The organism is Corynebacterium propinquum DSM 44285 (assembly GCF_000375525.1).
Classification (GTDB): domain Bacteria; phylum Actinomycetota; class Actinomycetes; order Mycobacteriales; family Mycobacteriaceae; genus Corynebacterium; species Corynebacterium propinquum.
Window position 1 is genome coordinate 115,343 of sequence record NZ_AQXC01000005.1, and the last position, 57,671, is coordinate 173,013.

General features: G+C 57.3%; 46 protein-coding genes (2 of these 46 running past the window's edge). 26 read left to right on the plus strand and 20 right to left on the minus strand.

Annotated features, from left to right (window positions below; all coding sequences use genetic code 11):
* The 7 genes from B142_RS0105960 to B142_RS0105990 all read right to left on the minus strand — a co-directional run.
* Positions 1-451 carry the start of an anchored repeat ABC transporter, substrate-binding protein gene (locus B142_RS0105960; protein WP_018120636.1) on the minus strand. 1,124 nt of this gene lie to the left of the window's left edge, so 451 of the gene's 1,575 nt are visible here — the first part of the coding sequence; its start codon is at positions 449-451; its stop codon lies off the left edge, out of view.
* 31 nt (positions 452-482) lie between these two features.
* A complete protein-coding gene (locus B142_RS0105965) occupies positions 483-2,342 on the minus strand; it encodes a TIGR03773 family transporter-associated surface protein (RefSeq protein WP_018120637.1) in 1,860 nt (619 codons plus the stop codon).
* 45 nt (positions 2,343-2,387) lie between these two features.
* Positions 2,388-5,039, minus strand: coding sequence for a choice-of-anchor M domain-containing protein (locus tag B142_RS0105970; protein ID WP_026167886.1), 2,652 nt, complete (start codon positions 5,037-5,039; stop codon positions 2,388-2,390).
* Positions 5,040-5,202: 163 nt separating this feature from the next.
* Positions 5,203-8,142 (minus strand): choice-of-anchor M domain-containing protein, encoded by a 2,940-nt coding sequence (locus tag B142_RS12910; RefSeq protein ID WP_026167887.1) that lies wholly within the window; start codon positions 8,140-8,142, stop codon positions 5,203-5,205.
* A gap of 143 nt (positions 8,143-8,285) precedes the next feature.
* Positions 8,286-9,920: a hypothetical protein gene (locus B142_RS0105980; RefSeq protein WP_018120638.1), complete on the minus strand. Its 1,635-nt coding sequence runs from the start codon at positions 9,918-9,920 to the stop codon at positions 8,286-8,288.
* The gene (locus tag B142_RS0105985; protein WP_018120639.1) at positions 9,917-10,843 is read right to left on the minus strand and encodes an ABC transporter ATP-binding protein; all 927 of its coding nucleotides are present in this window, start codon (positions 10,841-10,843) and stop codon (positions 9,917-9,919) included. Before B142_RS0105985 ends, B142_RS0105980 begins: the two co-directional genes overlap by 4 nt.
* Before the next feature lie 76 nt (positions 10,844-10,919).
* Positions 10,920-12,275: a Na+/H+ antiporter family protein gene (locus B142_RS0105990; RefSeq protein ID WP_018120640.1), complete on the minus strand. Its 1,356-nt coding sequence runs from the start codon at positions 12,273-12,275 to the stop codon at positions 10,920-10,922.
* 775 nt (positions 12,276-13,050) lie between these two features.
* Here B142_RS0105990 and B142_RS13560 point away from each other — a divergent pair.
* Positions 13,051-13,482, plus strand: a complete 432-nt coding sequence (locus B142_RS13560; RefSeq protein ID WP_049168057.1) for a hypothetical protein — start codon at positions 13,051-13,053, stop codon at positions 13,480-13,482.
* 283 nt (positions 13,483-13,765) lie between these two features.
* Here the strand turns inward: B142_RS13560 and hutG are convergent, their stop codons facing one another.
* The gene (gene hutG, locus B142_RS0106000; RefSeq protein ID WP_026167888.1) at positions 13,766-14,737 is read right to left on the minus strand and encodes a formimidoylglutamase; all 972 of its coding nucleotides are present in this window, start codon (positions 14,735-14,737) and stop codon (positions 13,766-13,768) included.
* A gap of 385 nt (positions 14,738-15,122) precedes the next feature.
* Here hutG and hutH point away from each other — a divergent pair, with 385 nt between their 5' ends.
* From hutH to trpA, 8 genes are all read left to right on the plus strand, one after another.
* Positions 15,123-16,730 (plus strand): histidine ammonia-lyase, encoded by a 1,608-nt coding sequence (gene hutH, locus B142_RS0106005; protein ID WP_018120643.1) that lies wholly within the window; start codon positions 15,123-15,125, stop codon positions 16,728-16,730.
* 79 nt (positions 16,731-16,809) lie between these two features.
* Entirely contained in the window at positions 16,810-18,015 is a 1,206-nt protein-coding gene (gene hutI / locus B142_RS0106010) for an imidazolonepropionase (RefSeq protein ID WP_018120644.1), read from the plus strand.
* A 109-nt stretch (positions 18,016-18,124) separates the two neighbouring features.
* Positions 18,125-19,780 carry an anthranilate synthase component 1 gene (locus B142_RS0106015; RefSeq protein ID WP_018120645.1) on the plus strand — a complete coding sequence of 552 codons (1,656 nt, stop codon included), beginning with the start codon at positions 18,125-18,127 and terminating at the stop codon, positions 19,778-19,780.
* Complete coding sequence (locus B142_RS0106020) at positions 19,780-20,421, plus strand: anthranilate synthase component II (protein WP_018120646.1); 642 nt, start codon at positions 19,780-19,782, stop codon at positions 20,419-20,421. Before B142_RS0106015 ends, B142_RS0106020 begins: the two co-directional genes overlap by 1 nt.
* The gene (gene trpD / locus B142_RS0106025) at positions 20,421-21,491 is read left to right on the plus strand and encodes an anthranilate phosphoribosyltransferase (RefSeq protein ID WP_018120647.1); all 1,071 of its coding nucleotides are present in this window, start codon (positions 20,421-20,423) and stop codon (positions 21,489-21,491) included. Before B142_RS0106020 ends, trpD begins: the two co-directional genes overlap by 1 nt.
* Complete coding sequence (gene trpCF, locus B142_RS12070) at positions 21,481-22,980, plus strand: bifunctional indole-3-glycerol-phosphate synthase TrpC/phosphoribosylanthranilate isomerase TrpF (protein ID WP_018120648.1); 1,500 nt, start codon at positions 21,481-21,483, stop codon at positions 22,978-22,980. Before trpD ends, trpCF begins: the two co-directional genes overlap by 11 nt.
* Positions 22,981-23,085: 105 nt before the next feature.
* Positions 23,086-24,354, plus strand: coding sequence for a tryptophan synthase subunit beta (trpB, locus tag B142_RS0106035; RefSeq protein ID WP_018120649.1), 1,269 nt, complete (start codon positions 23,086-23,088; stop codon positions 24,352-24,354).
* Positions 24,355-24,356: 2 nt separating this feature from the next.
* Entirely contained in the window at positions 24,357-25,187 is an 831-nt protein-coding gene (gene trpA / locus B142_RS0106040) for a tryptophan synthase subunit alpha (protein ID WP_018120650.1), read from the plus strand.
* A 169-nt stretch (positions 25,188-25,356) separates the two neighbouring features.
* Here the strand turns inward: trpA and B142_RS0106045 are convergent, their stop codons facing one another.
* Positions 25,357-26,640: a dicarboxylate/amino acid:cation symporter gene (locus tag B142_RS0106045; protein WP_018120651.1), complete on the minus strand. Its 1,284-nt coding sequence runs from the start codon at positions 26,638-26,640 to the stop codon at positions 25,357-25,359.
* A 93-nt stretch (positions 26,641-26,733) separates the two neighbouring features.
* Here B142_RS0106045 and B142_RS0106050 point away from each other — a divergent pair, with 93 nt between their 5' ends.
* The 3 genes from B142_RS0106050 to B142_RS0106060 all read left to right on the plus strand — a co-directional run bounded on the left by B142_RS0106050 (position 26,734) and on the right by B142_RS0106060 (position 28,071).
* Positions 26,734-27,207: an SdpI family protein gene (locus B142_RS0106050; protein WP_018120652.1), complete on the plus strand. Its 474-nt coding sequence runs from the start codon at positions 26,734-26,736 to the stop codon at positions 27,205-27,207.
* A gap of 129 nt (positions 27,208-27,336) precedes the next feature.
* The gene (locus B142_RS0106055) at positions 27,337-27,708 is read left to right on the plus strand and encodes a Rieske (2Fe-2S) protein (RefSeq protein WP_018120653.1); all 372 of its coding nucleotides are present in this window, start codon (positions 27,337-27,339) and stop codon (positions 27,706-27,708) included.
* A gap of 27 nt (positions 27,709-27,735) precedes the next feature.
* A complete protein-coding gene (locus B142_RS0106060; RefSeq protein WP_236658145.1) occupies positions 27,736-28,071 on the plus strand; it encodes a hypothetical protein in 336 nt (111 codons plus the stop codon).
* A gap of 20 nt (positions 28,072-28,091) precedes the next feature.
* Here the strand turns inward: B142_RS0106060 and B142_RS0106065 are convergent, their stop codons facing one another.
* Genes B142_RS0106065 through B142_RS0106075 form a run of 3 tightly spaced genes read right to left on the minus strand, consistent with a single transcriptional unit; the run spans position 28,092 to position 30,676 of the window.
* Positions 28,092-28,439, minus strand: a complete 348-nt coding sequence (locus B142_RS0106065; RefSeq protein ID WP_018120655.1) for a branched-chain amino acid transporter permease — start codon at positions 28,437-28,439, stop codon at positions 28,092-28,094.
* A complete protein-coding gene (locus B142_RS0106070) occupies positions 28,439-29,185 on the minus strand; it encodes an AzlC family ABC transporter permease (protein ID WP_039733878.1) in 747 nt (248 codons plus the stop codon). Before B142_RS0106070 ends, B142_RS0106065 begins: the two co-directional genes overlap by 1 nt.
* Positions 29,186-30,676: a CCA tRNA nucleotidyltransferase gene (locus tag B142_RS0106075; RefSeq protein WP_375544308.1), complete on the minus strand. Its 1,491-nt coding sequence runs from the start codon at positions 30,674-30,676 to the stop codon at positions 29,186-29,188.
* Here B142_RS0106075 and B142_RS0106080 point away from each other — a divergent pair.
* The 7 genes from B142_RS0106080 (at position 30,675) to B142_RS0106110 (ending at position 41,127) form a co-directional block, all read left to right on the plus strand.
* The gene (locus B142_RS0106080; protein WP_018120658.1) at positions 30,675-31,511 is read left to right on the plus strand and encodes an NUDIX hydrolase; all 837 of its coding nucleotides are present in this window, start codon (positions 30,675-30,677) and stop codon (positions 31,509-31,511) included. The two genes, B142_RS0106075 and B142_RS0106080, sit on opposite strands and share 2 nt — an antisense overlap.
* The gene (locus tag B142_RS12075) at positions 31,508-33,904 is read left to right on the plus strand and encodes a hypothetical protein (RefSeq protein ID WP_018120659.1); all 2,397 of its coding nucleotides are present in this window, start codon (positions 31,508-31,510) and stop codon (positions 33,902-33,904) included. The genes B142_RS0106080 and B142_RS12075 overlap by 4 nt, the downstream gene beginning before the upstream one ends.
* Before the next feature lie 15 nt (positions 33,905-33,919).
* The gene (locus B142_RS0106090) at positions 33,920-37,483 is read left to right on the plus strand and encodes a murein biosynthesis integral membrane protein MurJ (RefSeq protein WP_018120660.1); all 3,564 of its coding nucleotides are present in this window, start codon (positions 33,920-33,922) and stop codon (positions 37,481-37,483) included.
* Positions 37,484-37,633: 150 nt separating this feature from the next.
* The gene (locus tag B142_RS0106095; RefSeq protein ID WP_236658146.1) at positions 37,634-38,329 is read left to right on the plus strand and encodes an RNA polymerase sigma factor; all 696 of its coding nucleotides are present in this window, start codon (positions 37,634-37,636) and stop codon (positions 38,327-38,329) included.
* Between the two features lie 140 nt (positions 38,330-38,469).
* The gene (gene trxB, locus B142_RS0106100) at positions 38,470-39,393 is read left to right on the plus strand and encodes a thioredoxin-disulfide reductase (RefSeq protein WP_018120662.1); all 924 of its coding nucleotides are present in this window, start codon (positions 38,470-38,472) and stop codon (positions 39,391-39,393) included.
* 124 nt (positions 39,394-39,517) lie between these two features.
* Positions 39,518-39,841 carry a thioredoxin gene (gene trxA / locus B142_RS0106105; protein WP_018120663.1) on the plus strand — a complete coding sequence of 108 codons (324 nt, stop codon included), beginning with the start codon at positions 39,518-39,520 and terminating at the stop codon, positions 39,839-39,841.
* A gap of 101 nt (positions 39,842-39,942) precedes the next feature.
* The gene (locus B142_RS0106110) at positions 39,943-41,127 is read left to right on the plus strand and encodes an N-acetylmuramoyl-L-alanine amidase (protein WP_026167893.1); all 1,185 of its coding nucleotides are present in this window, start codon (positions 39,943-39,945) and stop codon (positions 41,125-41,127) included.
* Positions 41,128-41,216: 89 nt separating this feature from the next.
* On the opposite strand, the gene B142_RS0106115 is transcribed toward B142_RS0106110, so the two are convergent.
* The 7 genes from B142_RS0106115 to rpmH are packed head-to-tail and all read right to left on the minus strand — an operon-like array spanning position 41,217 to position 45,934.
* Positions 41,217-42,437, minus strand: coding sequence for a ParB/RepB/Spo0J family partition protein (locus B142_RS0106115; protein ID WP_018120665.1), 1,221 nt, complete (start codon positions 42,435-42,437; stop codon positions 41,217-41,219).
* 15 nt (positions 42,438-42,452) lie between these two features.
* The gene (locus B142_RS0106120; RefSeq protein WP_018120666.1) at positions 42,453-43,406 is read right to left on the minus strand and encodes a ParA family protein; all 954 of its coding nucleotides are present in this window, start codon (positions 43,404-43,406) and stop codon (positions 42,453-42,455) included.
* 10 nt (positions 43,407-43,416) lie between these two features.
* Positions 43,417-44,019 carry a 16S rRNA (guanine(527)-N(7))-methyltransferase RsmG gene (gene rsmG / locus B142_RS0106125; RefSeq protein ID WP_018120667.1) on the minus strand — a complete coding sequence of 201 codons (603 nt, stop codon included), beginning with the start codon at positions 44,017-44,019 and terminating at the stop codon, positions 43,417-43,419.
* On the minus strand, positions 44,019-45,074 hold the full coding sequence (gene yidC / locus B142_RS0106130) for a membrane protein insertase YidC (RefSeq protein WP_018120668.1): 1,056 nt from the start codon (positions 45,072-45,074) through the stop codon (positions 44,019-44,021). Before yidC ends, rsmG begins: the two co-directional genes overlap by 1 nt.
* Positions 45,075-45,083: 9 nt before the next feature.
* Positions 45,084-45,398, minus strand: a complete 315-nt coding sequence (yidD, locus tag B142_RS0106135) for a membrane protein insertion efficiency factor YidD (RefSeq protein WP_018120669.1) — start codon at positions 45,396-45,398, stop codon at positions 45,084-45,086.
* Entirely contained in the window at positions 45,395-45,787 is a 393-nt protein-coding gene (gene rnpA / locus B142_RS12080; RefSeq protein ID WP_039733882.1) for a ribonuclease P protein component, read from the minus strand. Before rnpA ends, yidD begins: the two co-directional genes overlap by 4 nt.
* A 3-nt stretch (positions 45,788-45,790) precedes the next feature.
* Complete coding sequence (rpmH, locus tag B142_RS13225; protein ID WP_081604941.1) at positions 45,791-45,934, minus strand: 50S ribosomal protein L34; 144 nt, start codon at positions 45,932-45,934, stop codon at positions 45,791-45,793.
* A gap of 985 nt (positions 45,935-46,919) precedes the next feature.
* Here rpmH and dnaA point away from each other — a divergent pair.
* The 6 genes from dnaA (at position 46,920) to pdxS (ending at position 55,685) form a co-directional block, all read left to right on the plus strand.
* The gene (gene dnaA, locus B142_RS0106145) at positions 46,920-48,557 is read left to right on the plus strand and encodes a chromosomal replication initiator protein DnaA (RefSeq protein ID WP_407927004.1); all 1,638 of its coding nucleotides are present in this window, start codon (positions 46,920-46,922) and stop codon (positions 48,555-48,557) included.
* A 770-nt stretch (positions 48,558-49,327) separates the two neighbouring features.
* Positions 49,328-50,515 carry a DNA polymerase III subunit beta gene (dnaN, locus tag B142_RS0106150; RefSeq protein ID WP_018120672.1) on the plus strand — a complete coding sequence of 396 codons (1,188 nt, stop codon included), beginning with the start codon at positions 49,328-49,330 and terminating at the stop codon, positions 50,513-50,515.
* Positions 50,515-51,798, plus strand: a complete 1,284-nt coding sequence (gene recF, locus B142_RS0106155; RefSeq protein ID WP_018120673.1) for a DNA replication/repair protein RecF — start codon at positions 50,515-50,517, stop codon at positions 51,796-51,798. Before dnaN ends, recF begins: the two co-directional genes overlap by 1 nt.
* A 2-nt stretch (positions 51,799-51,800) precedes the next feature.
* Positions 51,801-52,499 (plus strand): DciA family protein, encoded by a 699-nt coding sequence (locus B142_RS14215; RefSeq protein ID WP_049149930.1) that lies wholly within the window; start codon positions 51,801-51,803, stop codon positions 52,497-52,499.
* A gap of 180 nt (positions 52,500-52,679) precedes the next feature.
* Positions 52,680-54,707 carry a DNA topoisomerase (ATP-hydrolyzing) subunit B gene (gene gyrB, locus B142_RS0106165; RefSeq protein ID WP_018120675.1) on the plus strand — a complete coding sequence of 676 codons (2,028 nt, stop codon included), beginning with the start codon at positions 52,680-52,682 and terminating at the stop codon, positions 54,705-54,707.
* Positions 54,708-54,794: 87 nt separating this feature from the next.
* Positions 54,795-55,685 (plus strand): pyridoxal 5'-phosphate synthase lyase subunit PdxS, encoded by an 891-nt coding sequence (gene pdxS, locus B142_RS0106170; protein ID WP_018120676.1) that lies wholly within the window; start codon positions 54,795-54,797, stop codon positions 55,683-55,685.
* Positions 55,686-55,698: 13 nt separating this feature from the next.
* Here the strand turns inward: pdxS and B142_RS12090 are convergent, their stop codons facing one another.
* Positions 55,699-56,967, minus strand: a complete 1,269-nt coding sequence (locus B142_RS12090) for an ATP-binding protein (RefSeq protein WP_155860946.1) — start codon at positions 56,965-56,967, stop codon at positions 55,699-55,701.
* A gap of 386 nt (positions 56,968-57,353) precedes the next feature.
* Here B142_RS12090 and gyrA point away from each other — a divergent pair, with 386 nt between their 5' ends.
* Positions 57,354-57,671, plus strand: the start of a protein-coding gene (gene gyrA / locus B142_RS0106180) for a DNA gyrase subunit A (protein WP_018120678.1). Its footprint extends 2,301 nt past the window's final position; the window shows 318 of its 2,619 coding nt (coding positions 1-318); the start codon lies at positions 57,354-57,356; its stop codon lies off the right edge, out of view.

Here is a 57,671-nt window from a genome sequence, read left to right on the forward strand (position 1 = left end):
CGACGACTTCCCCCGCGGTGGATTCGCGCAAAGTTTCGGCCAGCGCTGGTGGTTCCAGCAACAAACCGTTGGCGAAGGCCAGGTCGGCATAGGCGACTTCGCGAACCGTGCGCAGGCTGGGTTCGAAATCGTGCGGGTCCTTGCCGGGTGGGATGAGCGTGGTGACCTGCGCGTCGTCCCCAGCAACCTGGGAGACTAGATCCGCCAGGATCGGCGTGGTGGCCACGACCCGCAGCCTCGGTTCGGCATTGCCAGCTGCCTGGGTGTGGCTTCCGTGCGCCTGGCTTCCCTGTCCTTGGGCGCTTGCCGACGCACCACTGAACGCATATGCTCCCCCGGCCGTCGCTGTCAGCACCAACGCTGCTACCAGGCCGTAGCCCAGTTTTCGGGCGCCAGACCACTGCGCAATGCCTGTGCGCTGCGCGAATGTGGTTTCGCGGCGGTGTTTCATACTCAATCTTTCTGCACGTTCGTCTGTGGTTTTATACCTGCGGGATCATTGCGGTCTGCGGCGGTTGTGGCGGCTGGGGTGGTTGCGTGCCGGTCGTCGCCGTTTGCGCTTTCGGATCGCCATCTGCGCCATCTGCGCTTTCTGGGCTTGCGTCGTCGCCCTCAGCTTTCGATTTCTTTATTGCGAAATGCGCAGCTGCCACGCCCAGGAACAGCAGGCCAAGGCCCAGCACGATGGCCGCGATATTGAACAGCTTGGAGTCTTGCCCGGCCAACGTGGAAGAAAAACCATTGCCCAGCGGGGTGCCGTCGGCAGCCAACCCTTGGGCCGCGAGTTGTTCTTCACTTAAGCCCTCGGTGGCGGCTAGGTCCGCGTCGGCACCACCACCAGCGCTACCTGCTGCCCCACCACCGGCGATGCCGGCACCAGCGCATTCGCCACCATCGGGGTTGACTACCGCACCCAAGTCGAAGTGGCCGTCGCTAAAGGCACCACCCGGGTTGCTGCCACCGACGACGAAGTTCAGCGTGGCGTTGCCGGAAACTTTCTTGCCGTTGTTGAGCTGCGCGGACTGGGTGATGTTCACCTGATAGCGGCCCGGCGCGCCGAAGACCCAGTTTGGGTGCACGTGGGTGTTTCGTGGGATGGCTTTGCTGCCCTGGTATCCGCCACCTGCAGCGCGGAACCATTCTTCACCCACGATCTGGCCCAGTTGGCCTTGCGAGTACACGGTCATTGGGCCTGGTCCGCTAAAGCCGGTGATGTCCCAGCGCACGGCAGATGCCAGGTGCTCGTGCATTGATTGGTGCTGCGTATTAGCGCCTAGCCACGGCACGCCTGCGACCTGCGTGGCGCCGATCATCCAGGCTTTTCCTTCCGGCACGGTGCCGACGGTGCTCGGCAGGTTCACCTCGGCATTCGACGATAGGTAGAACGTCGCCCCTTGTGCTGGGCGCCATTGCGGCGGGCTGGTGGTGTCGTCTTTGATTTGTGGCTGCAGACCTGGGGTGCATTGTGCGTTGCCGCCGCCGGAAGTGCTTGCCGACGCCGAACCGCCGGAAGCACCGGCTGGTGGAGCGGATTTCGGTGCTGGGCCCACATGCGCGCCACCGGCGCGTGGCCCTGGGGCTGCTCCCCCGCCACCCTGTGGTGCTGGGGCGCCAGGTTGGTTGCCTGCGTGGCCGCCGTGTCCACCGGCTTGTCCTCCACCGTGGCCGCCTGGTGCTGCAGGTGCTGGTGCATCCCCGGCTTCGCCGCCGACCTGCCAGGTGTAGGTCACCGCGTTACTGGATTGTCCGTTGGCGCTGGCATACACCGTCATCTGGTAGGTGCCCGGGTGGGTAAATGCCCAGTTGATGTGCTTGTGTGCGGGGTATGGCTGGTTGATGACCGAGCCGGTGCGCAGGTTGTAGGAGCCATCGTTGGTGACGGATTTGATGCCCCCGAAGCCTTCGGTTTCGAAGATGTAGACCTCGCCCGGGCCGGAGACGTCTTGGAAATTGAAGTCCACGGCTTGGTATCCGTCGGCAGCAATCGGTTGGGTGTCCCAGCCCGGCCAGATGACGTCGTGGTTTTGTGATTGGGGCAGGAAGTACGTCGCTTGGCCAATGCCATCGACGCCTGCTGTAGCTTCTGACCAGGCGGCGTCACTGACGTGCAGGACGACGTCGTCGCCAGGTCGTTGTACTCCGCCGCCGGTGATGTCTTCTTTCATCGACAGCGACAGTTCTCCGCCGTGTGAGGTGACGTAGAAAACGTCGACGTGTCCACGGTCGAAGGTTTGGGCTAGCGCGGTGGGGGCGAATGCGGCTACCCAGCACAGCACCAAGGCTGTCAGCAGCGCGGAGTATGTGCGTGCTGGCCGTGGCGACACAGTGTGCAATGCGGTCATGTGCGGTTACTTTCCGGGGAGATGGAATCTGGGGGGGTGGTGGGTTTAGTTTTTTAGCTGCGGGAAACGGTCAGTGATGAAGTTAAACACCTGCGGTTGTAGCTCCATGAACAGTGCAACCATGCGGGCGATGAACACACCGCCCAGCAGTGGTGCCAACAGATGGACGGGGTTGAACTTGGAGAAAAAGCCCTGCGGCGATGAGTCGCCCGGCTTGGATTGGTTACCTGGGTCCTTGGGCGCTTCAGGCTTGGGCTTTTTCTGCTCGTTCTGCTCATTGTGGTTGCCGGATTGTCCATCGCCAGGGCTTTGCTGGCCTGGGTCGTTTGGTTGGTTCGGGTTTGGCTGGCTCGGGTTACCCGGTTCGTGTGGCTTATTCGGGTTTGGCGCAGGGCTGGTTTTACAGGTCTCCAGAACCTCGTCACCAACTGCGACGACGAGTTCTTGGCTCTCGGATTTCAGTTCCTGGCCCTCTTTTGTCGTGCCGCTGTAGCTGACGTCGAAGGTGTAGATTCCCGGATTAGAGAAAGCCCAGTGCACATGGGTGTGCGCCGAGTAATGAGATTCAATCGAATAATCCTGTTTGGTGGAGTCGGCAAGAATCTCATGATCGCCTCCGAAAGACCCCTTATCGATGAACACACCCCAGCTGGAGTTTTCCGGTGTTTCACGTGGAACTAGGTTCAGAGATACCGGGCCGTCGAATTCGTCCTGCACCGGAATGGCTTCGGTGTTATATCCCGGCCACAAGACGGCTTTGTCCTGAGCCTGCGGCAAATAGTAAAACTCACTGTCTTTCTCGCCAATGAAGTTATACTTCTCGTCGCTCAAATGTTCAGGACGCTTCCGTTTCGCGTTATCACGGATCGCAAAAGCAACATCGTTCAAGGAACGCTCCACGGATTTATCCGCGGCAATCCGGGTATCGTCTTTCAACGCAATGTCGAGGCCATCTTTGGTGCGTTTGCCCAAGATATCGACATGGCCGCGATTGAGCATGATCTTGTTTTCACACACTGCGTGCCCAGCGTGCTCACCACTGCCCTGCTGCTCGTTGTTCTTCGGCGGTTTCTGCTGTTGCGCACCAGGTTTTTCCGCACCCGAGTTATCGGTACCGCCATCGCCGTGTCCTGATCTTTGCAGCTCTGGTTTCACAGAGCCATCAATCTCACCCAAACGGAAGGTCGCCTCGGTGCTGGTTCCGGCATTGAATTTGTCTGTGACAATTCCGGACGCAGCCTTACGGCCAAATCCAGCATGCGGAATGACATCAACTTTCAGAATCGCGTTTTCCGGCAAGTGCCCGTCTTCAAACCGAAGTGTGCCTTTGCCGTCCTTAAAGGTACCCGCCAAGTCTCGGTCTGAGGCGCCTTTTTCCAACCATTCTTCATTTTCATAGATGCCACCCGTAATCAGCCCCTGCAGCTGCGGATCTTTCGCCTCGACGACGATTTCTCCGACCCCATTGGCACCGGGGACGTATTTCACGGTGACCTCATCGTTCGTGATCGCAGTATTCGGTGCCGGGAAGTTGAAGGTCCGCAGGTTATTGCCCTTGGGCAGTTGCTCCGCATGATTTTCCGAGGTGGTTTCTACCCCAGCCTGGCCTGCGGAATATGCTAACGGTGCAGAAATCCAGTGCGCAGAAGTTTCATCATCCGGGGTAAACACCGCTTGGATATTGGATTCTTGGGCGCTCAACAATTCATCCCAGGAGGCTTTACCGTTTTCAACCTCAAGGTCGGTCAGGAAATAGCCGTCGACGAATAATGTCACGGTGCCCGAAAGCTCCGGATTTCCGGCGTCGAAAGAAATAGTAGAAAGTTTGTCATCACCGTCGACAGTCGGGTCCGCTTTTTTCGCAACGCTTAAACGATAATTGGCCTCTGCAAGATTTGCTGTGCGCGCCTGATTGTAACGTTCCTGTAAAGGCTTCGTGGCCTCAGCCTTCGGCTGTTGGCCGCCCGCCTGAATCACCATAGTTCGTGGTTCGGAGGCCACATAAGTGCCGTCTTTGCGCAGACCGCTGGTTTGAAACTTCAGCTCATATCGTCCGGGTTTAGTAAATACGGTTCCGATGTGGTTGTGCTCGCCGGGCTCAATCGAAATAGAACGTGGCGACGATGCGCTAGTACCCAAAAGGCGCAAGACATCGATTGAGTGTCCGGGCCTGTACTGCAGCTGTTCTACCTCACCCGGTCCATCCACTGACAACAGGTCTAACGAGACCCGGCCGTTCAGCATATCGTCGACGTTTAAGTCTTTTTCTGCACCATAACCAAGCCATGCTGGGTCTTGTCGGCCTCCCAATGGCGTTTCTGGCGAATACACGTAGGTATTACCTGGATTGCCAAGGTATCGCAGACGTTCATTGTCATCGACAGTGAACTGATACTGCTGCTTCTTATCAGCGCCGTCACTGTTATAGCCCTTACCGACCCACACCGCCGACTCCGAGAGCTTGTGCGGGCCTTCGCCATTTTTCGCGTAGAGGTCGAACACCCCGGCGTCGTCTCGCACAGTGTATGGAGCGTCAATATGCTCTCTGGTGAGAATCTTTTTCCCATCGTCTGGCCCAGCGATTGCCGCTGGGAGCCCTGCGAACGTGGTGCCGAGAGCCGCGGTAACAGCGATGACCAACCGAGTATTGCGACTACGCCGCCCTGCCGCACGTGAGCGACGAAGCTGTGGGGTCATAACTCATAAGCCTTCCGTTATTATTAATGGGTTCCGTTTTCAACAATGGTGTCAAAATACCCTAGCTGAAAGTGGTTTGCAACAAGGCTTAAGGTTCCCGGTGTGTCACACAGGAATCGTGGAGAAATGACCCCAGACGTCGAGAAAGCCGTTCAGCTCTTCCCTACTTTCCCCACTTCGGAAGCCCTGGGATGCCCTGCGCAAAGAAATTTGCAACCTGCGGCTGCAGCTCCATAAACAGCGCGACCATCCGAGCGATGAACACGATGCCCAGCACTGGTGCTAGCACGTGCACCGGGTTGAAGTTTGAGAAGAAGTTTTGCAGTGACCAACCGCCTGGCTTGGATTGATTGTCCGGCTGTTTTTCTGGCTGCTTCGGTGGCTGTGGCTTTGCAGGATTCTCCGGTTTCTTCGGGGCTTCCGGCTGTTTCCCACTGCCTGGCTTGTCTTGGTTTCCGGGCTTTCCAGGTGCAGGTTTGCCCGGCTGTGGATCTTTCGGCGCCTCAGGCTTTAACTCGCCACCTGGTTTTCCAGGTGCCGGTGCGGGCTCAGCCGGGCTACCCTCAGGCTTGCTTTCCTGCTCTGCTCCCGGTTTCGGTGTCTTACAGGTCTCCAAAGCTTCGTTGCCCACCGTAATGACAAACTCTTGGGTCTCGGACTTCATCTCATGGCCGTCTTTATGCTTAGCGCTATAGCTCGCGTCAAAGGTGTAGACGCCGGGTTTAGAAAATGCCCAGTGGATGTGGGTGTGCGAGGAAAAGCTTGACTCAATCGAGTGATCATTCTTGGTTGAATCAGACAAGACCGTCGGCAGCTCGCCCAGTTGTCCATCGATAAATGTTCCCCAGGTTGCACCTTCTGGTACATCACGTGGTTGCAAATTCAACGATACTGCGCCGTCAATATTGTCGAAATCGATATGCTCAGTGTTGTATCCTGGCCAAATAACCCCCGGGCGCTGAGCTTGCGGAAGGTAATAAAACCCGTCCTCTTGCTTACCAAGGAAGTCGAACTTCTCCCCTTGGTGCGCATCACGACGCTTCTCCTTCGTGTTGTCTCGGACTACGAGTGCGACATCATTCAATGGGCGCTCCACACTCTTCTTGTCCACGATTCGCGTATCATCTTTCAAACTGATGCCCAAGCCGTTGCCTTGGTGTTTCGCCAGGATATCCACGTGACCGCTATGCAAAAGATGCTTGCCGACACATACCCCACGCCCTTGCTGTGGAGCAGCGTTATCTCCTGGCGTGGTTTCCGGGGGAGTTTCCGGAACACCTGGTGAAGGCTCTGGTGTCGTTTCCGGGGGAGTTTCCGGAACACCTGGTGAAGGCTCTGGTGTCGTTTCCGGGGTGGTCTCTGGGCTGTCTGGCGACTCCGCTTCGCTATCCGCAGGAGGCTGCGAACCAGCACCATTGTCTCCAGGCTTCTCACCTTGCGGTCCTTGCCCAGCAGGGCCATCCCCTAACTGCACGGTGCCCACATGTTCTTGGTTCGGGACATATTTGTCCGTGATGACCCCCTTAGCATCCGCCAAGCCATAGGCTGGATGCGGGATCACGTTGATATACAGCACGCCTCCTGGGCCAGGCTGATAGCTCTTCGGAATCGTGAAATAGCCTTTACCGTTGACAATGGCACCTTCCATGCCCAACTCTGGGTAGCCCTTATTTTCAACATCTTCCAACTTGCTGTACACGCCACCAGTAAATGTGCCTTGAAAATTCGGGTCCTTGGCCTCTACGTAATAAGTGACGGTTTCCCCGTCGCCAGGAACATAACGCACATCGATGTCTTTGCTAGTCAGCGTGCTGCCAGCTTGCGGAATATTCATGTCCCGCTTGTTATTTCCCTGTGGCAGCGAATCCGACTTTTCTGCGCTGGTGGTCTCTTTGCGCTCGCCTGCTGAGTATGCCAACGGGGCCGAAATCCAGCGTGGCGCGGTTGCAGCAACCGACTCTTCAGGGGCCTCTGCATCGGCATTCCCGGAATGAGCAGCGCCAGCATCCGGAGTAAAGACAGCCTGGATATCCGACTGCTTTGGGCTCAACTGTTCATCCCAGGTGGCTTTGCCATCTTTCACCGGCAAATCAGTCAGGAAGTAACCGTCAACGAACAACGTCACGGTACCCGTAACATTCGGATTATTGGCATCAAAAACAATCGTCGAAAGCTTATCGTCACCATCGGCCTGTGGATCAGTTTTTGGAGCGATGCTCAAGCGATAATGTGCAGCGGCAGCATCTCCGTCTGGAGCCTTATTGTATCGATCCTCCAACGATTCCGTCTTCGTATCTAGTGGACGTTGCCCACCCACCTGAATCACCTGCGTACGCGGTGCCGAAGTAGTAAGTTTGCCGTCTTTGTCCAACGAGCTCACACGATAGGTCAGCTCATAGCGCCCTGGTTTCGTGAAAAGCGTGTTGATGTGGGTGTGTTCATGGGGCTTAATAGAAATGGAGTGCGGGGAAGTATCCGTTGTGCCAACGAGTCGCACCACTCCAAAGTTGCCGCTCGAATCATACCTATACTGCTCCATGTCCCCAGGGCCATCGACGCTGAGCAAGTCCAGCGACACGCGCCCGCTCGGAATATCTGCAACTGGCAACTCTTCTTCAGCGCCGTACCCGTACCAGATGGGCGAGTGATTGCTTCCCGACGATACGCTCGGGGCCTGCACGTAAGTCTCCCCCGGCTTACCGATAAAATTAAAATCGTCGTTTTCTGGCAGCGTTACCTGATACTTCGATCCTTTCTTTGTTTGTGGGTTCTGCCAACCTTTGCCAATCCACAATGCTGATTCCGCAAAACCCGCAGTTGTTTCACTAAAATCACCATTGACGCGCTCAGAATACTTTGAGCGCACGTCGTAGTGACCGGCTTTATCGGAAACCACAAAAGGCGAGTCAATGTGGCGCTCCGTCAAAATGAGCTTACCGTCGTCGGGTCCTGCGCTAGCTGCAGGAAGCCCAACAAAGGCGGTGCTCAACGCGGCAGTTAATGCGACTGCGAGGCGGATACGCGGGCGACGCCGCTCCGCCGCCATAAACCGCCGCTGCCCCCGATCGCGCACGTCGGCACGCGAGAAATCTGTAGTTTTCACTTATAAAGCCTTTCTTATTGAAACTCATTCCCAATGAGTTCAGTTAAAAATAGCCTACCTGAAAACAGTTTGCAACAAGACTGAAAACTACCTGCTTAGAGCCATGAAATTTCACAGCTCCACTCCCGGACTACCGCACGGCGTTAATAAAAATTCCGCACCTTCGCGAGCACTTCCGGCCACCGCTTTTCCAAACGATTCGCGGCCGCAACATGCCCCAGCCAAAGCCCAGCCAGCGCAACACACAGACTCAGAACAACGCCAGCCCAGAACAACGTCGACAAGCCAGACAACTGTGTGACACCACCATCACCGAGGTTCATGCCAACAATCATCATGATGATCCCCGGCGCGAGCGGTAACCACACCATCAGCACAGATACCAGCATCATGATCACAGCACCGACGGAAAAACCCGACTTATCCTTCATCGGGTTGGTGCCCGGCGCGGAAACCTGAAACGGATTCCACACTGCCAACAGCGCCGCCAACCCCGCATTCAGCAACACCGCCGAGCCCGCGATTACCGCGAGCGCCACCACGATCGTCGGCTCAGTCCCCAACATCACCAAAACCACCAGGTAAATCACCAGGGTCGGCAAAGTAAGCAGCAAGACCGCCTGCGTGCGTGCCCACAATAACGTGCGCGGCGCCAACCCAGCGCTCATGTGCACCCAGTTCGACGGTCCGTCGTACCCGAGTGCATTCGAGGTCATACCGGCAGCAAACAACACGAAGAACAGCACCGCCAGATAGGCCATAAAGGACTGATCATTAATCGCGGCCAGTGCCAGCATCATCAACAAAAACAGCGGCATAACTACCAAGCTGTAGGTAAACCGAATATCACGGCGCCAATACCGCAAGGTCAGGGAGAACACTGCCCCGCTTGCCGACGCCCGCACCCCCGGCAACAACACACTTCCGGCCTCAGACCCGGTGGCTGCCGCCCCGGAATCGCCGGTTGCCGTCTGCGCATTACGCCGCAGCGCCCAGCGCCACACGCGCCACGCCACCGCTACCGTCACTGCCGCTATTGCTGCCTGCACCAGGGCAATTGCCCAGTGGGCCTGCAGCACAGCGACGGCCGCACCCGGTGCTGCACCAAACGGAGTCCATGCCACCAGTGCAAACAGAGCTTCCCACGGCAGCGAAAAATCTAGCCGACTGTTGGCGACGACATTGAAACCGAAAATTAGTACAACGAAGCCCAAAGCGCTGGCCATCGCGACTTTTTCACTGCTTTTGCGGTTTCCGACACTGCCCAGCAGCGTCGCCAAGGCTTCCCCACCAGCAACTGTGATCGCGAATGAGCCCAGCACAGCCGGGATCCACACCGCAATGCCCCACCCACTGCCATTATGCACCAAGCCAACGGCACCAAGCACGATCATCACCAGCGAGTTAAAGATTGCCAGAACTCCGCGCACCGTCAACAGCGAAGTCACTGCCGAGCCCCGTAGGATCACTTTTTCCGTAAGCGGCAACACCGCCATTCGTGCGGGATCAACTTGGTTCTCGCCCGCCGGCATCAATAGCGCTGCTATCCAGTAGCCAACTGTGCCCGCCGCGAGGCTATAAATCATGGGCATGAATTCGCCCTCGGCGGCTCCCAGCAGCGTGAATGCGCCGAGGCCAGCCAGCCCGAGGAAGGAATAAAACGCGACCAGTATGGCGATGAAAATTTGCGAAGTATTGGTGCTGAAATGCCGCTTCCACAACTTCCAGTGCAAACTAGTAAAAACCCGTAGCGAGGGTTGTGCTGCTGTGTGCGTCACTGCTGCTCCCCCTTCTCGGTAGTGGAATTCTCCGATTTCGCGCCGGCCAGCCACCCCAGCGAACCTTCCGCCAGATGGCGCCCACCGACCAATTCCACAAAGCGCTCGCTCAAGCTAGAACCAGCGCGCACCTCGTCTAACGTGCCGTCGGCAAGCAGCTGGTTCTTGCCAATCACCGCGACGTGATCACACAGCGCCTCCACGGTTTCCATCACGTGCGAAGACATAATCACTGTGCCGGAGCTGGCTACATAAGCCTGCAGGATCTCGCGGATAGTGGTCGCAGAAACCGGATCGACGGCCTCAAAAGGCTCGTCGAGAATCAAAATGTCCGGGCGGTGTAGCAACGCCCCGGCCAGCAGGATCTTTTTGGTCATTCCCGCGGAATAATCGACGATCAACTTGCTGGAAGAATCAGCCAGGTCCAGTGCATCCAGCAACTCGCGGGAGCGCTGCGCCACCGTGGGCTCGTCAATGCCGCGCAGCAAGCCCAGGTAATGCAAGTATTCCTGTCCGGATAGGCGATCAAAAACGGGCAAGCCGTCGGCAAGCAGCCCGTAAGCGCCTTTCGCGGCATTGGCCTCGGCCGTACTACCCCACACGTTGTGTCCACACACCAGCACGGTACCGGCATCGGGGCGCAGCAGGCCCGTAGCCATAAGCACGGTGGTGGTTTTACCCGAACCATTCGGCCCGACGAGGCCATAAAAACTTCCGCGCGGAACCGTGAGGTGAATATCCCGAACGACGACCTTGCCGCCGTAGGACTTGCTCAAACCCTGCAGCTGTAGCGCGGCATTCGGGTGCGGTGCGGAGTTCTGGTTAGGCCCAGATTCGGACGGCTGGTGAGAAGCAGATGATTCAGATTGCACAGAAAACTGCCCACCGGATGCAGGACCGGTGGGCACGGCTGGATCGCTCATTGTTAGGCTACGCTTTCTTCTATTGGCGATAGATGCAATATAGAGCGTAGCAGCGCAACACGGACATGAATAGAGCCTACAGCAGCATCGTGGCAGCCCAGCCGAAAGCGATCAGTGGGATGTTGAAGTGCAGGAACGTCGGGATGACGGAATCGCGGATGTGGTCGTGCTGGCCGTCGACATTCAGACCAGAGGTTGGGCCCAGCGTAGAGTCGGAGGCTGGGGAGCCCGCATCACCCAGCGCACCCGCGGTACCGACCAGCGCGACGGTGGCTAGCGGGGAAAAGCCCAACGAGATGCACAGCGGGACATAGATGGTGGAGATGATCGGCAGCGTCGAAAAGGATGATCCGATACCCATCGTGACGACGAGGCCGACCAGCAGCATAGCCAGCGAGGCCAGTGCCTGGTTACCGTCGAAAGCGGCGGCGGTAGATTCGACGAGCGTTTCCACGTCGCCGGTTTCGGCCATGACGTTCGCAAAACCCTGCGCGGTGATCATGATGAAACCGATCAACGCCATCATACTCATACCCTCGGTGTAGATATCGTCGGATTGCTTCCATTCCACACCGCGGAAGGCGAGCATGATCGCCAGACCAACCAGGGCACCGGCCAGCAGGCTGTCGGCATCCGAATCCAGGTATTGCAGCACGATCTGCACGCCGAACGTGGCAACGAGCGCGATTATCGAGATAGTGATGCGGTAACGCGAAATCTCGACGGCTTTGGCGGCGTCCTCGGAGATCGGGATGTCTTTGTACACGCGCTTTTTGCGGTAGCTGACGAAGATCGCGAACAATACGCCAACCAGCATTCCTAGTGCGGGAATGGCCATGGCCTGCATGACCGAGACAGTGTTTGCCTCCGGCATTCCTGCTTCCACGATATTGTTGCGCAGGATGTCATTCATGTAGATATTGCCGAAGCCAACCGGAACGAAGAAATAGGTGGTGACCAGGCCGAAGGTCAGCACACAGGTAATCAGGCGGCGGTCCAGCTGCATCTTGTTCAACACCGATAGTAGCGGCGGCACAATCAGCGGAATAAACGCGATATGAACCGGAACCAGGTTTTGCGACATAATCGCCATCAACAACAAGCCCGCGACGGTGAGCCACTTGGCGACGGCCACGGCTTTTTCTTTGGTGTCTTCGTCGTCGGCATCAATCCGGTTGATGATGGATTCGGCCAGCAGGCGGGGGAGACCCGCGTTGGCGATCGCTAACGCAAAAGCACCCAGCAAGGCGTAGTTCAGTGCGATCGACGCGCCGTTACCAATTCCTTCTTGGAAGGCGATAAAGGACCCGTCGATGCCAAGTCCACCGACAAGACCACCAACGATTGCGCCGATGAGGAGCGCTAAGACAACGTGTACACGTGCGACGGCCAGGCCCAACATGACCACCACAGCGATAATGACTGCATTCATAGTGTCATGTTTAACACGTTGGCCCTCGATAGTAATAGCCATCGCTGGTTGTACGGTTTATTTTGGGGTTGTGCCGTATTTGGCAACCCGCTGATCCCCAACACAGTAAGTCTCACCCATTGGCCCAGCCGGCAAATGATTCCGAACGCATCCTGCAGCTGGAAAAGAAAACACCAAACTGCGTGAACAACGAGACATTCTGGGCAAAGTTACAAAACATTTTGGCACCAATACACGCTGGTGGTCTGGTTCCAGTTTGTCTAAAACTACCGAACCGAGTATTCGCCTTACACGGATGTGCCACGTTTAACAGCTTGCCCATTCTTCTTTTTAGAAATAGATCAGAACCCGCGTATCCCACAGGATAAGGATATTTTCTCTAACTGTTGTCGGCCCGAAAATCATAATGCGGTCGCACAAATCATCAAAAACCATACGGCTGACAGACCGAACCGCGCCTAAATCGACGAAATTATCTACCTGTCCTGCATCTGCGGTAACAACATTTATCCTACATGGTCATTAATATCCACTCAACAAAATATGGGGGGTTATGCACTCGCGGACCACATACGTGCCTTACTCGTTATCGATGCTTTCGCCCACGCACACGGTCTGCGTACCAACCGTAATGCATCCATTTTCTGGAGCTCGGGCCTATCGTCGAATCCTTTGAGCTATTGTTAACAGTGCATATGCTTAGCTTAGATATAATTCTCAACATACACCTCACCAGGCTGACGTAATTTCAAAAGAGAAGGAGTTTCTAACCAAAATGAATCGAACCAAATTCGTCACCCATTCTAATATCCTTATATGCTTAACTGTAGTTCTAGGATTGTCAATCTTAGGACTGTTGGTTTTATTGGATCCATTTTCTACCACTGCACTTTTATCAGTCGGGCCTTTATTATTCTCTTTTCTTGCGACCTTATTCTTGTCTTTTGTAACGGTCGAGAAATCCAACAGCAGCTTAGAAATACATTCAACCATTTTCCGCAAGCGAGTTTTTTACGTCAACCTACGCGACGTTGCCAGTGTAGAACTTATAGACGGCTCATATACTGCTTGGGGCGGTATTGGTTACAGATTCCTCCCGAGAGGAAAAGCTTTATTGCTGGGTGGAGATAAAGCTGTGCAATTTAAGACAAACGATGGCTCCGAGCTCATCGTGAAAGCTCCGAAGATTCCTGATTTGTTCTCTTAGTTCGGAGAGTGGATTTCGAGCATCGCCGAATGGTTTGATTCTTTAATGTGATGAGCATTTGTAGACAACAAATTTCTATCAGAACGTCAGCATGAGACGTGCACTATCACCTCCTTAGCCTGCAGGTCAGAAAGTTTTGCTTAAAGACTTTCGGGCGTGCCATTAACCAGATTTGTCATTACGTCCGCCGGTTTAGTGCTCTACACAAACCGGAACTCATTGACTATCATACTATTTCGACGACTACGGCTTTTCATTATTTCCCCTCGTTCCCTGCTTCGACTCATTTCTGCGTTCCGCCGTGCGCGGCAACAATGTCGTGAATCATGCGTGCTGCCAGTTTAGCGGTGCGTGAATCTACATCATATTTTGGATTCAGCTCAACCACGTCGACGAGGCGCAACTTTCCGGTTTGCGCCAAAGCCAACGCCATCGCGTAAACCTTCAAAGCTTCCACACCCAACGCGGCTGGAGCTGACACTCCGGGCGCCACCGACGCCGGAAGTACATCTAAGTCAATACTAAGATGTATGTTTTTAAAATCTTGGACGGCTTTGTGTGCAATTTCAGTTACTTCATTGACCGTGGCACGAGCCAAATCTTCATCGAGAAGATAGTTCACACCCAGGCGGTCTGCGGTTTCAAAAAGTACCCGGGTGTTATTGGCTTTGGAGATTCCCCAGACGGTATAACTGAAATTTTCACCGTCGATCTCGGAAATTTGTCGGAATGGGGTACCAGAGGTTGGCTCATCTGCGTCACGAAGATCAAAATGCGCATCCAAATTGAAAATCCCTAAATCTCGCAACCCATCCGGATTTTCATTTTTTAATCCGCGAACCAAACCGCGGTGCGAGGCAAAAGCGGTTTCATGGCCTCCGCCCAAAATTACCGGCAGGTGTCCAGCGCGCACGGTAGCAGCTACGCGTTGTGAAAGTTCTTCTTGTCCGGCTTCCAAATCCCGGCCTTCATAAGTGACGGTCCCGGTATCGTAACGCGGGACGTCGTCATGAATAGCCAGACCACCAAGCGCTGTGCGCAGTGCATCCGGCCCGCCGGCAGCGCCTTGTCGGCCGCCATTGCGACGCACACCCTCATCGGAGGCGAAGCCAATCAGCGCCACACCAGGCCGCGATGGCCGGTCGCCCTGTGCGGCCGCAGTAGAAACAGCGAGATCAGTCTGTATTACCGAATGCCAACGGGCATGTTCGGATCCGGGTCCATCGACGCGTCCAGTCCACTCAAAATCACTCATGCACACGAGTGTAATCAGGATATTTTTAGCGCTCAGAAGGCCTGGGGAAGTGACGCAAAGTTTTTCTGCAAAGTCAGTCACGGGAGCCTTAAGACTCTTGCTCATTTAGTCACTGTGATGAAATTGCCACGACGGAAAGATTACGTACCCTCTGCAGGCCAAAGCGCTTCAACGGGGAAAAATTACCGGAGAACCAGAAGCCGCAACGGGGGCAGCACTCGCCACAATCCACAGCAAATGTTAAGTCTGGGATCCAAGACAGGATCTCGGGCAGGAACACCTGAGTCTTATTAAGCTTGGGCGAAAGAGTACTTGGCACAAGAACACTTGCTAGCAACCATCCTTATCCACCATCCGCGACAGGCGAAAGGAACGGTCCAAAACAATGACACAGCACACAGCAGCACAACAGTCACAGGCACAACAGTTAGCGGCACACGAGAAAGAGACCATCACCGTCGGTCTCGGCGCTTTGCGCATCGATGACGTCGTCAAGGTTGCCCGCGGTGGGGCAGCGGTAGAAATCAGCCAGGAAGCGTTGGACCGAATCGCGACCACCCGCAAACGTATTGATGACCTCGCCAACGAACCAACCCCGGTTTACGGCGTGTCTACCGGCTTCGGCGCCTTGGCCCGCCGTCATATTCCGTCCGAGATGCGCGCACAATTGCAACGCTCGCTGGTGCGCTCGCATGCGGCAGGTTCCGGGCCAGAGGTTGAACGGGAAGTCATCCGCGCGTTGATGCTGCTGCGTCTGTCAACGTTGTGCACTGGACACACCGGCGTGCGCCCGGTCGTCGCCGAAACCTACGCGGCCGTGCTGAATGCGGGCATTACCCCGGTCGTTTACGAGTACGGATCGCTGGGTTGTTCGGGCGATCTGGCACCGCTGTCACACTGCGCGCTGGCGCTGCTGGGGGAGGGCGAAGTCCGCGTGAACGGTGCGGACCAGCCACAACCGGCCGCAACTGCGCTTGCCGACGCCGGCATCACCCCGCTCGCGCTGGAGGAAAAAGAAGGCCTGGCGCTGATCAACGGCACCGACGGCATGCTCGGCATGCTGTGCCTGGCCATCGCCGACTTGCAGGATCTGGCAAAGGTCGCCGATATCTCCACCGCGATGACCGTCGAAGGCCTGCACGGCACCTTGAGCGTGTTCGACGATAAACTGCAAAAACTGCGTCCGCACCCGGGCCAGGCGTCGTCGGCACGCAATATTCGCACCGTTGCAGCAAACTCACCGTTGCTGGAGGCCGCACAAGAAGACTTCAAGCAAACCCAGGTGCAGGACGCCTATTCCGTACGCTGCTCGCCGCAGGTCACAGGCGGTTTCCGCGATACCATCACACACGCCATCACTGTCGCAGAACGCGAGCTTGCCGCCGCCGTAGATAACCCGGTGGTCATTGATGGGGAAGTCCGCTCCAACGGCAATTTCCACGGCGCTCCTGTGGCCTATGTACTGGACTTTTTGGCCATCGTGGCGGCAGACCTAGCGTCGATTTCCGAGCGCCGCACCGACCGCTTCTTAGACACCGCCCGCAACCGCGGCTTGCCAGCGTTTCTTGCCGACGACCCGGGCGTCGACTCCGGCCACATGATCGCGCAATACACCCAGGCCGGTATCGTCTCGGAACTCAAACGGGCCGCCAACCCAGCTTCGGCAGATTCCATTCCGTCGTCCGCGATGCAAGAAGATCACGTGTCCATGGGATGGTCTGCTGGCCGCAAGCTGCGGACCGCCGTCGACGGCCTGCAGCGCGTGTTGGCTATCGAGTACCTCACCGCCGCCCGCGCGATTACCATGCGCTGCCGTGACGCCGCGGCAGAATCTGCGCCAGGAACAAAGGCCGCCATCGCCTTGTTGCGCGAAGGGGTAGAGGGCCCAACCACCGACCGTTACCTGGCACCGGAAATCGCTTACGCCCACCAGCTGGTAGCCAGCGGGGCACTGGTAGCCAGCGTCGAGGGCGTCGTCGGCACGCTGGATTAGAGAGATAGCAGGGGAGCATAAGCCCTGCGCACCGGCAGACATCTCCACACACACGAAATATCACCATTCGAAAGGCACCATGAGCACACTTTTCCACAACATCAGCGAACTACGCACGGTCTCGGACGCGGGCACCATTAAAGACGGCGCGCTGCTCGTCGACGGTAATGGCATCATCACCTGGGTCGGTGCTTTGAATGACCTGCCACAGGACCTTTCCGAGGGCGTCGAGAAAAAGATCGACCTGGGCGGCCGTGCAGTACTGCCAGGTTGGGTGGATTCACACACGCACATGATTTTCGATGGCAACCGCGCCGAGGAATTCGAAGCGCGCATGGCAGGCGAGTCGTATTCCGCCGGTGGTATCGCCACCACCATGGAAGCTACCCGCAATGCCGGACGTGAGCGCTTGGAACAGCTGCTAGAAGAGCGCATCGCGGGCTGCCACGCGGGCGGAACGACGACGATCGAGACCAAAACTGGGTACGGCTTGAACACAGAATCCGAGGCTCTGGCCGCTGAGGTTGCCAGCACGGGCGTCGACGATGTCACCTTCTTGGGCGCGCACCTGGTGCCGCCGGGGGCAGATGCCGACGAATACCTGGAGGAGGTCGTCGGCACGATGCTGGATGCCGTGGAGCCGCACGCTGGCTGGATCGACGTTTTCTGCGAGACCGGCGCGTTTAACGAGGAACAATCGCGCAAGGTTCTCGAGGCGGGCAAGAAGCGCGGTTTATTGCCGCGCGTGCACGGTAACCAGCTACAACAGGGCCCCGGCGTGCGCTTGGCAGTGGAAATTGGTGCGGCGTCGGTGGATCACGTCAATTACCTTTCCGACGACGATATCCAGGCGCTCGCGAGCAGCGACACCGTCGCTACGGTGTTGCCTGCCTGTGACTTGTCGACGAAGCAAGATCTCGCTCCGGCACGCCAGCTGTTGGATGCCGGTGCCACCGTCGCGATTGCGTCGAACCTGAACCCAGGCACCTCGTATACGTCGTCGATGAATTTCTGCGTTACCACCGCGGTGCTGCAGCAAGACCTCAGCTTGGATGAGGCTATCGAAGCCGCAACCTTGGGCGGTGCGAAAGCACTGCGCCGCCAACCGGTCAAAGGTGGGGAAGACGCACAGGGCCGTCCTGGCCGCGGCAGCTTGGTCCCGGGTGCGGCAGCGGATTTGCACGTGCTCAACTTCGCCAACGCAATCGAGCTGGCCTACCGCCCAGGCATGCCTGCGACCTACCGGACTTATAAAAACGGCGAGCTCGTTTTCGGTGTGGAATAAGCAATGTTTCACGTGAAACATTGCCATTCCCGACGGCGCCGACCCGCGCCGCGAATTTAAGGCTAGGCCACGCCGCCCATGTCGGCTGCCACACAGTATTGTTGGGGCTATGAATTTTGCTGCACATCTCCCCACAGCGCGCCGCGATCTGCGCTACCACGCGGATGCGGCGCAGCTTTTCGCCCACCTCGGCGGGCTCGAGCGCACAGACACAGTACTGCTGGAATCAGCGGATATCGAGTCGAAGAAAAATCTTCTCTGCTTGGCGGTTCTTGACTCCGCAGTGCGCATTCGCTGCCAGGGAAGCCGCGTGACCGCTCAAGCGCTCACGGCTACCGGCGAAGAAATTGTAGCGAAATTACGCACCGAACTTTCCGAATATGAAGTAGCGGGCAATAGCGGCGGTCGGGGAGTGGCAGTCTTCGAATTCCCGGTATCCCAGGCCGCCGACGAACGCGAACGCCTGCTGGCGATCTCCCCGGCAGAGGTGCTGCGTCGGCTGCAATTGAGCAAGCAGTATGGCAGCAACGCCAACCAACACAGTTCCGCTCAACAGGGCTCCGCAACCCGGAACTCCGCAACCCAGGGCCCGATCACCCAGGACCCCGCCACAGAAGTACCGGACCTGCCCTTATTGGCCGGCGGCTTCGCCTACGACTTTTTAGAAACCTTCGAAACCCTACCCGCGGTCAGCGAGGGCGACAACACGTACCCAGATTACGAATTCGTCGTAGCAGAAACACTACTCAAAGTAGACCACCTGTCCCAGACTGCCTATGTGTGTGGCGTCGGCACCAGCCAGGACGACGTCGACAAGCGGCTTGCCGCCTATGCCACGAAAGCCGAAGCTGAGATCACGCCACTGGCTCCACCGGAGCAGGGCGTCGACAAGAGCCAGCCGCTGCAGGTGCGCACAGATATCGACGACCAACAATTCCGCAGCCACGTCGAACAGCTCAAAGGCAATATTTATCAAGGCGATATTTATCAGGTGGTGCCTGCGCGCACCTTCCGCGCCCCATGTGCGGATGCGTTTTCTTCTTACCGACGCCTACTCCAGACGAACCCGTCGCCGTATATGTTCTACTTCCGCGGCGAAGACTACGAGCTGTTTGGCGCCTCGCCGGAATCCAACCTGAAATTTTCGCCGGATACTCGGGAAGTGCAGCTGTATCCGATTGCAGGAACGCGCCCGCGCGGCCTGAACCCGGATGGCAGCGTCAATCATGAACTCGATATCCGCAACGAGCTGGAGATGCGCACCGACCACAAGGAACTGGCCGAGCACACCATGTTGGTGGACCTGGCGCGCAATGACCTCGCCCGCGTCGCAGTCCCTGGCACGCGTAAGGTAGCGGAGCTATTGCAAGTAGACCGTTATTCGCGCGTGATGCACCTGGTGTCCCGCGTCACCGCCACGCTGCACGAGGATTTCGACGCCCTCGATGCCTACCGCGCATGCATGAACATGGGCACGCTGACTGGTGCACCGAAACTGCGCGCGGTGGACCTGCTGCGTGAGGTGGAAGGCAAACGCCGCGGATCCTACGGCGGCGCGGTCGGGTATCTCGGTGGCGACGGGCGCATGGACAACTGCATCGTCATTCGCAGTGCTTTCGTGCGTCATGGGGAAGCGATCATTCAGGCTGGTGCCGGCGTCGTCCGTGATTCCACGCCGCAGGCCGAGGCCGATGAGACAGTACACAAGGCGTATGCGGTGCTCGATGCCGTCGCGCTGGGGGCGCCAGTGGAGGTGGCACGATAATGGCAATGACAGCACAGCCGCACGTCGTGGTGATCGACAACCGCGATTCGTTCATTTACAACCTGGTCGACGCGCTCGCCGGGCACCACTGCACGGTCTTCCGTAACACGGTATCCGTCGAGACGGTCCTGGCCGCCAAGCCGGATTTGCTGTTGTTCTCGCCCGGGCCGGGGCACCCACGGGAAACCGGGAACATGATGGAGCTTCTCGACGCCATCCATGGCGAAATTCCGGTATTGGGTATTTGCCTGGGATTCCAAGCCCTACTGGAACACTACGGTGGCAGCGTGGAACCCTGCGGGCCGGTGCATGGCCGCTCGGTGCCGATGACGCTGACGGATGCCGGGGCACAGCACCCACTGTTTGCCGGGCTCACGATCGACGAGGAACCAGACAAACCTGATCATGTGGGCCGTTTGGTGCCGGTGGCGCGCTATCACTCGTTGGCATGCGCGAACCCGCCGGAACAGCTACAGGTACTAGCAACGACACAGACTGACTTGGGTGATGTCGCCATGGCGGCATACGCGCCCGACGGCTCGTGCATGGGCTTGCAGTTCCACCCGGAATCGATCTTGAGCCCGAAGGGGCCAGTCTTGTTGAATCGCTGCATCAACTTCTTGACGAAAGGGGAGTGCTGATGACTGACCACAGCACCGTGAGCCACCGCTCCGACAACGCTGGCGCGAACCCCACACCGCTGGACCTACTGCTGGCGTATCTGGACAATCATGACCCCACAGTCGAGCAGGCCCGCGCGGTGTTCCAACCGCTGACCGTCGGTGAGTACGAAAACGTGCACATCGCCGCGCTCTTGGCGACGATCCGCACCCGCGGTGAGACCTTCGCGGACATCGCCGGCGCCGCCCAGGCATTCATCGATGCCGCGCGCCCGTTCCCGGTTACCGGTGCTGGTTTGTTGGACACCGCAGGTACCGGCGGCGACGGCACCAACACCATCAACATTTCCACCGCGGCGTCGCTGGTGGCCGCCGCTGGGGGAGCGAAAGTAGTCAAAGGCGGCAACCGTTCGGTATCGTCGCGTTCCGGTTCCGCGGATGTTCTTGAGGCACTGAATATCCCCCTGGATCTCGACGTGAACCGCGCAGTGACGCAATTCGAGAATTCTGGCTTCACCTTTCTGTTCGCACCGGCGTATCACCCAGCCGTCGCACATGTCATGCCCGTGCGCAAGGCACTGAAGGTTCCCACCTTGTTTAATACCTTGGGCCCGCTGCTGTCACCGGCACGCCCAGAATTTCAATTGATGGGTGTTGCCCGGCCAGAAATCGGCGAAACCATTGCGCGGGTCTTCCGCGAGCTCGGCCGCAAGCGGGCGCTCGTCGTGCACGGTTCCGGAACAGATGAGCTCGCGGTGCATGGTCCGACCACGATCTGGGAACTCAACGACGGCGAGATTGCGCAGTATGAGCTCACTCCGGAAGATTTCGGCATCACCCGCCACGAATTAGCAGACTTGGAAGGCGGTGATGGCGCCGCGAATGCCGCTGCGATCCGCGCGATTTTCGATGGCACCGCCCCGCAAGCGCATCATGACGCCGTCGCGGTGAATGCCGGCGCGATGCTGTATGTCATTGGCAAAGCAGAGTCCATCGCGGACGGCACAGAGCTGGCTAGCCAGATCATCAACGACGGTACCGCAAGGCAGTGGTTAGCAACCCACGAGGAGGCCAATTACGGTGAGCACTAAATTACCGACGGTGTTGGAAAATATCGTCGCCCAGCGGCGTACGCATCTCCCGGCTATCGCTGAACGCATCGCGCATGTGGACCGCGCACAACTTCCGCGTTCACAGCGCAGCTTGTATGACTCACTGCGGGCGCGTCCGCAGGCGTTCATCATGGAGTGTAAATCCTCTTCGCCATCGCTGGGTGTGATCCGGGCGGATTATCAGCCCGGCGAGTTTGCGCGGGTGTATTCGCGTTATGCTTCCGGGATTTCCGTGTTGTGCGAGCCGGAGCATTTCGGTGGCGATTATGATCATCTGGCCACGGTGTCGATGTCGACGCACCTTCCGGTGTTGTGCAAGGATTTCATCGTCGATCCGGTCCAGCTTTATGCCGCGCGCTATTACGGCGCCGATGCGATCTTGTTGATGCTCTCGGTGCTGGGCGACGACGAGTACGCACAACTTTCTGCGCTTGCCGACGAGTTGGGGCTGGACGTGCTTACGGAAGTCATCGATGAGGACGAGGTTGCCCGCGCGCTGCAATTGGGTGCGCGGATCGTGGGTATCAATAACCGGAACTTGCACGATCTTTCCATTGATTTATCGCGCACTGCCCGGCTGGCGAAGTTGTTGCCGGAGGGGACGCTGGCGATCTCTGAGTCCGGCATCCGTAACAATAGGGCAGTGCAGGCCTTAGGTGCGCACGCATCGGGTTTTTTGGTTGGCTCGCAGTTATCGTCGCAGCCGGATACCGATTGGGCTGCCCGCGCTTTGGTCTATGGACACAACAAAGTATGCGGCTTGACGACGCCGAGCACCGCCCAAGCCGCCCGCGCCGCTGGTGCCGTCTATGGCGGATTGATCTTCGAAGAGGCATCGCCACGCAATGTTTCACGTGAAACATCGAAAAAAATCATCGCCGATGAACCCGGACTCCGCTACGTCGCTGTCTCACGGCGGACCACCGGTTGGGCAGAATTAGTACAACCAGGTATTCACGCCCTGCAGATCCACAGCCCATACCAGGGTTCCCTCGCTGGGGAGAAGGAATTGCTTGCAGACGTGCGCGCGGAACTTCGCGACGCTGGCATCGATCCGGCAGAGCGCGGCGTGGAAATCTGGCGCGCCATCTCCATGACCACCCCGGAAGTAGAACCGGGAACACTCAGCGAGATCCTCGCCCCGGGCGCAGCCGATAAACTCGTCCTCGATGCGGGCCAAGGAGGAACCGGCACCTCCTTCGATTGGCGAAGAATTCCCGACGAGATCAAGCCCCATGCACTGCTGGCCGGTGGAATCAACCCAGAAAATATCCGGGGCGCACTGGAACTCGGCTGCTTCGGTATGGATCTCAACTCCGGGGTAGAGGTTGCCCCCTCATCGGCCACGGACACCGATACTGCGGGAGCTGCGGCTGCACCCCGCAAAGATGCCGCGCTCATCCGCAGCATCTTTCACACGATCCGCGATTACACGGAACCGCGCGAACGCACCCGGCCCAAGGGATAAACTGGGACTGTAACTTCACAAGGCAATCCGAACAACACATTAAGCAGCTAACTCAACGCAGCTAGCGCAACAGACGCACCAGAAATAGCAGACTAGGACACACCAATGAGCAATGACCGTGCAACCATTCTGCCGGCATATTTCGGCGAATTCGGCGGGCAATTCGTCCCGGAATCCCTGATTCCCGCACTGGATCAATTAGAGCGCGCCTTCGTCGACGCGATGGAGGACCAGTCCTTCAAGGATGAATTAGCACGCCTGCTCAAGGACTACCTGGGCCGACCAACCCCGTTAACCGAAGCCACCCGCCTGGGCGGTAAAGCGCGCATTTTCTTAAAGCGCGAGGATCTCGTCCACGGCGGCGCGCACAAAACTAACCAGGTGCTGGGCCAGGCGCTGTTGGCCAAGCGGATGGGCAAAAAGCGTGTGATTGCCGAAACCGGCGCGGGCCAGCACGGCACCGCGACAGCCCTGGCATGCGCGCTACTGGATCTCGAATGCGTGGTGTATATGGGCGCCGAGGATGTGCGTCGGCAAGCACCCAATGTGTTCCGCATGGAACTCATGGGCGCGAAGGTGGTCTCCGTGGAAACCGGTTCCGGCACGCTGAAGGATGCCGTGAACGAGGCCTTGCGCGATTGGACCGCCACCTTTGAAGACTCGCACTATTTGCTCGGCACCGCGGCGGGCCCGCATCCGTTCCCAACGATCGTGCGGGAGTTCCACCGCGTGATTTCCACCGAGGCGAAAGCTCAAATGATTGAACGCACTGGCGGGCTTCCCGACGTCGTCGTGGCCTGTGTCGGCGGCGGTTCAAATGCCATCGGTATGTTCGCGGACTTCATCGACGAGCCAGACGTCGAACTCATCGGAGCAGAACCGGGCGGCAAAGGCGTGGATTCCGGTCGCCACGGCGCAACCATCACGCAGGGGACCGTCGGCATTTTGCACGGCACGCGCTCGTACCTGATGCGCAACGCCGAGGGGCAGGTTGATGAGTCCTATTCCATTTCAGCCGGGCTGGATTACCCCGGCGTCGGCCCGCAGCACGCACACCTGCATGCCAGTGGCCGTGCGATCTACGTTGGCATTACCGACGCCGAAGCACTGGAAGCGTTCCAGTTGCTCGCACAGAAAGAAGGCATCATTCCGGCGCTAGAGTCCTCGCATGCGCTGGCCTATGCCCTGAAGCGTAAAGACGAAGACATCTCCATCGTCGTCTCGCTGTCCGGCCGCGGCGATAAAGACATCGACCACGTGCGCCACGTCTTAGGCGACCTCGAAGATGAGTCCGGCGCGTGGGAACGCTATGCAGATGATAACGCCGCTCAAACAAACTCCGCTGCAGAAAATGACGAGAAGGGCCAAGCATAATCATGGGACGTTACGAAACACTGTTTGCTGAACTTCGCGAAAAACGCGAGGGTGCGTTTGTGCCGTTTTTTATGCTCGGCGATCCCAGCTATGAGGCTTCACTAGAGCTCATCCGGGCGGCGGTGAATGCTGGGGCAGACGCATTGGAGATCGGCATTCCTTTTAGCGACCCGGTGGCCGACGGTCCGGAGATCGAGAAATCTCACCAACGTGCGCTACGCGCGGGTGCCAGCCTGGAAAAGTCGTTTCAGCAATTGCGTCAGATCCGCGAGGAATTCCCGAACACTCCAATCGGATTGCTGGTTTATTGCAATTTGGCGGTAAGCAAGGGAACCGCGCAGTTCTATCACGCGTGCGCCGAGGCTGGAGCAGATTCTATTTTGATCCCGGATGTTCCCACCCGCGAAGGAGCGCCATTCGTGGCTGCCGCAAAGCAGGCTGGGATCTCGCAAATTTTTATCGCTCCGGCGCGCGCGAGCGAGGAAACCTTGCGCGCAGTCAGTGACAATTCCTCGGGTTATATTTACGCGCTGTCCCGGCATGGTGTCACTGGCGCCGATAAGGAAGCCGAGACCGGGGGATTGGATACTGTCGTCGATGCGATTAAGCGTTTCGACGGTGCACCGGTGCTCTTAGGTTTCGGCATTTCGGAGCCTGAGCACGTGCGCGCAGCATTGGCCGCTGGCGCGGACGGTGCGATCACCGGTTCTGCGATTACCCGTATTATTGCTGGCCGGGTGAATTCCACGGAACAGGGTAACGAGTTCACTCTCGCAGAACTTGCCGACGAGGTATCCGGCTACGTCGCGCGCATGAAAGCTGCAACTCGTTAGCAACAGCGCCGTAGCAACAGCGCGGTAGTGCAATTCGGTAGCTGCAACGCATTAAGCGCCAGGACTAAACCAGCCCTGGCGCTTAAATCATTTTCACTGGCAGTTCTCAGTGTGTGTTTCTGACAGTGTGAGTGCGTTTCTGACAGTCTCTGTTTCTGGCAGCGGTTGCCTAAGTCAGATTTTGCTCATCCAGTTTTGCGGCACCAGATGAATCCTGGCCCAGTGCTTTACCCGCGGCAGGAACATCATAGTCGTCCGGCAATCCAACACCTTCTGCTGCCGTGCCGTTCTTCGTCCACTTGTTGATCAACAAGGCAATCGCACCGTCGCCAGTAATATTGGCTGCGGTACCGAACGAGTCAACAACAATATACGCCGCAATCATCAGCGCAAGCATGTCTTCGTCAAAGCCCAGCATGCTTCCCAACAAGCCAAGTGCCGCGTACACCGCACCACCCGGAACGCCAGGAGCGGCCACCATCATGATGCCCAACAACAGCATGAAGCCAAGCGCCAGCCCGAAACTGACATCCATGCCAGACAAGTAGACGATGCCGAAGGTATACAGAATCAGCTTGGTCATCGAACCCGACAGGTGCATGGTGGCTCCGAGTGGAACCACGAATCCCGCGATATTTGGTGCCACACCGTTTTTCAGCACGGACTTGTAGGTCACCGGAATCGTGGCGGCAGAAGAAGAAGTACCCAATGCGGTGAAGTAGGCAGGAAGCATATTCTTCAGCGCGGTCAGTGGGTTCTTTGCCGACAGTGCACCGGCGAGTAGGTACTGCAGGATGACGACCACCCAGGTCATGACGACGGAGAGCACCAGCACGCGGGCAAAGGAATTGATGACATCACCCAGGTTGTCGTTCATCATCAGGTTCAGGAAAATACCGTAGATGAACAGTGGCAATAGGGGAATGACGAAGGCGGTAATCACCTTCATGATGAGCTTCTCGAATTCGCGCACCCCCTTGTACAGCGCGGGTGCGGAAACCGCCGTCATTGCCAGCCCCACGGCGAACGCGAGCAGCAACGCGGTCATGATTTCGAATGGGGGAGCCATCTCGACTTCGAAGTACGGCGTCAATGCGCCTTCCTCAACATCGCTGACATCGAGATCCAGCGATTGCTCGCCCAACAAAGTCGGGTAACCGAAAACCGCCACGGCGTAGGCCAGCAACCCGGCGCCGATGGTGGAAAGATAAGCAATACCGGTGGTGATACCCAACCACTTTCCGGCACCCTTACCCAGTCCGGCGATCGCCGGAGTAATCAATGCGAAAATCAGCACTGGCACAAAGAAACCGAGGAATTGGCTAAACAAGCCGTTAAAGGTGACGAAAACTCGGGCTAGCCATTCCGGGAAGAATAATCCGGTAATAACACCGAGGATGATCGCCACCACGACGCGAAACAGCAGCGAGGAGCCGACTTTACGAACGCTCATAGGAAACTCTTAACTATGGATGGTGGTGTTCAGGACTCATTAAGCATAGCGAAGTATTTTCGTCATTCTCGCAGGCAGGGCTAGACTGGGGGCATGATCGTCGTTCCCATTTTGCTGTTCGCCCTGGCCGCCGTCGTCATCGTTGTGGGAGGGCTGGCCACGTTAAAGAAGTTACCTGGCAACAGCGTTTTTGGTTTACGGGTACATGAAGCACGGAAATCACCAGAAGCATGGATCACCGCGCACGCGGTCGCTGGCCCAGTCTGGCTGGTTGCCGGGGCGAGCCTCACCTTCGGTGCATTGGTCTCGCTGCAGGCCAGCGGTTTCATGTGGGTGATTCCTGCCGTGACGACGGTCGTCGGCATCATCGCACTATCCTACGGAGCTAACCTCGGTGCGCGTACCGCAGTGCTCTATGACCAAAACGTCAGCGCGAAGAAAAATGCCGATACCACCGGTGGGTGTTGTTCTTCCGGTGGCGGGGCCGAAACCCACGACATCGCCGAGGCGCCGAGCGTCGATGTGAATGCGCTCCGCCAAGCCGCTCGACAGGCCGATAACCAATAATCACCCACAATCACAGTGACGAAACCACGAATGCAATAACCTTCAGCATTAACGACACTGTGACGATTAAACGCTGCACCTAATTCCCACCCAATACGCCGCTGACACGCACTGCAAGGAGCGAGCACCATGGCACAGAATTGTTCCCGCCGCCTATTCCTTCTCGGAACCGCCACCACCGTCGCAGGTGCATTCCTGGCCGCATGCGGTGAAGAACCCCCGCTGGAAGTCGCCAAGGCAGAAGTACCAGTGGGATCGGCCATTATTGCCGACGGCTACATCATCGCGCAGCCGGAAGAGGGGAAGTATGTCGCATACTCCCAACAATGCCCACACCAGCGGAATCTAATCACCAAAGTCGAAGGCGATGAAGTACGCTGCACGGCGCATAACTCGGTATTCAAGATCGCCGACGGCTCCGTGGTCTCAGGCCCGGCCCGTGACCCTTTGGAACCAGCGTCCATCGATGACGCGGGCAACGCGCTCAACGTCCACAGTTAAATACACAAAAATAGGGGAGTGTTTCACGTGAAACATCTATATACGCGACTGACGATGACCATCCCTGGTGCGGGAAAAGCGATTCACCTCGCGGATTTGGAAGAAAACGGATCCGGTTGCCTAGTGCACCGCATGATCGCGCTGACACCAGATGAAGTCATCGCTGGGGCAGCGCGCGTCGACAAGCCGGGAACCAGCGCAGAAGAGATGCACCGCGCAGGACAGATCGACGTACCCAAAACCACCGTCCCGCATCCAGATACCTACGGCGATTATCCGGACATCACCACCCAGCATCTCTCTCACGACGCCTTTGCGGCTTGGTGGGTCGAAGTACAGCAGCGGTTCCCAGAACTGGCCTAACAAATTCACGAGCGGGAAAATTAAAACACTACGTTGATACAGCCAACGTAGGCGGCAGTTCCACCGATAATCGACAGTGCCGGTGAGCGGTGCCAAATATGCAGACCGACGGTCGCGGCAATTCCGACGGCAGTAGAGGCCACCACCGCAGTACTGAATGGGCGCTGGAAAATCGTATAAATCACCAGCGCGACCATCACACCCACCGGCATCAACGTAGCCAACGTAGCCACCAGCGGGCTGCCACGCATCACCTTGATAAACGAAAACGGCAATTGGCGCAGCACCACGGTCACGATACCCACGGGAATCAGCACAGCAAGCACCTGAGAAAGGCTGATGCCCTCCGGCAATCCGTAATTATCCATCAGCGACGCACCCGCAATTCCACCCAAGAATCAAACGCTGGCGAAAAATGCCGCAGCAACACGAAACAAAAATAAGCGCACAGGGACACCACCAGCATCTGCGCGTTAACCAAGACCCCGGCAACCACCGCACACAGCCCGGCAGCAAACACCAACGAGAAATCCGGATGCTGGGCAAAAGCCTCCCAACCGAGCACAATAAACAACGACGTCAGGGCGAACTCCATACCCGCAATATTTTCCGGCACCATGGCGCTGGTCAGCGCAGCCAGCGTGCCAGAACCCACCCACGAGGCTTGCAAGGCAATTTGTGTGGTCAGCACCTGCGTGCCGTCGGCACGTGAATCGTGTGGCCGCGCTGCTGAAATCGCATAAGCCTCATCCGTGAGCGCATACGTGGAATATATTTTTCCTGGAACCGACGCAATTTTCTCGCGCGGAAAACTCAAGCCATAGAAAATATGGCGGAAATTCACCATAAAACCGGTGAGTGCAGCAGAAAACGGTCCGACGCCCGCCCCGATCAGCCCAGGGGCGAGAAACTCCATGGACCCGGCATAAATGACGACCGAGAAAATCGGGGCCCACCACCAGGCGAACCCCAACTGCGTGATAAACACGCCGAAAGCCAAACCGAGCGGCACCAAACCAAGAAAAACCGGGGCGGCCTCCTGCAACCCAGCCCGCACGGATTCCCGCCGAGTGTGTGACGCAGGATTCCCCTTGCTGCTAGGTGAGTGAGGCATTTAGGCAACGCCCCACTTTTCCCGCAGCTTCGCGATGGCTTCTTCTTTGCCCAACGGGCCGTGCTCCAAGCGCAATTCCTTCAGGTACGCCCACGCCTTACCGACCTCTGGGCCTGGTTCCAGCCCCAAGATTTCCATGATTTCGTTGCCGTCTAGATCCGGGCGCACGCGAGCTAGGTCTTCTTTTTCCTGAATCTCGTCGATACGCTCCAGCAAATTGTCATAGGCGCGGCCCAACCGACGAGCCTTCTTCTGGTTCCGCGTGGTGCAATCCGCCCGCACCAACTTATGCAAGCGGGGCAGTAGTGCACCAGCATCAGTCACGTAACGACGCACCGCGGAATCAGTCCACTCACCCTCGCTGAAGCCGTGGAAACGCATATGCAAAAACACCAAATTCGCGATGTCTTCAATCACGGCCTTCGGATACTTCAGCTTCCGCAACCGCTTCCGCGTCATTTTCGCGCCGACCACCTCGTGGTGATGGAAACTCACCCCACCGCCCGGCTTTTTCGCGCGCGTGGCTGGCTTGCCGATGTCATGGAGCAACGCCGCCCAACGCAGCACCAGATCCGGCGAATGCTCGTCATCCTCGAGATCAATTGCCTGCTGCAACACGGTCAACGAGTGCTTGTACACATCTTTGTGTTGCAGGTGCTCGTCTGGTTCCATCGCCAGCGCGGGGATCTCCGGCAGAATGTGCTCGGCCAATCCTGTCTCCACCAGCACTTCGATGCCAGCCACCGGGTTGGCCCCCGCCATCAGCTTGTCTAGTTCCACCTGCACGCGCTCGGCAGTAATACGCTTAATCTCACCGGCCATGTCCCGCATCGCCGCGCGCACCCGGTCGGCAATGCGCAGTTCCAACTGGGACACAAACCGCGCAGCACGCAACATGCGCAGCGGATCATCGCGGAAAGAAATCTCCGGGGAATCCGGCGTGTCCAACACCCCAGCGACCATGTCGGCGAAACCACCCACCGGGTCATGGAACCGGCCAGTGATCACGTTCGGGTCGTCGTCGGCAAGAGTTAATTCCACGGCCATGGCATTGACCTTGAAATCGCGGCGGATCAGATCACCATCGAGGGTGTCACCAAACTCCACGACGGGATTACGGGAATCACCATCGTAGGCATCGGAACGAAACGTCGTCAGCTCAATCTGTTCGCCCTTTTTCACAGCAGAAACCGTGCCAAACGCGATGCCGGTGTCCCAGACGGTCTCAGCCCACTCATCCAAGATTGGCTTCACAACCTCCGGGCGGGCATCGGTAGTGAAATCGAGATCATGGCCCAGACGTGACAGCATGGCATCGCGGACCGAACCGCCAACCAAAAACAGCTGATAACCGGCAGCATCAAAACGCTGCACCAATCCTGCTAAGAGCGGGGAAAGCTCGCGGACGGCTTCGGTGGCACGTGCTAACAAAGCAATCTGCTGGGTGTCTGAAGAATTCACCCCCGTTAGTCTACTACGATCATCTGTAATGACTAACGAGGAAAAAAGCCACAAAAGTCGACGCCGACGCCGGCGTCGCCCGGCCGCACAGAAGGGAGGTCACAATCCCGCCGGCGGCAATACTGATGCTGCACAAAACACGGACGAGAACTCCGGGAAAAAACGCGCACAACCTGCGCAGAAACACCACGCACGCAAACAGGGCAAGCAACACTCGTCCAAGCAGCAAAGTTCCAAGCAGCAGTCGTCGAAGCAACACTCGTCGAAGCAGCGAACATCCAAGCAAGCGTCACAACAACACCCCAAACACGCCAACAAGAACGCCCATCCGCGCAGGGGCCACAGTTCCCAGCGTTCTGTCATGGAAACCCGCACGGAAACGTCCGCGGGTGGTTTGGTGCTATCCGGGCTTGCAGAGGCGGTCGCGGAGAACGGCACGGTTGATCTCTCCAGCATTTATGTGGCCTTGATTGGCCGTCTGGACCGGCGGGGCCGTCTGTTGTGGTCCATGCCGAAGGGCCACGTCGAACCGGATGAGGAGCATACGCTGACCGCCGAGCGGGAAGTGTGGGAGGAAACAGGAATCCACGGCGAGGTATTCGAGAACTTAGGTGTGATTGATTACTGGTTCGTCTCCGACGGCGTGCGCATCCACAAAACGGTGCACCATCACCTGTTGCGCTTCGTCGACGGTTGGCTGAACGACGAAGACCCGGAGGTCACGGAGGTGGCGTGGATTCCGGCTTCCGAGCTGATGGAGCGTCTCGCGTATGCCGACGAGCGGAAATTAGCCCGCAGGGCACACGATTTGCTGCCGGAGTTGGCGCGAGCAGAAAAAGAGGCGGGAAGGATCACCCCGCGATGAGCCGGCCTGCTGCTTTCTCGGCGTTGTTGCTGGTAGCTGCTCTGCCTGGTGTCATTGCTGCCCCGGCCGCGATCGCCGCACCCGAGCCAGTGCCGGTCTCACCGGAGAAATCCGAGTTGTGGGGCTTGCCGCATGACCCGCTTGCCGACGACGACGTCAGTTTGTCTTTGTCCTCCCTGGAAGAAATCGCCTCTGGTGCTTCCGCTACCACGCCGGTGGGTGTGGGCGAGCAGCTGCAGGCTCAATTCCGGATTGATAATCGCTCGGCATCGGAGCTCAGCGACGTCCAGGTGACAGTGCGCCGGGCTGATGCTGTGAATTCTGCAGACGAGGCGCAGGCTGCCCTGGCGCACAGTGATTTCCCGTATTGGGGCAATGCTGTGAATCTGGCTTCGGTGGCGCCGAATAGTTCCACTAGCGCGTCGATGGATATTTCTACGGCGTTGGCGGATTCGCCGTCGTTAAGCATCACGCAACCGGGCGCGTATCCGGTATTGTTCACGCTCACCGGCTTTCAGGATGGGGACCCGGTGCATTTAGCCAGCGAGAGACTGGTGTTGCGTGTGGAAGGGCCGGCTGACGAGGGGTTCGCAGCGAACGATTTCACGGCGGACGATTTCACGGCAGACGACTTCACGGTGGAAGACACCGTGGCTAACAACAGCGCTGAAAATACCGCAGAAAACTCCGAGCGCGGGTTTTCTGTCATCGTCCCGGTCTCCGCCCAGATCGACCCGGTGCCGGGCGCCACGGGTGATGATCCGCTGATCGTGCGCTCGGAGGATTTCACCACACAGATTTCCGCCGGTGGGCGTTTATATGAACTCGTCGAGGCATACCGCAACCATGATCTCGATGGCGCAGCGTGCATGGCACTCGACCCTGCGGTGGTGAACATGGCCGCACGGATGACCGAGGGTTATTACGTCAATGAACAGCGCCCGGAGATTAATAATGAGCCGGTGCGCCTGCGGGATTCGTGGGGTGCGGACCGTGAGCCGGATCTTGGCGACGAGGGCAGGGGAGCAGACGCCGCCCGCGAGTGGCTGGATATGATCCGCGACGTCGATTGCGTCCTGGCTATGCCGTGGGCGAACACGGACCTCAACGCGGTGCAGGGAACCCACGACGGGTGGATGTTGCATGAAGCCACCGACCGCGGGCCCGAATTACTGCAGCGAGTGCTGGGACTGGAGTCTCGGCCTGTGCTGCTACCGGGAAATGGCTATGTTTCACGGGAAACATCCTATGCCCTAGGAAACCTTCCCGAGGGTGCGCATGCTTTGCTTGCCGACGACGCCGTGCCGAGCGCCGCCGCTGCCATCGCCGACACGGAAACCAACCTCCGCGCCTCCACCTACGACGGCGCGCTCGCCGCAATACTCAGCGACACCGGCGCCAGCCCAGTCACCGCGCCCTACACGCCGGTGGAATACCGCACCGGCACAGCTCAAGCTTCCGAGCATGCCCGGGACATCACGGCAGCCAGCATGCTGCGCACTGCCGCACAACCTGCCCCTGATGCAGCCACCACCATCGCGCTGCTGCCCGCACTGGTAGAAGCGCCCGTGGCCGAAACTCTATTGTCCGCGGCAGCCGACGTACTCGCCGAACCCGGCGTAATCCCACGACCCTTAGATGCCGCCGTCGGTGACAACTACGTCGAGCAGGCGCGCGCGCACGAAGCAGCTGCAACAGTCGCGGAAACCTCCGGCACAGCGTCGGGAAGCCCGTACCCGGACCCCAGCGTGTTTACCGACCTCGAGATCACCCAGGTACGCCAGCAGGTGCGCTATATCAACGAGTTGATGTCGATCATGAGAAACGACTCCGACATCGCATTGACGCGCTACGAATACACCCTGGCACTGCGCCGGGATATGCTGGTAGCTCTCTCACACCACCAGCGCAATACCCTAGACGGCTACGATGCCGCCGTCGCAGCCACCGCCACGCGCATCAACGCCAACCGCGCGGTATTAAAAGAACTCCGCGAGTCCGTGTCGCTAGCACCACCGGGCAACGTGTACACCCGCGTCTCGGATTCTTCACCGCTGCTCGTCGTCGCCAAGAATCAGCTCCCGTTGCCAGTAACTACACAGATGGCATTCGATTCTCCAGAAGGAACACGCCTCAACACGCCGGAGCAGGTTAGCATTCCCGCTCGCGGCTCGATTACCGTATCAATGACGGCTGATATTCCCGCAGATCACGGAAGAACTGATATCCGGCTATGGCTTGCCACGCCAACCGGCTCCGGAATTTCACAACCAGTAGAAATCACGGTGAATACCAGGAGCGATTCGGTGATCTTATACAGCGTCGCAGCGGGGCTAACCCTAGTGTTGGCCACCGCAGTGGCGTTGCGGGTACGGCGTCGCAGAAGGAATTAGCATAAACAGATTGGTGTGTCGTTGACAGAAACTGAAACTGGTTCGGTTCGATCTACTCGCGGGCGCATCGTCGAACCAACCCCGCCGGCACCAGTTCCGAAAAAACGCCCGCAACCCGTCGCGGTAGCAGAAACAGAAGATAAATCCGATCTGCGTGGCGGCCGCACCGACGAGAAGGCCAGCGATGCCGATGTCGTGCGCGCAACAAGCTCAATGGCGATCGCCACGCTGATTTCCCGCATCACGGGCTTTCTGCGCAACGTCTTAATCACCGCCACCCTGGGTGCCGCGGTGGCTTCGGCGTTCAATACGGCGAACACGCTGCCCAACCTGATTACCGAGATCGTCCTCGGTGCGGTGCTGACTTCGCTGGTGGTGCCGGTGCTGGTGCGCGCGGAGAAGGAAGATCCCGATAGGGGAGAGGCCTTCGTCCGGCGATTATTCACCCTGGCAATCACCGTCCTCGGCGCGATCACGCTGTTATCACTGCTGACAGCCCCGTGGATTACCAGGCTGATGCTGCCCGAATCTGGGCAGGTCAATGAGGTCCAGGCGACGTCGTTCGCATTCTTGCTGCTCCCGCAGATCGTGTTTTATGGGCTCTTTGCCCTGTTCCAAGCGGTGTTGAACACCAAGGGCATTTTCGCGCCCGGGGCGTGGGCGCCGGTGGCGAACAACATCATCTCCATCGGCGTGCTGTTGTTGTACTGGACGGTTCCGGGCTCACTGAACCCGGCTGCACCGTCACCAATCACCGATATCCACGTCGTGTTGTTGGGCCTGGGTACCACCGCCGGTGTCGTCATCCAGTGCCTGATCTTGGTGCCGTATTTGCGGCGGGCGAAGGTAAACCTGAAGCCGCTGTGGGGCGTAGATGCACGCTTGAAGCAATTCGGTGGCATGGCCGCCGCGATTATCGTTTATGTGGCAATTTCCCAGTTGGGCTATGTCATTACTACCCGCATCGGTGCGCTTGCCGACGCCCAAGCACCGATCATTTACCAGCAGGCGTGGCTGTTGATTCAGGTGCCGTATGGCGTCATCGGTGTCACCCTGCTGACGGCAATTATGCCGCGCTTGTCGCGCAACGCTGCTGACGGCGACGATAAAGGCGTAGTGCGTGACCTGACGGTGGCTACCAAGCTGACGTTTATCGCGCTGATTCCCATCGTCGTATTCTTTACTGCCTTTGGTACCCCGATCGCGCAAGGTTTGTTCCAATACGGCCTGTTCGGGGAAGAAAGCGCGGTGTTGCTGGGGTGGACGCTGAGTTTTTCTGCTTTCACGCTGATCCCCTACGCATTGGTACTGCTGCACCTACGCGTGTTTTATGCGCGAGAAGAAGCCTGGACGCCGACGTTTATCATCGCCGGTATTACGGCGACGAAAATTGCCCTGTCCTTGTTGGCTCCCGTTATTGCCGCCCGCCCAGAAACCGTGGTCATCCTCTTGGGTGCAGCCAATGGTTTCGGCTTCATCACCGGTGCCATCATCGGTGTCTTCCTGTTGCGCCGGAAGCTCGGTTCCCTGCGTGCTCGCGAGGTGCTTGGTGCCTCCGGCTGGTCGCTGGGTGCTGGTGTGGCGGGCCTAGCGGGTGCCTACGCGGTGTTGTTCCTGCTGCGTTTCCTGCCGGATTCTTGGGGTCTGGCGATTGTCGATCTGGCTCCGGATGTGCTGCAGTCGGCACTACGGTCTGCGGCCACACTGATCTCGACCATGATCGCCGGAGTGGTGTTTTTAACCATCACCGGTATCGTGCTGTCCTTTTCCGGAATCCCGGAAATCCAGTCGTTGGGCCGGGTGGTTCGTCGTTTGCCGGGCCTGTCGAAGTTCATCAAGGTCAGCGATTCCGACGACGATGTCACGGGCGGCGAGATCGACCTGCAAGACATTTCCTCCCGCTTTTTGGCACAGGACACTTTCAACTCCAGCCCTGTGCCACCACCGATGTCGGCCGGTGTCGTCCGGGGCGCTCGCCTCACCCCGGGTGCACCGGTTTCCGATGGGCGTTTCCGATTGCTGCGCGATCACGGCAGCGTCGCCGGCGCACAGTTCTGGCAGGCAAAAGAAAATGCCACCGGAAAAGAAGTCGCGCTGACGTTTGTTACCACCACCGGTAACGCACCGATGGCGGCGATGTCCCCGGCGGAATCCGCTCGCGCAGCAGCAGAAGTCTCGCGTCGCACGCGTCGTCTAGCGCAGTTGAACCTGCCGGGCATCGCACCGAATATCCGGGTGTTGTCCTACCGCTCCGGTTGTTTGGTGGTAGCGGACTGGATCCCGGGTAGTGATCTGAAGACGGTAGCCGAATCCGATGGATTGGACCCGGCTGCCGTTGCCGAAGCGTTGGCCCCGTTTGCCGATACCATCGCCACTGCACACGAAAATGGCCAGACCGTCGGTTTGGACAACCGCAACCGGGTGCGCATTTCCACCCAGGGCACCGCGATGTTGGCGTTCCCAGCGGTTCTCGACGACAACACGATCGAGCGGGATCGTTCCTCGCTGAATTCTGCGATTTCCCAATTGGTGGAATCGACCTCGCCGACACCGGAAGAATTGTCGACGATTACCGAGCCGCGCAAAACCGCACACCCGGAACAGCAGGATTCCCAAACTGAACGCGATACGCAAGCTGAGCAGGATTCCCAAGCTGAACGGGGTGCCCGGGCAGAGCAATCCGGACAATCTGCACAATCGAATCAATCTGCAGAGTCGAATCAGCCGGCGCAGGTTCACACGCCGAGTGTCACCAGTGGCACCGCAGCCGCGCAAGCAGCAGCCCAGGCCGCAGAGCCACTGGACCCAACCCCTCGCGAAATCGCTGATCGATTGCAGCGATTCATCCGCAATGAGGAGGAAGAAGATCCAGGTGCCGTCGAGGCTTTGCCGGTCAAAGACGAAGCCACCCCCGATGTGGAAGAGCGCGCTGGTTTCGGTGCCCGTGGCTATTCCAGTGGTGGTGCAATCGTGATTGCCACGTTCGCCTTCTTGCTGATCATCGCCGTGGCCGCCCTGGCTGCCTATGTCTTCTCGCTGTTTAATACGAATGAGGACACCAGCCCGGTCTCATCGGATGCGATTCATGCCACCAACACCCCGTCGGCCCCGGTGATTGAACTACCGGTGGTCCAGATTCTGCACGACGCACGCTCGTTCCCAGATGGGCCGCAGGCTCCAGAGGTCATTGACGGTGATCCGCAGACGGTGTGGGAATCGCACCAACCTGATCCAGCGTTGTTGGTTACCACCCAGGATCCGGTGATCTTGAAAGATCTGGTGATCCGTTCCGAAACCGCAGGCGGCAAGTTCTCGGTTTTCGCCGTCAATGACATCACTGGCGACGACGGCACTACCAGCGTGACGCCGGTGGATCCTGCCAGCGTCGACCGCGATTCTCTGCCGCGCATTGCCACCGGCACGTTGATGGAGGGGCGCAATAATGTTTCGCTGAATGGCCGCAACGACTTTTCTGGCGGTGTGCTCATCCAATTCAGCGGCGTGGAAGGCGAGCTGCGGGTGCGCGATGTTCTGGTGACCGGCCTCAATAGTGTTGACGATGTGCAGGTGCGCCCCTAGTGCTTAGGCCATAGCCCACACTCCACAGCCTCACCGATCAAAGCTCCACCGATAAAAGCCTCTGTAGCAGAAAACTTCAGCGCCGTCCGGTCTTTGTTGCACAGTATTCTGTGCAATTCCGGGCGGCGCTGTTGTCGTGTCTGCGGTGTAATGGGGAACACAAGGGGGACAAACCTGCAAGGCCACAACGATCGGGGGATCATGGCGGAGACCACGCACGCCAGCAACGGAAAGCAGAGCGACAACAAACACCACACAGACCACAGCGTCCATACCGACGACACAGCAGTCCACGAGATTTCGGATCAGCAGCTTGTCGACGATTTCTGTAGCGGCGACGCCAGTGCATTTAGCGCGATTTTCACCAAGCACCGGCGACGGCTGCGTGGAGTGGCGCGTCGCTATGCGGGTAATGATCACGATATTGATGACATCGTGCAGGATGCGATGCTGAAGGCCAGCACAAAATTGGATACCTACCGCGCAGAATCCGCGCTGACAACCTGGCTGCACCGGCTGGTGATGAATGCCGGCTATGACCATCTGAATCACAAACACCGCAGGGAAACCCCCACGATCGACGCGGACGTCGTGCCGCATGACCGCAATCCGGCGCTGGCGTATGATCCAGCCGGGAGCGTGGATGCGCGGATCTATCTCAACGACGCCCTCGAGCAGCTCAGTCCGGAGCAACGCGAGGCATTAACACTGACAGATATTGCCGGTTACAGCATCTTCGAGGTGGCCAAGCACCAAGGGGTAGCGCCGGGGACTGTGAAGTCGCGGCGTTGGCGGGCGCGTCAGGCGGTTCGCGAAGCCGTGGAAAACGCGCAAGCTAGCTCATAATTCCTCCGGTTAGTTGCCACGACAACCAATGAGGCCAAGGACACACCGTCGACAAGCGTGTGCACCCGGTTCAACACCAAGCTGTGCCCGTGAATGCGCGTAGAATATCGGACACACATGCACAGCAACGGAGGAAAATAATGATCGTTCACGATGTCGCCATCATTGGTTCTGGCCCCGCAGGTTACACAGCTGCGCTTTATGCCGCCCGCGCTGAACTCAAACCCATTGTTTTTGAAGGTTATGAGTACGGCGGCGAGTTGATGAACACCACCGAGGTGGAAAACTTCCCTGGTTTCCAGAAGGGCATCATGGGCCCTGAGCTGATGGAAGAAATGCGTGCCCAGGCGCAACGGTTCGGCGCGGATCTGCGCATGGAGTTAGTAGACCGCGTTGAACTCGACGGTGAGATCAAAAAGATCATCGTGGGTGATGAAGAATTTGCCGCCCGCAGTGTGATCTTGGCGACGGGATCGGCACCGCGCCACCTCGGCGTCGAAGGCGAGAAGGCACTAACCGGTCGTGGAGTGTCCACCTGCGCTACCTGCGATGGCTTTTTCTTCCGGGATCACGATATCGCGGTCGTCGGTGGTGGCGATTCCGCAATGGAGGAAGCTACTTTCCTCACCAAATTCGCCCGTTCGGTGACGATCATTCACCGTCGCGAAGGCTTTTCTGCCTCGCCGATCATGCTGGAGCGCGCCAAGGACAATGAGAAGATTTCTTGGGAGCTCAACAAGACCGTGGACGCTATTCACGAATCTGCTGGCAAGGTCTCTGGTTTAACTTTGCGCGATACTCAGACCGGCGAAACCAGCCAGCTGGATGTCACGGCATTGTTTGTCGCCATTGGTTCCGATCCACGCACAGACCTGGTAAAAGGCCAGGTTGATCTTGAAGAATCCGGCTACGTCAAGGTTAATCACCCTCACACGCACACCAATATTGCAGGCGTGTTTGCGTGCGGTGACTTGGTCGATGATCACTATCAGCAGGCAATTACCGCCGCTGGTTCTGGTTGCCGCGCAGCCATCGATGCTGGCGAATACCTGGCTGCTCAATAAGATTTTTCGCAATGTTGGGCTAATCGCCGCGGCGCGCGTTTTCGCGCGCTGTGGCAGTACTCAGTTGTGACTACACTAGAGTGCGCAGTAATTCTTTATAGAAAGTCACGAGGTGACAAACCACATGAGCAACACAATTGATATCACGTCCCAGACGTTTAAGTCTGAAGTTGTGGAATCTGACGTCCCAGTCATCGTTGATTTCTGGGCGCAATGGTGTGGGCCGTGCAAGAAATTGGGCCCAGTTCTGGAAGAACTCGCCGAGGAGTACGACGGCAAGATCAAGGTAGCCAAAGTCGATGTTGATGCAGAACGCACCCTGGCTGCAATGTTCCAGGTGATGTCGATTCCTTCGGTGATGATCTATTCGGGCGGTTCCAAGGTGGATGAGTTCACTGGCAATCTGCCGAAAAAGCAGATCGTCAGCAAGATCGATGCAGTTCTGTAAACCCGGCAGCACCGTAGGTAACACAGTCTGTATCTGATGCGATTTCAGCAACGAACTATGAACATCACATCCATGGCGATCACGCTGCACGAGGGAGCGTTGTGACGGAAGTATTGAAGGTCGGCGATTCGTCCGCTCGCGTAGCCGAAGCACGCGCCACCCTAGCCAGGCTGGGCATGCTTGCCCATTTCGATGGTGACGTGGCCGACTGGAAAACCCAGAAATTCAGCGAGGAAGACAAGTACTTCACTGCCGAATTAGCCCACGCGCTGAAGGCATTTCAGCAGTCACGTGGGATCATCCCCTCGGGCACGATCGACGAGATCACTCTCCGGGAGTTGCGCCATGCCTCGTACACCTTGGGTGCACGCGTGTTGTCCTTCCAACCCGGACAGGAATTGTTTGGCGACGACGTCGCCCAGCTGCAACGCCAGTTGCAGGAACTAGGTTTTTACAGCCACAACCTCGACGGTCACTTTGGGCCCAATACCCACGAAGCGTTGAGTAATTACCAGCTCAACTCTGGCTTGCAGGACGACGGCATCTGCGGGCCCAACACGGTCCATTCATTGTCGCTGTTGGGGCGCCGCATTTCGACGGGCGGTTCCACCCAAGCTATCCGGGAACGCGAATGGGTCCGCCGTGCGGGACCGAAACTCGCGGATAAGCGGGTGGTCATTAACCCTGCCCTGGGCGGGGCACACAAGGGTGCTACGGTGCGTGGGCGTTTTGGTGAAATCACTGAGGAAGAAATCCTGTGGGATCTTTCCTCCCGCATCGAAGGGCGCATGATTGCTGCTGGTGTGGAAACGATTATTTCGCGTCCGCGCATGGATGATCCCAGCGAGCGGGAACGTGCCGATATCGCGAATGCTTTTGGTGCGGACCTCGTGATTAGTCTGCACTGCGATCACTACCAGAACGAGAAGGCGCATGGCGCTGCGACGTTTTATTTCGGTTCAAATTATGGTTCGTCGTCGTTGATCGGCGAGAAGCTTTCTGGTTTTGTGCAGCGGGAAATCGTTGCTCGTACTGATCTGCAGGATTGTCGCAATCACGCACGTACCTGGGAAGTACTGCGTTTGCCGCAGATGCCAACTATTGACGTGGTGTTGGGGTATTTGACGAACCCGCAGGACGTCAACATCTTGACCCAGCCACAACACCGCGACGCCATCGCCGAAGCCATCGTGGTTGGGGTCAAGCGCCTGTACCTGTTGGATCAGGATGATATGCAGACAGGCACGTATGATTTCGCGGAGTTACTGCGCGCAGAACAGTCCTAGTGCTCTGGTCTTTAACCAAGCACCGCACATCGGCAACACCCAACACCTACGCAGGCCACTAGGCCCACGACCCTAGGCACAGGAGAACCTTAAGATTCTTCGGTGCCGTGCGTTCCGTGCGCACCTTCGATCAGTTCCATGATGCGCTGGAAATCTTCTTGGTCGCCGAATTCCACCACCATTTTGCCTTTGCGCTTACCCATGGACACTGTCACTTTGGTGTCCCACTTGTCGGCGAGGCGCTCGGCGGTGTTCGTGAAGAATTCCGGCTGTGGCGCCGGTGCATTTTTCTTCTTCGCCGCAGGCTTTTGTCCCTTATTCAGCAATACGACGGCTTCTTCCGTGCCACGCACGGACAAGCCTTCCGCAACAATGCGTTCGGCAAGCTGCGACATGTGTTCTTTTTCCTGCAAGCCCAACAACGCGCGGGCATGCCCGGACGAGAGCACTCCGGCATCCACTCGGCGTTGCACATCAACTGGCAGGCGCAGCAGGCGCAGCGTATTGGTGATTACCGGACGCGAACGTCCTAGGCGGTCAGCCAGCTGTTCTTGCGTCACTCCGAATTCTTCCAGCAACTGCTGGTAGGCATGTGCTTCTTCCAGCGGGTTGAGCTGCACGCGGTGGATATTTTCCAGCAGCGCATCGCGTAGCAGGGCATCGTCAGTGGTTTGGCGGACAATCGCGGGGATCGTCGACAAGCCCGCCTGGGATGCAGCGCGCCAGCGGCGTTCACCCATGATGAGTTCGAAGCCATCTTCCGACGGGCGCACCACGATGGGCTGCAGCAGCCCGAATTCTTTGATCGAATGCACCAGCTCAGCCAGGTCGTCGGCATCGAATACCGTGCGGGGCTGTTTCGGGTTCGGGCTGATCTGGCCGACGGGCACTTCGCGGTAGGTAGCGCCGAATTGCGGGCCCAGGCTTCCTCCACGCGAACGAGCAGCGCTGGACGACGACGAAGCGATCGTAGGGGCACCGGGAACCGTCGATTTTCCGGATGTTTTTTTGCCCTCTGCGCCTTTGCCTGCGCCTTTGTCGGTTCCTTTACTTGCGCCTTTGTCGGCACCGTTATCAGCGCGATCTTCGGTGTCGGTTTCCGCGCCCTGGACGGCTTTGCGGGAGCCGTTCTTGCCATTCTTCCCGGCAGCAGCGCCGCGGTCACCAAGCGCAGAACCTAAGATCACATCCGCTGCTGAATTACCCAGGCGCGGACGTGCAGATTGGTCTTCATCCTGAGCAGAAGGAATCAGTGCAGCTAGGCCCCGGCCCAAGCCACCTTGTTTGTGGTTCGGTTTTTTCTCCGCCATGAAAACTCCTACTCCTTATGCTTCATCCGCTGGATTGTCTGCTGAGTTGCTTGCTACGGCATCGTTATCTGCGGCATTATCGACTGCCGCAACGTTGTCAGCTGCATCATCGCCAGCTTGCTGCGAGAGTTGCTCGTAGATTTCCGGGCTCACCCCAATCGGCCCGGTAGAGCTGTGGGGTACGTAGTCGCCGCGCTCATCCAATTCTTTGGCCGCCGCCCCATAAGCGTAGGCACCGTGTGAGCTTGGCGAATAATCAATGACCGTCTGCCCGTAGCCTGGTGCCTCTGAAACGCGCACAGAGCGTGGAATGACGTTGCCCAGAACCACGGCACCAAACTGCCCGCGAACTTCGTCAACGACTTGCTCTGCAAGCTTGGTGCGCCCGTCGTACATCGTCAGCAGCACACCAGAGATATGCAGGTCCGCGTTGAGGTGCTCGCGGATCATGGTGATGTTGTTCAGCAGCTGGCCCACACCTTCCAGCGCGTAGTACTCGCACTGGATCGGGATGATGACTTCTTGCACCGCAGTCATCGCGTTGATCGTCAACAGCCCGAGCGAAGGCGGGCAATCGATAAACACGTAATCGAACCCGTATTCGTCTAAAAATCCATTCTTGAGAGCGTCGGAAAGCCGGTATTCGCGCCGCACCAAGCTCACCAATTCGATCTCCGCGCCCGCCAGGTCAATGGTGGCTGGGATGCACCACAGGTTGTCACGGTTGGGGGATTGCTGCACGGCTTGTTTCGCGGTGGCGTTCCCGAGCAGCACCTCGTAACTCGAGTTTGTTCCCGTGCGGTGCTCCACACCCAGCGCTGTTGAGGCGTTGCCCTGTGGGTCGAGGTCGATGACCAGAACGGTGTGGCCTTGGTGGGCCAGGGCAGCGGCTAGGTTCACGGCGCTGGTGGTTTTGCCAACGCCGCCTTTCTGATTGGCGATCGTGATCAAGCGGGGCTGCTGTGTCATGCCAATGAGCTTACTTTACGCGGTGAACACGTATCAGGGTGGTGGATTCTTCCAGCTCAGCACCCACAGTGATGATTTCGGCGCGTTCGCCTTGTGCGCGCTTGATCGCGGATTTATCCCGCTCGATTTCTTCGCTTGCCGACGCCCCCTTCATCGCCAGCATCATTCCGCCGGGTTTACACAGCGGCAGTGACCAGCGCGCCAGCTTTGCTAGTGGGGCCACCGCGCGGGAAGTCACCACATCAAATTTCGCATCTTTGCCGAGATTTTCGGCACGGTCGCGAATCACGGTGACATTGTCGAGTCCGAGTTTCTCGGTGATCTCGGCAAGGTAGTTGGACCGCTTCAGCAATGGTTCCAGCAGTGTCACCTGAAGGTCTGGTCGTGCGATTGCCAGCGGGATGCCCGGCAGGCCTGCACCGGATCCAATATCGATGACGCGGGCGCCTTCTGGGATGGCTTCGCCGATCACCGCACAGTTGTAGATGTGTCGGTCCCACAAACGTGGTTTCTCACGCGGCCCAATAAACCCACGAGTAGTGGCGTCGGTGGCGAGGGATTCGTGATACGCAACTGCGAGATCCTGCCGATCTCCAAAAATGCGAGCGAGCATTACTTCTTCTTGCCCTTGTTGTGTTGCTTGCTCTGGGCCTGGCTTTGAGAATTGTTCTGGCCTGGGTTCTGGGATTGGTTTTGCGCCTGATTCTTGCGCTGCTTCTTGGTTTGCTTGTTCAGCTTCCGAGCTGCTGGTGCCGGTGCGGATGAGCGCTTGGCTTCCCGCTTTGCCTCTTCCTCGGCTTCTTCTTCCCGGTCCATCTTGCCGTAAATAATGCGAGTCTGAACGAATGTCCAGATGGTGTTGGTCAGCATGTAGAACAACAGACCAATGGTCCAGATAAAGCCGGTGGCCAAGGTGATGGCTGGCATGACCCAGAGCATCATCTTGTTCATCATGCCCATCTGCATCTGCATCATCTCGGCGTTGTCGCCGGTTGGCTGCGGGGTCTTGCCCGCAGCACGACGAGCCTCCTGACGTCCGACGGTAAACCGGGCGTTCAGGTGCGTCAGCGTCGCGATGGTCAGCACCAGCGGGACGGCAACCACGATGATGTTGAAACGCGTGAAGTCAGCGCCGAAGGTCTGCATGGCATCTTCGGACATCGAGATAAATGCCGAAAGCGGAACACCGAAAACGTCCGCATCCAAGAATGACTGGACATCTTCCACAGAGAAGGAGTAGTTCGGGATGTTGCGGTTTTCTTCGACCGTAAGTCCTGGTGAACCGAAGCGCTCCTCGGTGCGGTTGAACATGCGCAGCACGTGGAACAGACCAATGAAGACTGGAATCTGTGCCAACATCGGTAGGCACCCAGCCAGGGGGTTCATCCCGGATTCTTTATAAAACTTCTGCAGCTCTTGGCTCTGCCTGGTTTTATCGTTTTTGTACTTATCCCGGATCTCTTTCATCTTCGGCTGCAGCTCTTGCATCTTCCGGGAAGAGCGCAACTGCGTAATCATTGGCTTGACCAATAATGCCTTGATGGTCATGGTCAGCAAGATGATGGACAAGACCCAGGTATATCCGGAGTGCGGATCCATCACCAGGCTTAAGACGTCACGCCAAAAGCCGAGGATCCACGAAATCGGATAATAAATGAAATTAAGCACAAATAATCCTTATTCTGACTTGGTCTGAACGTAATCTGACGGCGCTTCCGCCGGGTGTGCAGACGGACTTGCAGGATCGTAGCCGCCTGGGTGCCAAGGGCCGCATTTAGAAATTCTCACGATAGCATAAACAAGCCCTTTGAAAACCCCATGACGCGCGAAAACTTCCAGGGCATAAGCGCTGCACGTGGGCTCAAAACGGCACGACGACACTGGTTTTTGTGAGGAAAGTTTCTTCTGATAAAAACGCACGGCCGCCACGCACCAGCGGGCGGGGCCGCGCGCATCCGGGATCGCTTGCCCATCAGTGTTGTAATACGTCACCGTGGGGCCGTTTCCGATCGTTTGGATCTTTTCTCGAGCTTGTGTAGCGCACGGAAAACCGCACTGCGCACGTCTTTACGCAGCTGCTCCGGCTCGGCGTCGACAAGCGCGGGCAAGGCACGCAGCACGACGTCGACGCTGGGATCGAGTTCTGCACACAACTCCCGACAAATATGCCGCAATTGGCGGGCGGTGCGGTGGCGGACGACGGCATTACCGACGCTTTTCGAGACGATAAGACCAAAACGGGGACCAGAAACAACGAGTGTCTCTGATCCCTGGTGTTGATAGCAATGCGCTATCACGCTACGTGATCCTGCCCGCCGCCCCTTTTTAGTGGTTCGCCGAAATTGTTGCGGCGAAGTCAGCTTATGCTGGCGGGGAAGCATGACTTAAGCGGTCAGCTTAGAACGACCCTTTTTGCGACGAGCTGCCACGATGGCGCGACCAGCACGCGTACGCATACGGGTACGGAAGCCGTGTACGCGTGCACGACGACGGTTGTTTGGTTGGTATGTACGTTTACCCTTTGCCACGGTAGATCTCCTTCACTAAACGGTACGACGCTGCCTTTTTGGCACGTCAAATACAAGTTCAAGAACCTTGACGCCTCGCCAGCGGCTTTGGGATAAGCGCTGCGGCGCGTGGGTGTCATTCGGTTCTCAAGCACACAGTCCAGGATTCTGGAATAGGTTCTGGAACCCAGGCTGTGAAAATACTTAGCCAGATTACGTCACAGCGAACTGGAAAAACAAATCAACACGCCGCAGCACGTTGGTCAATTTACACAGGACAACAAGCACACGGGCGCGTGCGGACAGAGCACAGCGGAGGGTGCCCCCGAAACCACAAGGCTGTAATTAAGGTTCCGCGAAACCCCTGTGTGAACCGCAACCTTGGGCAGTGCTGGGAGTTTTCCACAGCGAAATCGGGCCAGCGCCAGAAAACAGCATCAGTGTAATTCAGGCTGCTTGTCGAAGAAAAATAGCGTGCTAGACAGTTTTCCACACAAGCGGGTAGTAATAGGAAGTCGCTTCTACTCACAGGGAAATATCCCACCGGGTTGTGGATAACTCTCAACAGAAACTTGAGATTTAAGACAAACCCGCAGGTAGAATCTAAAAACTTCAGAACAAGAGTTATTCACAACCATGTGAAAGCTTGTGAATAATTCTCGCCGTGAGTCTATCCACAATTGTGGATAACTCTGTGAAATACTGGTCAAGCTGTATTTCTGGCTACGGTGAGCCTGTGGAATGCCCCTGGGGAATTCTGCAGCACGAATCTCAGTACAAACTCAGCACGAAAACCCAGGCGAGAAACCAGGCAAGCAGCCTGAACACGAAAAGCACACGACCCATACAGAATCGAGGCACTGTGGCAGACGACGCGTCCATGCTGGCAGAAAATTGGCAGAAGATGGTTGATGACCTCCTGTTTATTTCTGACCAACCAGATTCTGACGTGCCATCGTTTAGCCATCAACAACGCGCTCATCTACAGCGGGCTCGTCCGATCACTATGGTCAACAACTATGCGCTGTTGACAGTCCCGAACGAGAGCGTCAAAGCCACGATCGAAAATGATCTCGGCCCACACATCGTGCGCATCCTTAACCATTATTTAGGAAAGTCGTGCTCCTTGGCGGTATCTATTGCTGCCCCTCAGGACGACGACTGGCAGACGTCGCATTCTCCGGCGCAGGCCAGCCGTAACTACGATCCGCGATACACCTCTCGGTATGATCCACGCGGCGATTCGCCTGCCCAATCTGAGCGCACCCAGCACGGATCTGCGCAGTCTGGTTCCCCACAATCTGGTTCCACTCAGCCTGACCAGCAACCGGAAACGCCACCGTCTCCACATTCTCGCCGCGGTTCTCGTCCCGCCTGGGATCAGCAGGACTCACAAATGGGATTCGGGTTTAGCTACCCGGCTAGCGATGCAACACGAAACAATTCAGCACGTGATGCGGCTGCAACTCCGGGTTCGGCAAGTCTCGACGAACTTGCCGAGGCATATAAGCAACAGCAAGCACAACAGGTCGGCGCCGGGGAAACTTCCGAAGCCGATGCTTCTCGACGATTGCACCGAGAGACTCCAGCACATGATCCGAACCGGGAAGAATCCCTCAATCCCAAATACACATTCGAAAATTTTGTGATTGGTTCTTCGAACCGCTTCGCCCATGGTGCGGCCGTCGCGGTGGCAGAAAATCCAGCGCGCGCTTATAACCCGTTGTTTATTTGGGGCGGTTCCGGTCTGGGCAAGACACACTTGTTACACGCTGCCGGTAATTATTCGCAGGAACTGCGGTCCGATCTCCGGGTGAAGTATGTGTCTTCGGAGGAATTCACCAACGACTACATCAATTCTTTGCGCGATGACCGCCAGGAATCGTTCAAGCGCCGTTACCGAAACTTGGATGTATTGATGGTCGACGACATCCAGTTTTTGGAGGGTAAAGAATCCACCCAGGAGGAGTTTTTCCATACCTTCAATGCGTTGCACCAGGCGAATAAACAGATCATCCTGTCTTCCGACCGACCACCGAAACAATTGACGACGCTGGAAGATCGCTTGCGCACGCGTTTCGAAGGTGGGCTGATCACCGACGTGCAGCCACCGGACCTGGAAACACGTATCGCGATTTTGATGAAAAAAGCCTCAGCAGATGGCACGCGCGTCGACAGGCAGGTCTTGGAATTCATTGCCTCGCAGTTTGAGTCCTCGATTCGCGAGTTAGAGGGCGCGCTCATCCGCGTCTCGGCATATTCGTCGTTGATTAATGAGCCGATCAACATGGAGCTGGCGGAGATCGCGCTGCACGATATCCTGCCGGATTCGGCCAGCTTGGAGATCACCATGTCCACGATCATGGAGGTCACTGCAGAGTATTTCCATATTGAGTTCAAGGCATTGACGGGTGCGGGCAAGACTCGTGCGGTTGCTCATGCCCGGCAGTTGGCGATGTATCTGTGCCGTGAACTTACCGATAACTCGCTGCCCAAAATCGGCGAAGCATTTGGCGGCAAGGACCACACGACGGTGATGTATGCCGACCGGAAAATCCGCAAGGAAATGACGGAAAACCGTAATACTTACGACGAAATCCAACAGCTGACGCAGATCATTAAGACCCGCGGCCGAGTGTCCTAAACCAGCCGCAACTACCACACCAGTAACCAGGCACTGACACGTTAGTAACGAGTTCGAGTGTCTGGTTTTCTTTATCCACAAGTTTCTCCACATCTGTGTAATTACACTGTTGTAATTCACTGTGTTTTTGTAACCTGCTACACAAAAACAAGGTGTGCACAAAATCTGACCAGTGTGAATGTTGCAGTGGAAGACTTGTGGACAAATACAATGAACTTGTGGAGAACCGGAATTACATGAGAGTTATCCACAATTACACCGATTTATCCACAGATTCTGCACACCCATTCACACACTCCAAAAAATAGCGCTGAGCAGACTAGATTCCCTGTTATTCACAGATCTCACAAAGCTTATTGCTATTACTATCTTTTTAACTTGGATTTCTATTAAGAAAAGGAGGGTGTGGAAGAACGAGGATTTTTAGTTTCCCACCCAAACCTCACCCCAAAACTCAGGCAAATGACATTGAGCAGAGATCGTAAATGACAGCACTGTAATTCCACCCACTGATTTAGTAGACCCTAAGTAACAGTCGTGTGATTCACCCGCCGATATTAGGCAACGCTAAATAACAAGAATTTCTTGGGTCGACTAGCTTCCCTCGCTCAAACACACTCGTTTGGGTGGTCACGAAATTCATGGGCTACGATCACTAGCTAGCTGCCATATTCGGGTAGTTTGGTAGAGACGTGGGTGAACTACACCAATTCCCAGCTTTAAGCTTGGGGTCGTACGAAGACAACCGGTAAAGAGAGCTTGATACCACCATGGATTCCTCCGCAGTATCGTTCCGTGTTGCCAAAGAAGACTTGGCAGACGCTGTCGCTTGGGTAGCAAAAAACCTGCCGTCGAAGGCAACCCAACCTGTCCTGCGCGCGATGCTGATTACTGCCGACGAATCCGGCTTGGAATTATCAGGTTTTGATTACGAAGTATCGACCAAGATCAAGCTTCCAGCAGAGGTAGAAATCGAAGGCACCATCGCGGTGGCAGGTAAATTGCTGGCAGATATCGTGGCCAGCTTGGCTAATAAGCCGGTTGAACTAAAGGTGGACAATTCCACCGCTTTAGTGCGCTGTGGTTCTTCCCGCTTTGAACTACCGCTGATCCCGCTCGATGATTACCCACAGTTGCCGGAGTTGCCACAGGTAACCGGTAGTTTGAACCCCGCGCTGTTTACCGACGCCGTCACGCAGGTTGCTTCCGCCGCTGGTCGTGATGACACTTTGCCGATGCTCACTGGCGTAAATTTCGCAATTAATGGCTCGAATATCAAGCTTGCCGCCACCGACCGCTTCCGCTTGGCAATCCGTCAGTTGACTTGGGATCCAGCTAGCGAGAACGTCTCGGCAAAACTGTTGGTGCCAGCAAAGACACTGCAGGAAAATGCGCGGAGTTTGGATACCAGCCTGGACCAGCCGGTACAGATCGCGGTGGGTGCTGGCGACAACGTCGGTGCCGAAGGCCTGTTTGGTTTGCACTCGCACAACCGCGAGACCACCACGCGCATGTTGGATGCAGAATTCCCGAATATCGAACCGCTGTTGCCAAAAACCCACAGCTGTGTCGCTAGTGTTGATATCGCACCACTGCAAGAAGCCATTCGCCGTGTGTCGTTGCTGACCGAACGCAATGCTCAGGTGCGCATGGAATTTTCTGAAGACCAAGTGATTTTGTCCGCCGGCGGTGCAGAATCCGGCCACGCGGAAGAAGCCGTGCCCTGCGAGTTCTCCGGCCGCGACGAACTCATCATCGCGTTCAACCCGGGTTATCTGAAAGACGGCTTGTCCGTCGTGCGCACCGAAAAAGTCTTTTTCGGGTTCACGGAATCGTCGCGTCCGGCGATCTTGTTGCCGCAGCCAGAGCAGATGCCGGAGGCTAACGAGGACGGGCAGTTCCCAAGCCCAGAGTCTGAGTTCACTTACCTGCTGATGCCGGTTCGTTTGCCTGGGTAATGTATCTCCAGAACCTGCAGCTTCGTGATTTCCGCTCCTGGCCGGAATTCTCCCTGCGGTTTGCGCCGGGCATCAGCGTTTTCGTCGGCCGGAACGGGTATGGCAAAACCAATATCGTCGAAGCCGTCGGCTATCTTGCGCACCTGGGATCTCACCGGGTGGCCACCGATGCACCGCTGATCCGTATCGGCCAGGATAATGCCCGGATTTCGGCGAGTATCATCAACCAGGGCCGTGAGCTCACAGCGCATTTGCTGGTTAAAGCCAGCGGAAGTAATAGCGCGCAAATCAACCGCACTCGGTTGAAATCGCCTCGCGAACTGCTTGGCGTGGCAAAAACCGTGCTGTTTTCACCGGAAGACCTGGCTTTGTTGCGCGGCGAACCGGGGGAGCGGCGTCGTTATCTCGACAGCATCCTCGCTAGCCGCACCCCGCGGATCGCGGGCGTGAAAGCCGATTATGACAAAGTCTTACGCCAGCGCAACGCCTTGTTGAAATCCGCCAGTGCTGCATTACGGCGGGGCTATCGTGACGACGATTCCGCTGCTGCGTTGTCCACCCTTGATGCTTGGGATAATCGCTTGGCTGGTGTGGGCGCGCAGCTGATTGCTGCCCGTATTGAGCTGGTCGACGAGCTGAAAACGCAGGTACGCACGGCCTATGCAGCTATTGCTCCGGAATCCCGCCCGGCGGACGTCGCCTATATCTCCACGCTGGATACCGTGGCTGAGGCCAATTATTCCGGCAGTTCCGCAGATTCTGGAACCTCAGCAGCGACGCCACCCCGCCGCATCACCGACGCGTATTACCGCGATGACCAGGGCCGCGTGCAGGTGGAACTCGTGGAAGCCGCAATGCTGGGGGCATTAGGGCACGTGCGCGAGAAGGAGATTGAACGCGGCGTTAGCCTCGTCGGCCCGCATCGCGATGATATGGAGGCACTGCTGGGGGCCAGCCCGGCAAAGGGTTTTGCTTCGCATGGCGAGACCTGGTCTTATGCCATCGCGTTGCGCTGGGCGGAGTTTGAGATTCTGCGGCAATCCGGCACTGATCCGATTCTGATCTTGGATGATGTCTTTGCTGAACTCGATGTGAAGCGCCGTCGGCACCTGGTGCAGCTTGCGAGTTCAGTCGAGCAGGTGTTGATCACCGCGGCGGTAGAAGAAGACATTCCCGACGAGTTGGAGCCCAATTCCGTGGTGCACATCGGCGTCCACGATTCCACCACCGAATCCGGTGAGTATTCCCGAGTGTCGTTCATCGATGCTGCTGGTGGGGCATGACGATGAGCATCCCGGAAGAGAGCCCAGCCCCAAACCAGCAAAGCCAGAAAAACCAGCCCGATTCTCAGCCGCGCGATCTTGTCGACGCCACCTTCGCCGCACTCCGCGAGGCCGCGGCACAACGCGGATCCGCGCCACCACTGGGTACCTCGCAGACCGAGGCGCAAAGTTTTTTGCGTAGTCGTCGGCAAGCGCGAGCTCACCGGGCTCGGAATTCACGTCTGTCGGCAGCCACTGCGCCATTCGGCCCCAGCACTAATACTCCCGGCACTTCTCACGCCCCCGGCACATTGAACTGGGGAAAATACCGGCAGTCCGGCCCCGATGGCAGGCGTCCGCGCAGGCAACTCAACCTGCCGTCGGCTGGCGCGGTGCTGAACAAGGAGATCACCTCCCGCGGTTGGGAGAAAAACCTGGCCTCTGGGTGGGTGACTGGGCACTGGGAGCAGCTGGTGGGCGAGAAGATCGCGCAGCACACCAAGGTAGAGATGGTGAAAGATACGGCGTTGTTCATCACCTGTGATTCCACCGCATGGGCGACGAACCTGCGGTATATGCAGCGGGAGATTCTGCGTTCGATCCGCGAGAAAGCTGGCCCAGACGTGATCACGGAGCTGAAGATTTTCGGCCCGCAGGCTCCGAATTGGCGCAAGGGCAAGCTGCACGTGAAAGGCCGCGGACCGCGCGATACTTATGGTTAAAACTTACGGCTAAAACTTACGGTTACACCGCTGATCAGTTGCAGCGGCGGTACTGGCTTACTACCGGCTTACTCCCGGTTTATGGCAGGGTGTGCCTGCGGCTTAGCTCCACCCGGGCGGGGTGTCTGGGTGTAAGATTGGAATGTCGAAGATTTCCTCTTTAAGGAGTGCTAGTTTCACGTGGCTAACGCGCAACCGAATTATGACGCTTCATCAATTACCATCCTGGAGGGCCTGGAAGCGGTCCGTAAGCGCCCCGGTATGTATATCGGTTCTACCGGCGTGCGCGGCCTGCACCACCTGATTTGGGAGGTTGTTGATAACTCGGTCGACGAGGCCATGGCGGGTTATGCCTCCAAGGTGGAGGTCCGCTTGCTTGCCGACGGCGGCGTGCAGGTTACTGACGATGGCCGTGGTATTCCGGTCTCGATGCATGCCTCGGGCGCGCCCACGGTGCAGGTTGTGATGACGCAGCTGCACGCCGGCGGTAAGTTTGATTCCGATTCTTATGCGGTCTCGGGTGGTCTGCACGGTGTGGGTATTTCCGTCGTCAATGCTTTGTCGACGCGCGTGGAAGCCGCGATTAAGCGCGATGGCAAGCACTGGTATCAGAACTTTGAGCGCGCGGTGCCGGAAGAACTCGTTGAGGGCGGAAATGCCCGCGGCACTGGTACGACGGTGCGTTTTTGGCCGGATCCGGAGATTTTCGAGACCGTCAATTTCGATTTCGACACCATCAAGCGTCGCCTGCAGGAAATGGCTTTCTTGAACAAGGGCTTGTCCATCACGCTTGTCGACGAGCGCGTGACGGCGGAGGATCTCAAGTTGGAGGCACTCGCGGAAGAAGGCGAGACTGCTAGCTCTTTCGATGATCCGGACCCGGAAGATAAGGCCGCGATTAGCGATCAAGAAGCCGTCAAGAAGGTGGAATTCTGCTACCCGAACGGCCTGGTCGATTACGTTGAATACCTGAATCGGACGAAGAGCTCGATTCACCCGACGATCATCAGTTTCGAAGCCAAGGGCGAGGACCACGAGGTGGAAATCGCGCTGCAGTGGAACAGTGGTTATAACCAATCCGTGCATACTTTCGCCAACACGATAAATACGCACGAGGGAGGTACGCACGAAGAAGGCTTCCGCGCTGCGCTGACCACACAGATGAACAACTATGCGAAAACGCATAAGTTGATGAAGGAAAAAGACGGCAAGCTTACTGGCGATGATTGCCGTGAGGGCTTGTCGGCGATTATTTCCGCGAAGGTCGGCGATCCACAGTTCGAGGGCCAGACGAAGACGAAGCTGGGTAATACGGAGATTCGTTCTTTCGTGCAGCGTTCCGTCAATGAGCACTTGGCGGATTGGTTTGATGCCAACCCGGCAGAGGCCAAGGCGATTATGAACAAGGCCGTGGCTTCTGCGCAGGCGCGCGTGGCGGCTCGTCGCGCGCGTGAGCTCGTGCGTCGGAAATCTGCTACCGACTTGGGTGGTTTGCCGGGCAAGTTGGCGGATTGCCGTTCGAAGGACCCGAAGGTTTCCGAGCTGTTCATCGTGGAGGGTGACTCCGCGGGTGGTTCCGCGAAGGCCGGCCGTGAGTCGCTGTTCCAGGCGATTTTGCCGTTGCGCGGAAAGATCTTGAACGTCGAAAAGTCCCGCATGGATAAGGTGCTGAAAAACAACGAGGTGCAGGCGATCATCACCGCGTTGGGTACCGGCATCCACGAAGAATTCGATATTTCGAAGCTGCGTTACAACAAGATCGTGTTGATGGCCGACGCGGACGTCGACGGGCAACACATCGCCACGTTGCTGTTGACACTGTTGTTCCGCTTCATGCCGGAGCTTGTCGAAAACGGCCACGTGTACCTGGCGAATCCGCCGTTGTACAAGCTGAAATGGTCGAAGGGCGAGCCGGGCTATGCCTTCAGCGACCGTGAACGTGACGCGCAGCTGAAAGAAGGCTTTGAGCAAAAACGCAAGATCAACATGGACGATGGTATCCAGCGCTACAAGGGTCTGGGTGAGATGAACGCGAAAGAGTTGTGGGAAACCACGCTTGATCCGACAACCCGTATCCTGCGCCGCGTGGACTTGGAAGATGCGCAAAAAGCCGATGAGCTGTTTTCTATTCTTATGGGCGACGACGTTTCTGCACGTCGTAGCTTTATCACGCGCCGTGCGAAGGATGTTCGCTTCCTCGACGTCTAATCGCTCGACGCAGACGGCTAGGATTGGACGCGGCCAATATTATGTGCGTCATAGCTCATATCAGTGATATCGAAAGGAAAACTCGTTGTGAGTAATGCCAACGGTTCTGCAGCCCGCGTGAAGCGCGGTTTGTCTGAGCAATTCTTCGGCGGCGTCATCATGGACGTCGTTACCCCAGAACAAGCGCGCATCGCAGAAGCTGCTGGTGCTTCCGCTGTGATGGCTCTGGAGCGCGTGCCTGCTGATATTCGCGCCCAGGGCGGTGTGGCCCGGATGTCGGATCCAGACATGATCACCGAGATCATCGAAGCCGTCGACATCCCAGTTATGGCCAAGGCCCGCATTGGCCACTTCGTTGAGGCGCAGGTACTGCAGTCGTTGGGTATCGATTACGTTGATGAGTCCGAGGTCTTGACCCCGGCTGACTACGCCCACCACATCGATAAATTCGCTTTCGACGTGCCATTCGTCTGCGGTGCTACCAACTTGGGTGAGGCACTGCGCCGCATCAACGAAGGCGCCGCGATGGTGCGTTCGAAGGGCGAGGCCGGCACTGGTGATGTTTCCAACGCCGTGACCCACATCCGCAGCATCCGCGCAGAGATCAACCGCTTGTCGTCGATGTCGAAGGACGAGTTGTTCGTGGCTGCGAAGGAACTGCAGGCACCATACGAGCTGGTGGTTGAGGTTGCTGAGACCGGAAACTTGCCAGTTGGCTTGCTGGTTGCCGGTGGCGTGTCCACCCCAGCTGATGCTGCGATGATGATGCAGCTCGGCGCCGATGGCGTGTTCGTCGGCTCCGGCATCTTTAAGTCGGGTAACCCAGAAGCTCGTGCGAAGGCCATCGTGCGCGCGGTACAAAACTACGACGATCCTAAGGTCATCGCTGAGGTTTCGCGTGGCTTGGGTGAAGCTATGGTCGGCATCAATGTCGACGAACTGCCAGTTTCTCACCGCTTGGCAGAACGCGGCTGGTAAACCTTGCTAGGAGTTAGCCACGCTTGCCGAGTTGGTACGTGGTTGCTTTCTTACCTTGCCCACCCTTGCGCACAATAATATTGCGTTCGAGGAGTGGGCTCAGCCCATAGCGAACTTGGGAATTACTCAGCCCGGATTCTGCTACTAATTGGTTGAAACTGAATTCGGCACTATAACCGGTACTGACCCCAGCACTGTGCCCGGGCGGTGTTAGTGGTGTCGATTCTGCGGCAAGTTTCTGCGCGGCAGCCACAATTTTCGGGACGTTTTTCCCGAGGCTTCGTAAGTATTCAACGCCGGGTTCAATGTCAGGCAACGGGGATTCGTTGCCTAGCGGTGCATCATTATTGTGTTGCAGGCTAGACTGCTCCGGTTTTCCCTGGGCAATGGACGGAGTGTGGTCTTCCTGCGGGAAGAAGAAGATGACGGTGACTTTGACTCCGGTGTTGATAATCCTGGGACGCGGTAAACCAGCTGCTTCGCAGAGCTCGAACATCGCGGTCACTCCGCGACCTTCACCTTCAATGATGCGATTTCCGTCAGCATCGGTGAGTATTTTAGCTAGGCGATAGAGATGTTGATTGACCTCGATGCGCCGGAAATCTGCGCTGTGTAATTGCGCAACTGTCAGGTTTTTCAACCCGCCCGGGCTGGTGATAATTAAGCGATCCGGGGTAATACGCACGTCAATGGCTTTGCCAGCTTCGACTGTATTCGGTCCGAGGTCACGGTGGATAAGGGCGTTCGCGACTGCTTCCCGGATGGCAGCCAGGGGTACAACAGCGACGTTACGCATGTGTCCGGATTCCTGATAGGTCTGTGTTTGTGGAATATTGGCTTCGACCCAGTCCATGGTTTGGTTCAGCAGTGCTGGAACAGGCCCGTAGAAGGTGGCTAGGTTACGGGTGCGTCGTGGGCGTTCGGTTTCGGGCAACCGAACCGCGACGGTAATCGCTAATGATGGCAACGGGCCTTGCGGGAAATGTCCAAGCGCATAGAAACCGGCGATTGATAACACTTCACCGTTGGTGACCACGAGATTGCGCAGAAGCGTGGCTTCTGGAGTCTCGCGTAATCGAGCGATACTCGCCCGGGCGGTGCGTAAAAATTGCTGGTGTAGGTCGTCGTCAAGATCTTCCACCGTGGTACCTGGAACAGGCCGGCGGTCATAGACTTCTTCTTGCTCGGCATGCAGCTTCGCAACCTCGATCATGCGTAACTCTGAAGCCGGAATTTCGTATTCACCATCTGCTTGACGCAAATAGGCTTTGCCTTGATACATAGCTGGGCGATCCAGGATATTGAGGCCATGTACACGCGCTAGAACGAGGTTTTTGCCATGCAGGGTGACAACAGTGGTTTCGATAAACGGTGGCGTGATAATGGAGATTCTGACTTTTAGACTAACACTTTTTCCAACTATCACTCTCAATTTCCACCGCAGACTGTGAAAATTTATCGCAGAGTGGTACAAAATTGCCACTTAGACTGTCAGAGTGTGAAAGTTTCGCAGTTTGAATTACAAGTCTCGCGGTTAATTGTCACAGTGACAGTCAAAGCTGGGTCCAGGGTCTCACCCACAGCCGCACCGCAGTCATCCCCGCACCGGGCCCGCAGAGGGGTTGCGCACCGTCGTCAAGCATCTAATAGGCGCTAGACTGGGAGGTTATGAGTGACGATAACCAAGGCGGTTTGTTAGATCGCATTGAGCCGATAGATATCTCCGCGGAGATGGAGTCGAGTTATATCGACTACGCCATGTCCGTGATCGTGGGCCGTGCGTTGCCAGACGTGCGTGACGGGCTGAAACCCGTGCACCGGCGCGTGCTGTACGCGATGTACGACAACGGCTACCGGCCAGAGCGCAGTTACGTGAAATCCTCGAAGCCAGTCTCGGACACCATGGGTGACTACCACCCGCACGGTGACAGCGCTATTTACGACACGTTGGTGCGCATGGCCCAGCCGTGGTCGATGCGTTACCCG

Bases quoted from the DNA above. Each gene is read 5' to 3' on its own strand.
- B142_RS0105965 (WP_018120637.1), bottom strand. From the start codon at position 2,342: ATGACCGCATTGCACACTGTGTCGCCACGGCCAGCACGCACATACTCC.
- B142_RS0105970 (WP_026167886.1), bottom strand. From the start codon at position 5,039: ATGACCCCACAGCTTCGTCGCTCACGTGCGGCAGGGCGGCGTAGTCGC.
- B142_RS0105985 (WP_018120639.1), bottom strand. From the start codon at position 10,843: ATGAGCGATCCAGCCGTGCCCACCGGTCCTGCATCCGGTGGGCAGTTT.
- B142_RS0105990 (WP_018120640.1), bottom strand. From the start codon at position 12,275: ATGAATGCAGTCATTATCGCTGTGGTGGTCATGTTGGGCCTGGCCGTC.
- B142_RS13560 (WP_049168057.1), top strand. From the start codon at position 13,051: ATGAATCGAACCAAATTCGTCACCCATTCTAATATCCTTATATGCTTA.
- hutG (WP_026167888.1), bottom strand. From the start codon at position 14,737: ATGAGTGATTTTGAGTGGACTGGACGCGTCGATGGACCCGGATCCGAA.
- hutH (WP_018120643.1), top strand. From the start codon at position 15,123: ATGACACAGCACACAGCAGCACAACAGTCACAGGCACAACAGTTAGCG.
- hutI (WP_018120644.1), top strand. From the start codon at position 16,810: ATGAGCACACTTTTCCACAACATCAGCGAACTACGCACGGTCTCGGAC.
- B142_RS0106015 (WP_018120645.1), top strand. From the start codon at position 18,125: ATGAATTTTGCTGCACATCTCCCCACAGCGCGCCGCGATCTGCGCTAC.
- B142_RS0106020 (WP_018120646.1), top strand. From the start codon at position 19,780: ATGGCAATGACAGCACAGCCGCACGTCGTGGTGATCGACAACCGCGAT.
- trpD (WP_018120647.1), top strand. From the start codon at position 20,421: ATGACTGACCACAGCACCGTGAGCCACCGCTCCGACAACGCTGGCGCG.
- trpB (WP_018120649.1), top strand. From the start codon at position 23,086: ATGAGCAATGACCGTGCAACCATTCTGCCGGCATATTTCGGCGAATTC.
- trpA (WP_018120650.1), top strand. From the start codon at position 24,357: ATGGGACGTTACGAAACACTGTTTGCTGAACTTCGCGAAAAACGCGAG.
- B142_RS0106045 (WP_018120651.1), bottom strand. From the start codon at position 26,640: ATGAGCGTTCGTAAAGTCGGCTCCTCGCTGCTGTTTCGCGTCGTGGTG.
- B142_RS0106050 (WP_018120652.1), top strand. From the start codon at position 26,734: ATGATCGTCGTTCCCATTTTGCTGTTCGCCCTGGCCGCCGTCGTCATC.
- B142_RS0106055 (WP_018120653.1), top strand. From the start codon at position 27,337: ATGGCACAGAATTGTTCCCGCCGCCTATTCCTTCTCGGAACCGCCACC.
- B142_RS0106065 (WP_018120655.1), bottom strand. From the start codon at position 28,439: ATGGATAATTACGGATTGCCGGAGGGCATCAGCCTTTCTCAGGTGCTT.
- B142_RS0106070 (WP_039733878.1), bottom strand. From the start codon at position 29,185: ATGCCTCACTCACCTAGCAGCAAGGGGAATCCTGCGTCACACACTCGG.
- B142_RS0106080 (WP_018120658.1), top strand. From the start codon at position 30,675: ATGACTAACGAGGAAAAAAGCCACAAAAGTCGACGCCGACGCCGGCGT.
- B142_RS12075 (WP_018120659.1), top strand. From the start codon at position 31,508: ATGAGCCGGCCTGCTGCTTTCTCGGCGTTGTTGCTGGTAGCTGCTCTG.
- B142_RS0106095 (WP_236658146.1), top strand. From the start codon at position 37,634: ATGGGGAACACAAGGGGGACAAACCTGCAAGGCCACAACGATCGGGGG.
- trxB (WP_018120662.1), top strand. From the start codon at position 38,470: ATGATCGTTCACGATGTCGCCATCATTGGTTCTGGCCCCGCAGGTTAC.
- trxA (WP_018120663.1), top strand. From the start codon at position 39,518: ATGAGCAACACAATTGATATCACGTCCCAGACGTTTAAGTCTGAAGTT.
- B142_RS0106115 (WP_018120665.1), bottom strand. From the start codon at position 42,437: ATGGCGGAGAAAAAACCGAACCACAAACAAGGTGGCTTGGGCCGGGGC.
- B142_RS0106120 (WP_018120666.1), bottom strand. From the start codon at position 43,406: ATGACACAGCAGCCCCGCTTGATCACGATCGCCAATCAGAAAGGCGGC.
- rsmG (WP_018120667.1), bottom strand. From the start codon at position 44,019: ATGCTCGCTCGCATTTTTGGAGATCGGCAGGATCTCGCAGTTGCGTAT.
- rnpA (WP_039733882.1), bottom strand. From the start codon at position 45,787: ATGCTTCCCCGCCAGCATAAGCTGACTTCGCCGCAACAATTTCGGCGA.
- dnaA (WP_407927004.1), top strand. From the start codon at position 46,920: ATGGTCAACAACTATGCGCTGTTGACAGTCCCGAACGAGAGCGTCAAA.
- dnaN (WP_018120672.1), top strand. From the start codon at position 49,328: ATGGATTCCTCCGCAGTATCGTTCCGTGTTGCCAAAGAAGACTTGGCA.
- recF (WP_018120673.1), top strand. From the start codon at position 50,515: ATGTATCTCCAGAACCTGCAGCTTCGTGATTTCCGCTCCTGGCCGGAA.
- B142_RS14215 (WP_049149930.1), top strand. From the start codon at position 51,801: ATGAGCATCCCGGAAGAGAGCCCAGCCCCAAACCAGCAAAGCCAGAAA.
- B142_RS12090 (WP_155860946.1), bottom strand. From the start codon at position 56,967: ATGTATCAAGGCAAAGCCTATTTGCGTCAAGCAGATGGTGAATACGAA.